This window comes from Campylobacter concisus, assembly GCF_015230015.1.
Taxonomy (GTDB): domain Bacteria; phylum Campylobacterota; class Campylobacteria; order Campylobacterales; family Campylobacteraceae; genus Campylobacter_A; species Campylobacter_A concisus_AF.
Map to the genome: position 1 here is coordinate 1 of NZ_JAAKZC010000016.1, position 49370 is coordinate 49370.

46 protein-coding genes and 1 tRNA gene are annotated in these 49370 nt (G+C 40.4%); 23 read left to right on the forward strand and 24 right to left on the reverse strand.

Annotated features, from left to right (window positions below; genetic code table 11):
* The first annotated feature begins 38 nt into the window (after nucleotides 1-38).
* The gene (locus G6W42_RS08275; protein WP_194173642.1) at nucleotides 39-2129 is read left to right on the forward strand and encodes a RecQ family ATP-dependent DNA helicase; all 2091 of its coding nucleotides are present in this window, start codon (nucleotides 39-41) and stop codon (nucleotides 2127-2129) included.
* Nucleotides 2129-3247 carry a DNA-processing protein DprA gene (locus G6W42_RS08280; RefSeq protein ID WP_194173643.1) on the forward strand — a complete coding sequence of 373 codons (1119 nt, stop codon included), beginning with the start codon at nucleotides 2129-2131 and terminating at the stop codon, nucleotides 3245-3247. The genes G6W42_RS08275 and G6W42_RS08280 overlap by 1 nt, the downstream gene beginning before the upstream one ends.
* Before the next feature lie 50 nt (nucleotides 3248-3297).
* Here G6W42_RS08280 and G6W42_RS08285 read toward each other — a convergent pair whose 3' ends face one another.
* Both G6W42_RS08285 and G6W42_RS08290 read right to left on the reverse strand, forming a co-directional pair.
* The gene (locus G6W42_RS08285) at nucleotides 3298-4122 is read right to left on the reverse strand and encodes an adenylosuccinate lyase (RefSeq protein ID WP_194173644.1); all 825 of its coding nucleotides are present in this window, start codon (nucleotides 4120-4122) and stop codon (nucleotides 3298-3300) included.
* A gap of 50 nt (nucleotides 4123-4172) precedes the next feature.
* Nucleotides 4173-4358 (reverse strand): hypothetical protein, encoded by a 186-nt coding sequence (locus G6W42_RS08290; RefSeq protein WP_103639540.1) that lies wholly within the window; start codon nucleotides 4356-4358, stop codon nucleotides 4173-4175.
* A gap of 109 nt (nucleotides 4359-4467) precedes the next feature.
* Between G6W42_RS08290 and G6W42_RS08295 the strand changes: the two genes are divergently transcribed.
* Nucleotides 4468-4544 (forward strand) — tRNA-Arg (locus G6W42_RS08295).
* 39 nt (nucleotides 4545-4583) lie between these two features.
* On the opposite strand, the gene truA is transcribed toward G6W42_RS08295, so the two are convergent.
* The 7 genes from truA to glmU are packed head-to-tail and all read right to left on the reverse strand — an operon-like array spanning nucleotide 4584 to nucleotide 10956.
* Nucleotides 4584-5315, reverse strand: a complete 732-nt coding sequence (truA, locus tag G6W42_RS08300) for a tRNA pseudouridine(38-40) synthase TruA (protein ID WP_194173645.1) — start codon at nucleotides 5313-5315, stop codon at nucleotides 4584-4586.
* Complete coding sequence (locus G6W42_RS08305; protein ID WP_194173646.1) at nucleotides 5315-6343, reverse strand: LptF/LptG family permease; 1029 nt, start codon at nucleotides 6341-6343, stop codon at nucleotides 5315-5317. The genes truA and G6W42_RS08305 overlap by 1 nt, the downstream gene beginning before the upstream one ends.
* Entirely contained in the window at nucleotides 6336-7124 is a 789-nt protein-coding gene (locus G6W42_RS08310) for a prepilin peptidase (protein WP_194173675.1), read from the reverse strand. The genes G6W42_RS08305 and G6W42_RS08310 overlap by 8 nt, the downstream gene beginning before the upstream one ends.
* Nucleotides 7125-7131: 7 nt before the next feature.
* Nucleotides 7132-7803 carry a polyprenyl diphosphate synthase gene (uppS, locus tag G6W42_RS08315; RefSeq protein ID WP_194173647.1) on the reverse strand — a complete coding sequence of 224 codons (672 nt, stop codon included), beginning with the start codon at nucleotides 7801-7803 and terminating at the stop codon, nucleotides 7132-7134.
* Between the two features lie 3 nt (nucleotides 7804-7806).
* Nucleotides 7807-8493 carry a hypothetical protein gene (locus tag G6W42_RS08320; RefSeq protein WP_194173648.1) on the reverse strand — a complete coding sequence of 229 codons (687 nt, stop codon included), beginning with the start codon at nucleotides 8491-8493 and terminating at the stop codon, nucleotides 7807-7809.
* A complete protein-coding gene (coaBC, locus tag G6W42_RS08325) occupies nucleotides 8490-9662 on the reverse strand; it encodes a bifunctional phosphopantothenoylcysteine decarboxylase/phosphopantothenate--cysteine ligase CoaBC (RefSeq protein WP_194173676.1) in 1173 nt (390 codons plus the stop codon). Before coaBC ends, G6W42_RS08320 begins: the two co-directional genes overlap by 4 nt.
* Nucleotides 9649-10956: a bifunctional UDP-N-acetylglucosamine diphosphorylase/glucosamine-1-phosphate N-acetyltransferase GlmU gene (gene glmU, locus G6W42_RS08330; RefSeq protein WP_194173649.1), complete on the reverse strand. Its 1308-nt coding sequence runs from the start codon at nucleotides 10954-10956 to the stop codon at nucleotides 9649-9651. The genes coaBC and glmU overlap by 14 nt, the downstream gene beginning before the upstream one ends.
* A gap of 136 nt (nucleotides 10957-11092) precedes the next feature.
* Here glmU and G6W42_RS08335 point away from each other — a divergent pair, with 136 nt between their 5' ends.
* Genes G6W42_RS08335 through G6W42_RS08370 form a run of 8 tightly spaced genes read left to right on the forward strand, consistent with a single transcriptional unit; the run spans nucleotide 11093 to nucleotide 20493 of the window.
* A complete protein-coding gene (locus G6W42_RS08335) occupies nucleotides 11093-11860 on the forward strand; it encodes a motility protein A (protein ID WP_021086711.1) in 768 nt (255 codons plus the stop codon).
* Nucleotides 11860-12639, forward strand: a complete 780-nt coding sequence (locus G6W42_RS08340; RefSeq protein WP_004318176.1) for a flagellar motor protein MotB — start codon at nucleotides 11860-11862, stop codon at nucleotides 12637-12639. Before G6W42_RS08335 ends, G6W42_RS08340 begins: the two co-directional genes overlap by 1 nt.
* Nucleotides 12640-12650: 11 nt before the next feature.
* On the forward strand, nucleotides 12651-13373 hold the full coding sequence (fliP, locus tag G6W42_RS08345) for a flagellar type III secretion system pore protein FliP (protein WP_196779718.1): 723 nt from the start codon (nucleotides 12651-12653) through the stop codon (nucleotides 13371-13373).
* A complete protein-coding gene (locus G6W42_RS08350) occupies nucleotides 13373-14638 on the forward strand; it encodes a TolC family protein (RefSeq protein WP_194173650.1) in 1266 nt (421 codons plus the stop codon). The genes fliP and G6W42_RS08350 overlap by 1 nt, the downstream gene beginning before the upstream one ends.
* On the forward strand, nucleotides 14635-15378 hold the full coding sequence (locus G6W42_RS08355) for an efflux RND transporter periplasmic adaptor subunit (RefSeq protein WP_194173651.1): 744 nt from the start codon (nucleotides 14635-14637) through the stop codon (nucleotides 15376-15378). Before G6W42_RS08350 ends, G6W42_RS08355 begins: the two co-directional genes overlap by 4 nt.
* Nucleotides 15375-18401 carry an efflux RND transporter permease subunit gene (locus G6W42_RS08360; protein WP_194173652.1) on the forward strand — a complete coding sequence of 1009 codons (3027 nt, stop codon included), beginning with the start codon at nucleotides 15375-15377 and terminating at the stop codon, nucleotides 18399-18401. Before G6W42_RS08355 ends, G6W42_RS08360 begins: the two co-directional genes overlap by 4 nt.
* A complete protein-coding gene (locus G6W42_RS08365) occupies nucleotides 18398-19633 on the forward strand; it encodes a TolC family protein (protein ID WP_194173653.1) in 1236 nt (411 codons plus the stop codon). Before G6W42_RS08360 ends, G6W42_RS08365 begins: the two co-directional genes overlap by 4 nt.
* Nucleotides 19630-20493 carry an EamA family transporter gene (locus G6W42_RS08370; protein ID WP_194173654.1) on the forward strand — a complete coding sequence of 288 codons (864 nt, stop codon included), beginning with the start codon at nucleotides 19630-19632 and terminating at the stop codon, nucleotides 20491-20493. The genes G6W42_RS08365 and G6W42_RS08370 overlap by 4 nt, the downstream gene beginning before the upstream one ends.
* A 72-nt stretch (nucleotides 20494-20565) precedes the next feature.
* Here G6W42_RS08370 and G6W42_RS08375 read toward each other — a convergent pair whose 3' ends face one another.
* From G6W42_RS08375 to G6W42_RS08410, 8 genes are all read right to left on the reverse strand, one after another.
* Nucleotides 20566-20922, reverse strand: coding sequence for a hypothetical protein (locus G6W42_RS08375; RefSeq protein ID WP_194173655.1), 357 nt, complete (start codon nucleotides 20920-20922; stop codon nucleotides 20566-20568).
* A 36-nt stretch (nucleotides 20923-20958) separates the two neighbouring features.
* Nucleotides 20959-22113: a ComEC/Rec2 family competence protein gene (locus G6W42_RS08380; RefSeq protein ID WP_242042729.1), complete on the reverse strand. Its 1155-nt coding sequence runs from the start codon at nucleotides 22111-22113 to the stop codon at nucleotides 20959-20961.
* 98 nt (nucleotides 22114-22211) lie between these two features.
* Entirely contained in the window at nucleotides 22212-23624 is a 1413-nt protein-coding gene (locus G6W42_RS08385) for a replicative DNA helicase (RefSeq protein WP_194173657.1), read from the reverse strand.
* A gap of 4 nt (nucleotides 23625-23628) precedes the next feature.
* Entirely contained in the window at nucleotides 23629-24687 is a 1059-nt protein-coding gene (ispG, locus tag G6W42_RS08390; protein WP_103573513.1) for a flavodoxin-dependent (E)-4-hydroxy-3-methylbut-2-enyl-diphosphate synthase, read from the reverse strand.
* 382 nt (nucleotides 24688-25069) lie between these two features.
* Entirely contained in the window at nucleotides 25070-26920 is a 1851-nt protein-coding gene (locus tag G6W42_RS08395) for a primosomal protein N' (RefSeq protein ID WP_194173658.1), read from the reverse strand.
* On the reverse strand, nucleotides 26920-27333 hold the full coding sequence (locus G6W42_RS08400; protein ID WP_103567178.1) for a type II secretion system protein: 414 nt from the start codon (nucleotides 27331-27333) through the stop codon (nucleotides 26920-26922). Before G6W42_RS08400 ends, G6W42_RS08395 begins: the two co-directional genes overlap by 1 nt.
* Complete coding sequence (locus tag G6W42_RS08405) at nucleotides 27330-27566, reverse strand: hypothetical protein (protein WP_012001557.1); 237 nt, start codon at nucleotides 27564-27566, stop codon at nucleotides 27330-27332. Before G6W42_RS08405 ends, G6W42_RS08400 begins: the two co-directional genes overlap by 4 nt.
* 23 nt (nucleotides 27567-27589) lie before the next feature.
* Nucleotides 27590-27823, reverse strand: coding sequence for a hypothetical protein (locus G6W42_RS08410; protein WP_194173659.1), 234 nt, complete (start codon nucleotides 27821-27823; stop codon nucleotides 27590-27592).
* Nucleotides 27824-27948: 125 nt separating this feature from the next.
* Between G6W42_RS08410 and uvrB the strand changes: the two genes are divergently transcribed.
* The gene (gene uvrB / locus G6W42_RS08415; protein ID WP_194173660.1) at nucleotides 27949-29925 is read left to right on the forward strand and encodes an excinuclease ABC subunit UvrB; all 1977 of its coding nucleotides are present in this window, start codon (nucleotides 27949-27951) and stop codon (nucleotides 29923-29925) included.
* A 388-nt stretch (nucleotides 29926-30313) separates the two neighbouring features.
* Nucleotides 30314-30544: a PhzF family phenazine biosynthesis protein gene (locus G6W42_RS08420; RefSeq protein ID WP_194173661.1), complete on the forward strand. Its 231-nt coding sequence runs from the start codon at nucleotides 30314-30316 to the stop codon at nucleotides 30542-30544.
* Between the two features lie 2 nt (nucleotides 30545-30546).
* On the opposite strand, the gene G6W42_RS08425 is transcribed toward G6W42_RS08420, so the two are convergent.
* Together G6W42_RS08425 and G6W42_RS08430 are read right to left on the reverse strand one after the other, a co-directional pair.
* Nucleotides 30547-31707, reverse strand: a complete 1161-nt coding sequence (locus G6W42_RS08425) for an MFS transporter (RefSeq protein WP_194173662.1) — start codon at nucleotides 31705-31707, stop codon at nucleotides 30547-30549.
* On the reverse strand, nucleotides 31708-34251 hold the full coding sequence (locus tag G6W42_RS08430) for a tryptophanyl-tRNA synthetase (RefSeq protein WP_194173663.1): 2544 nt from the start codon (nucleotides 34249-34251) through the stop codon (nucleotides 31708-31710). It lies immediately after the preceding gene.
* Nucleotides 34252-34419: 168 nt separating this feature from the next.
* On the opposite strand from G6W42_RS08430, the gene groES reads away from it, so the two are divergent.
* The 3 genes from groES (at nucleotide 34420) to G6W42_RS08445 (ending at nucleotide 37830) form a co-directional block, all read left to right on the forward strand.
* Complete coding sequence (gene groES, locus G6W42_RS08435; RefSeq protein WP_002940431.1) at nucleotides 34420-34680, forward strand: co-chaperone GroES; 261 nt, start codon at nucleotides 34420-34422, stop codon at nucleotides 34678-34680.
* A 17-nt stretch (nucleotides 34681-34697) separates the two neighbouring features.
* A complete protein-coding gene (groL, locus tag G6W42_RS08440) occupies nucleotides 34698-36332 on the forward strand; it encodes a chaperonin GroEL (RefSeq protein ID WP_002940160.1) in 1635 nt (544 codons plus the stop codon).
* 130 nt (nucleotides 36333-36462) lie between these two features.
* Complete coding sequence (locus G6W42_RS08445; RefSeq protein ID WP_194173664.1) at nucleotides 36463-37830, forward strand: phosphomannomutase/phosphoglucomutase; 1368 nt, start codon at nucleotides 36463-36465, stop codon at nucleotides 37828-37830.
* A 475-nt stretch (nucleotides 37831-38305) separates the two neighbouring features.
* Here G6W42_RS08445 and G6W42_RS08450 read toward each other — a convergent pair whose 3' ends face one another.
* From G6W42_RS08450 to G6W42_RS08465, 4 genes are all read right to left on the reverse strand, one after another.
* Complete coding sequence (locus G6W42_RS08450; protein ID WP_194173665.1) at nucleotides 38306-39163, reverse strand: transporter substrate-binding domain-containing protein; 858 nt, start codon at nucleotides 39161-39163, stop codon at nucleotides 38306-38308.
* A 91-nt stretch (nucleotides 39164-39254) separates the two neighbouring features.
* The gene (locus G6W42_RS08455) at nucleotides 39255-39992 is read right to left on the reverse strand and encodes an amino acid ABC transporter ATP-binding protein (RefSeq protein WP_194173666.1); all 738 of its coding nucleotides are present in this window, start codon (nucleotides 39990-39992) and stop codon (nucleotides 39255-39257) included.
* 1 nt (nucleotide 39993) lies between these two features.
* Complete coding sequence (locus G6W42_RS08460) at nucleotides 39994-40662, reverse strand: amino acid ABC transporter permease (RefSeq protein ID WP_194173667.1); 669 nt, start codon at nucleotides 40660-40662, stop codon at nucleotides 39994-39996.
* A complete protein-coding gene (locus G6W42_RS08465) occupies nucleotides 40649-41302 on the reverse strand; it encodes an amino acid ABC transporter permease (RefSeq protein WP_194173668.1) in 654 nt (217 codons plus the stop codon). Before G6W42_RS08465 ends, G6W42_RS08460 begins: the two co-directional genes overlap by 14 nt.
* Before the next feature lie 109 nt (nucleotides 41303-41411).
* Here G6W42_RS08465 and G6W42_RS08470 point away from each other — a divergent pair, with 109 nt between their 5' ends.
* From G6W42_RS08470 to G6W42_RS08495, 6 genes are all read left to right on the forward strand, one after another.
* Nucleotides 41412-41657 carry a CBU_0592 family membrane protein gene (locus tag G6W42_RS08470; RefSeq protein ID WP_194173669.1) on the forward strand — a complete coding sequence of 82 codons (246 nt, stop codon included), beginning with the start codon at nucleotides 41412-41414 and terminating at the stop codon, nucleotides 41655-41657.
* Nucleotides 41654-42622 (forward strand): agmatine deiminase family protein, encoded by a 969-nt coding sequence (locus G6W42_RS08475; protein WP_194173670.1) that lies wholly within the window; start codon nucleotides 41654-41656, stop codon nucleotides 42620-42622. The genes G6W42_RS08470 and G6W42_RS08475 overlap by 4 nt, the downstream gene beginning before the upstream one ends.
* Nucleotides 42623-42624: 2 nt before the next feature.
* A complete protein-coding gene (locus G6W42_RS08480) occupies nucleotides 42625-43584 on the forward strand; it encodes a cation diffusion facilitator family transporter (RefSeq protein ID WP_194173671.1) in 960 nt (319 codons plus the stop codon).
* Nucleotides 43553-44425: a carbon-nitrogen hydrolase gene (locus tag G6W42_RS08485; protein WP_103613923.1), complete on the forward strand. Its 873-nt coding sequence runs from the start codon at nucleotides 43553-43555 to the stop codon at nucleotides 44423-44425. The genes G6W42_RS08480 and G6W42_RS08485 overlap by 32 nt, the downstream gene beginning before the upstream one ends.
* A gap of 204 nt (nucleotides 44426-44629) precedes the next feature.
* Nucleotides 44630-45571: a TAXI family TRAP transporter solute-binding subunit gene (locus G6W42_RS08490; protein ID WP_021085228.1), complete on the forward strand. Its 942-nt coding sequence runs from the start codon at nucleotides 44630-44632 to the stop codon at nucleotides 45569-45571.
* 86 nt (nucleotides 45572-45657) lie between these two features.
* A complete protein-coding gene (locus G6W42_RS08495; RefSeq protein ID WP_194173672.1) occupies nucleotides 45658-47724 on the forward strand; it encodes a TRAP transporter permease in 2067 nt (688 codons plus the stop codon).
* A 48-nt stretch (nucleotides 47725-47772) separates the two neighbouring features.
* On the opposite strand, the gene G6W42_RS08500 is transcribed toward G6W42_RS08495, so the two are convergent.
* Nucleotides 47773-48258, reverse strand: coding sequence for a tetratricopeptide repeat protein (locus G6W42_RS08500; protein ID WP_194173673.1), 486 nt, complete (start codon nucleotides 48256-48258; stop codon nucleotides 47773-47775).
* Between the two features lie 280 nt (nucleotides 48259-48538).
* On the opposite strand from G6W42_RS08500, the gene G6W42_RS08505 reads away from it, so the two are divergent.
* Nucleotides 48539-49370, forward strand: an 832-nt coding sequence (locus tag G6W42_RS08505; RefSeq protein WP_194173674.1) for a DUF4062 domain-containing protein, incomplete at its 3' end; no start/stop codon positions are given.

Sequence of the window (49370 nt, forward strand, 5' to 3'; positions counted from 1 at the left end):
ATTATGGTATGTGTAAAACATTATGAGGAATAATAATTATGGATATTTTAACAAAAGATATAGCGTTAGATTTCTTAAAAAAGTCTTTGTTGAATATAAATGTTTCTTTTAGAGAAGGCCAATATGAAGCTATTGATGCCGTGGTTAACAAAAGAAAAAAAGTTTTGGTTATCCAAAAAACAGGATGGGGAAAAAGTAGCGTATATTTTATTTCCACAAAATTTTTAAGGCAATGCGGTTATGGTCTAACCATAATTATATCCCCACTGCTAGCGCTAATGAGGAACCAGATAGAGTCGGCAAAAAAATTGGGGCTCAATATTGCAACAATAAATTCATCAAATATAGACCATTGGAATGATGTAAAAAGTAGTATTTTAAGCGATAAGATAGATGCACTCCTTATTTCTCCAGAAAGACTAGCTAACGAAGATTTTATGCAAAATATTTTAGAGCCAATTTCAGGAAATATTGGATTGTTTGTTATTGATGAAGCACATTGTATTAGCGACTGGGGTCACGATTTCAGACCAGACTATAAAAGAATTGTAAATATACTAAAACAAATTCCTGAAAATACTCCCATTCTAGCCACAACTGCTACCGCAAATGATAGAGTTATTGAAGACATCAGAAGCCAAATTAGCGGTATTTTAATAATGAGGGGTGATTTAAAAAGAGAGACCCTTACTTTGCATAATATAAGACTACCGCATCCATCTTATAGGTTGGCTTGGCTTGCAAAATATATTCCTTCATTTAAAGGTTCTGGTATAGTATATGTTTTGACTCAAAGAGATGCGAAGATTATTTCAGACTGGCTTAATGAGAATAATATATCGGCAAGCCCTTATTTTAGTGATGTGACAAATGATAAATTTGAAACTAGTGATGCTTATAGGGAGTTTTTAGAAGATCAGCTTATTAATAATAATATAAAAGTTCTAGTGGCTACATCAGCACTAGGAATGGGTTTTGACAAGAGCGATATAGGATTTGTAATACACTATCAAGCACCAGGATCAGTTATAAGTTATTATCAACAAGTTGGCCGTGCAGGTAGGGGGATAGACAATGCATACGGGGTATTATTGAGCGGACACGAGGATGATGATATACATGATTTTTTTAGAAGGTCGGCTTTTCCAACAAAAGAAAATATAGATTTGATATTAGAGTGCCTGGAGAGAAGTGATCATGGTTTATCTATAGTAGAAATTCAAAAGGAGTTAAATCTTACTCAAGGTGAAGTTGAAAAAACTCTAAAATATCTTAGTGTTGAGTCTATATCACCAGTAATAAAAATAGATTCGAAATGGCTTAGAACGCCAAATAAGTTTTTTTATGACGAAGAAAAAATAAATAAAATTTTAGAAATAAGACGGTCAGAGTGGAATGAAATTCAACAATATTTAGATACTAAAGAGTGTTTAATGTCTTTTTTGCAAAAGGCCTTAAATGATCCAAATCCTCAAAAATGCGGAAAATGTTCTAACTGTCTACAACCTATAGGTAGTGATTTTTCTACTGACATAGGTTTAAGGGCGGCAGAGTTTTTAAGAAAAAAATACATAGATTTTACCCCTAAGAAACAAGTAAGAGCTGATGCGCTAAGTGAATATGGTATAAAAGGGAAAATTCCTGAAATATTAAGGGCAGAAAGTGGGCGTATTTTATCTAGATGGGAAGATGCTGGCTGGGGAAGAATTGTCGCAGAGAATAAGCATAGTGGAAAATTTTCAGAAGAGTTAGTGGATGCATTTGTTGAAATGGTTTGTGATTGGAATCAAAAATTTGCTTGGGTAACTTGTATACCATCACTAAAACATCCAGTTTTGGTGCCAGAATTTGCGCAAAAAGTTGCCAGTAAGTTAAATTTACCTTTTATTCAAGCTATAAAAAAAATAAAACAAAATCAAGCTCAAAAAATGATGAATAACTCATACCATCAAGCAAAAAATCTTGATGGTGTTTTTGAAGTAGATAATGGTATTCCAAATAAACCAGTATTATTAATAGACGATATTATCGACTCTGGGTGGACTATAACAGTAGCTGCCATGCTCTTAAAACAAAAAGGCTGTGGGAATGTATTTCCTGCTGCGCTTTCGACAACAGGAAAATTATAATGAAAAAACTAAGCTTAAATTCTCAGGCAATCATACTGCTTACGGCCTACTTCAATAAAAACGATAAACCTCTTACTGTAACCGAATACTCTAATTTAGCAACCTGGCTTTTAAAATACAATATGACGCCAGCAGATCTTTTGGCAACAAATAATATTGATATTTTGAAAGAATATGAAGGCTCGAAAATTATACAAGATAGAATTTTATCTTTGCTTGATAGAGGAAATGCTATGGCATTGTCTTTGCAAAAATGGCAAAATTTCGGAATTTGGATTATGACTAGAGCAGATGAAGAATACCCAATAGCACTTAAAAGGAAGCTGGGGCAAAAATCTCCGCCTATTTTATACGGTGCTGGAGACAAGAAAATATTAAACACTAAAGGCATTGCTATTGTTGGATCGCGAGATGCTTCAATGGATGATTTGGAATTTGCATTTCAGCTTGGAAAAAAAATTGCTTTGTGCGGATATAGTGTAGTCTCTGGAGGAGCAAGAGGAATAGATGAATCTTCGATGTTTGGCTCTATTGAGGCTGACGGTACTACTATTGGGGTCGTTTCGGACTCGTTAGCGCAAAAAGTCTTATCTAAAAAGTATAGAGAAGCTATACAAAATAGTAATTTGACTCTTATAAGTCCGTATTATCCGGATGCAAAATTTAATGCAGGCAATGCCATGGGAAGAAACAAATACATCTATGTATTGGCAAAAAGCTCCGTGGTAATACATTCTGGCTTAAAAGGTGGAACATGGGAGGGTGCAAAAGAAAATTTAAAAAATAACTGGACAGACCTTTTTGTAAAAAAGAATAATGATGCAATGGCTGGAAATTCTAAATTGCTTGCTATGGGCGGGATTGAATTGCCAAATTTAAATGATATAGAGTATTTATTGGATTATAAGAAAAAAGAACTAGCTATAAATGAACCAAGAGAAGAAAAAATATTAAAATTAATTAATGGTAAAAAAATGACAGTGGATGAGATATCAAAAGAAATAAGAGAACCTTCAAGGCTTGTAAAAAATACAATAGAAAAGTTAGTAAGGTCAGGCGATATCGAAAAACATAAAAATCGGCCCTTGCGTTTTAGTAAGGTGATAAAACTATTCTAACTAAATTTATAAGTGTAAAATTTGCTGTATGTAAATTTAGCCAGCTTTATTTATCCCACCTTTATAAAATTCTCTTGGTTTTTAAAAAAAGGTTTTAGTCCCTCGTAGGCTGCTTGGATCTTTTTAAATTTAGCGTTATATTCGTTTTTGATGCTTTCACTTTTGTTTGAGTGTCTGTCTGGATGGTAAATTTTGGCAAGGGCTAGGTAGCTGTCTCTTACGGTTTCGAAGCTATCTTTACTCGAACAGCCTAAAATTTTAAAATTTTCTTCAAGCAAATTTGCCAAAGCGCTGAAGCGACTTTTAAATTTGGCTGAGTTTTGGATCTTGTAGTTTCTTTTGAACTCTTTAAATTTGCTCTCGTTGTAGTTAAAATTTACTATAAATTTTAGATGTTTGCGTCTTGAAATGATCTCTTCTATCAAGTCAAAATCGCTATCTTTTTTTATTTTTAGGCTAAGTTTATGATTTTTCTCGTCAAATTTAGACTCATTGCCTTTAAAATTTTGCAAAATGTAACTAGCAAAAGCTCTTGGAGTGTTGTTTAGCGTAAAGATTATCTCGTCGTTAAAAAACTCAATGTCGATGTTGTAGATGTTTGTTAGGGCGTTTCTTTGCACTAAAGATAGCTTTATGGTTTTGTATTTTGCAAAGGTTACGTCAAGCTCATTGCCCTGTTTTTCGTAGAGTTTTTTTATAAATTTTAAGAAGCATTTTCGCTGCGGGATCTCGCTCTCTTCGTAAAAAGAGATAATCTTGTCTTTGTTTGCTAGTGTTTTTGTGAAATTTTTACTTATCAGTGCGCGAAGCTCGCAAAAAAGAGCGTCGCTATCGGTTAAAATGCTTAAAGATTCTAAAGTTTGGGTTATATTCATGGGTTTCTCCATTCAAAATATCCCCATTTAAAGCAACTAGCGTTCCAAAGTTAAATTTTCCTGATATTGCTATCTTTTGTATATGCCAAAAACTCATCTCTTAGCTTTTGTTCTTTGTGTAAGATCGCCTCCTCTTTCGTGTGAGAAATAGCCTCTTTTTGGGGCTTTTTAGCCACGCCTTGCTCTTTTGCAAGCTCTTTTTTGATCTCTTTTAGACTATCGAAAAAATCGTTCATTTTTGCTCCTTTTGCTCAAAGGATTTTACTAAAAAGGTTATAAATTTAAAATGAATACAATCTCTTTTTAAGGAAAGTTTGGTTAATATCACAACTTAATTTTTCATGTGCGCTCGTAGCTCAGCCGGATAGAGCATTTGATTGCGGTTCAAAAGGTCAGAGATTCGAATTCTCTCGGGCGCGCCATCCTTTTCCCCCAAATTTTATTTTCAGACCACTTTTAGCTTAGTAAAATTTATAAAAAACTCTATTTAGATATAGCCCTTCAGCTGGCGCTGGTATGCGAGTTAGAGCAGGATGTCCATTTAGCGAAGCCTTGATGAGCTTGTCGCCATCTTTTTGCTTTAGCGCTTTTAGTAAATTTGCAACCATGAGGCGTACTTGACCACGCAAAAAGCCATTTGCCTTAAAAACTATGATAGTTTGCTCTTTGCGTGCGTAGCAAAACGCTTTATAAATTTCTCGCACTGGGCTTTTTGTGTCGCTTCCAGTTTTCATATATGCGCTAAAATCATGCTCGCCGATAAAATTTCGCAAAATTTCATTTGCTCTTTTGGTATCAAATTTAGGCAAAAAGACCTTGTAGTTTGAGCTAAAAACATCAAATTTGCCGTGATCTATCACATATCTATACGACCTTGCGACCGCGTCAAATCTTGCTTGAAAGCTCTCATCTACCAAATTTATGCGTTTTATATGAATGCTTGGGTGTGCGTGACGGTTTATAAGATCTTTTAGGCGATTTAAGTCTTTAAAGTGATCGCCGCAAACGATGCTTGAGCTTTGGTTGTTTGCGTGCACGCTTTTATCGGTGCGCGAGCTAGAGACCACTCTTTCAAAAATACCAACGTGAGCTAAGGCGCGCTCTAACTTATCTTCTACGCCATTTTCGTGCGGCTGGGTCTGAGAGCCTTGAAATTTCGAGCCATCGTAGCTATAGATTAGCTGAATTTTCATCAATATCTTCGTGTGATCTTGGCTTTATAAAGCAAGACGCCAGCTATCAAAAATACGAAAAATATTAGCGGTATCGCAAGCGCTGGCTTTGATGAAAAGAGCATGATAAGAGTAAAATATCCAAACAAAACGCCAAAAGTGCCCACATAGACCATTCCCTTTTCATATCTATATGTGACGATGCCAAGGCTGATCGCAAAGAGCGTGCTAGCAAGTGGGAAGAGGGCTACTAGGACATAGGTGCTAAGGTCTTTTCTGCGTTTATCGCTGCTACTTGCCTCCATCCAGTACTCTTTGATACTGCCAACGTCGCTTATCTCTTCGCTTTGTGCGGTTCTTATCTTCATTGATTTGAAGTTGCTTTGGTGATAAATTTCATCTCTTATGTCATACATCTTACCATCGTTCAAAGAGAGCTCTACGCTTTGACCCACATTTATGATCTTTGCGTTTTTAGCGGTTATTAGACGCTGAGACTCTTTTACAAATGGGTTAAACATCACGATATCTTTGTAGATTGTGCCATTTTTGTCTTCGCTTTCGCTGCCCACATAGACCATCCAGTCTGAAAATTTTTGTCCAAACTGGGTTGGCTTTAAATTTAGCTTTGCAACCGTCTTTTTATAGTCGATGAAATTTGCATTTAGCTGGGCGGCTATTGGTATCATGACGATGGCAACTACCAGCAAGGCAGCGCTTAAAAGGGCTGAAAAAGCTAAGAAAAATCTTGCTATTTTATTTGGTGAGCCACCAAGCGTGAATATAACGATACTTTCATTCTCTTTTGATAGCCTAAAGAGCGTCATCGCAAGTGAGACGAAAAACGCGATAGGCACGACAAAGAGCAACACGCGTGGGAGCATAAATGAGTAGAGTTTAAAGAGCTCGCCAAAGCTGATCTCGATGTATGAAGTGATACGCGCGATCTGGATGAAAAAGACGATCGACATGATCAAAAAAAGCGTACTAAATAACGATGCGAACGTGCCTAAAAAGTTAAACAAAAGATATTTATTTACTCTACTCATAAATTAACCTTAAAATTTCTAAAATTTGCCCGTCAAAAGCGTAGGTGACAAGCAGCCCCAGGCTTAAAAATGGCACAAAGGCTAGCTCGTAGCCCTTTTTGCGAACGAGCGCATAGACTGGAAGCGTAAGAAGTGCAGCCAGATAGATAGCCACAAAGGCTAGCTTGGCTGGTAAAATAGCTCCGATGATCGCTGCGATAAAAATATCAGCACTTCCCATGGCTTCGCGCTTCATTGCAAAGCTCACGACAAATCTTAGCGCCCAAAATATAAATCCAAAAAGGAATAAATTTAAAATTTGATCAAAATTTCCTTTAAAGATAAAAAGTAGCAGGGCATAGGCAAATGCGAAAAACAGCGCCGCAAAAAGGAGCGCATCTGGCACGGCTTTATATCTTATATCTATGACGCTAAGGGCTAGTAGCATGATAAAGCAAAGCCCTAAAAATAGCGCATAAAGCAGAGTTTCTACGCTTAAAATTTCGCCGCACTCTTTAAAAAAGCAGATCAGAAAAAGTAGCCCAGAGGCTATCTCAACTAGCGGATAGACAAGGCTTATCTTTTGCTTGCAAAAGGCGCATTTGCCGCCTAAAAATAGCCATGAAAAAAGCGGGATATTGTGATAAAAATTTAGCTTGTGAGAGCATTTTGGGCAGTGTGAGGCTGGGAAATTTATACTTTCACTTCGTGGCAAGCGGTATATCAGCACATTTGAAAATGACCCCACACAGATGCCAAGAACAAAAGCAAAAACGGCAAAAAAGATGACCAAAATATCCATTATCTCACTAAACTCCGCCAAATCTTCGCTCTATATCTTTAAATTTAGCCACGATCCCACCAAGCTCATCCTTGCCAAAGTCAGGCCAAAGTGTCGGCGTGAAAAAGAGCTCTGCGTAGCTTGCTTGCCAGAGCATGAAATTTGAAAGCCTGCTCTCGCCACCGGTTCTAATGAGAAGATCGACCGGCTCACTCTCATCAAGTGCCGAATTTAAGCTTGCCTCTGTTATCTCACAACCTTTTAAATTTAGCTTTTTTATGGCTCTTATTATCTCATCTTTTGAGCCGTAGTTTATCGCTAAATTTAAAAGCAAATTTGTATTTTCCCTTGTTGCGTCTTTGGTGATCTCTATCTCATTTTTTAGCTCATCACTAAATGGCGAAATGTCGCCAATCGTGTTAAATTTAATCCCATTTTTTATAAAATCATCACGCTTTAAAAGAAGAAATTTTTTAAGCAAATTCATCAAAAAATCAACCTCTTTTTGCGGCCTTTTCCAGTTTTCGGTGCTAAATGCGTAAAGGCTTAAAATTTTCACCCCATTGTCGATGCAAAATTCGCACATATCGCTTACGACATTTGCCCCAGCCTCGTGCCCATTTGTCCGCAAAAATCCACGCTTTTTCGCCCAGCGTCCGTTGCCGTCCATAATGATAGCGAGGTGGTTAAGTTTGTTCAATATCTAGCCTTTAAAGTCAATTATTTGCTCTTTTTTACTCCAAAGAGCGCTTACGTTTTGCACCAAAACTGGCGTGTCAAATTCGCTCTTTAGCAAGCTTGCGACGTTGCTAAATGGAGTTGTGATCTCACATAAAATTTCATCTTTAAATTTAAAAACAAGCGGCGCAAAATTTGAAAATACAAGAAAAACTCTCATCTCACTTGCCTCTTTTTTAAGCTGGAAGATGCCGTTTATACCGCTATATGCAAAGGGTATATGCACGACGTTTTCTTGCAGAGCAAAGAGCATTTTTGCCAGCACTCTCATCTCATCTTTTGTTTTAACTTCGCTTAAGTTTTTAAATAAATAGCTGTAAAGCCACGATAAATTCTCGTTTTTTACCAAATTTTCTATCAAATTTAGCCCATCAGCCAAAACGTCCTCATCTAAAATTTTTGGCTTCTCGTATAAATTTTTTATGACGATGTTTTCGCCCTGACTATGCACCTCGCCCCAGTATCTTGAGCCCACGTTTAGCTCTTTTACGCTTTTTGTGTTTAAATTTCTATTAGCAAAATTTAAGATGTATCTATTAAAGCCGACCTTTTGGCTTACTAAAATGCTAAGCGGCAAGGACGAATTTATCGCTACTAGCGGTGCTTGGCTGTTTTTTGCTATCTTTTGGACGCGTGAGATCTGCTCTATCATAAATTTGCTGCTAGCTCCACTATGCGCCCTGCGATCTCATCTTTTGAAGCAAGCGACAACAAAATTTCACTATCTTTTGTGATGAAATTTACCTCGTTTTGCTCGCTTGCAAAGCCATTTTTCTCGCTCATTACGTTTAAGCAAACTGCGTCAAGCGCTTTTTTTTCTAGCATTGATCTAGCGCTTTTAAGAGCGTTTTCGCTTGAGATTTCAAGCTTAAAGCCGATCTTTTTACAGCTAAATTTGCTTAAACTTTGCAAAATATCTATATTTTTGTTTAAGCTTAAATTTAAAACCTCGCCAACGTCCTCTTTTTTTATCTTGCCATCAATTTTTGTCGGCACAAAATCGCTCACAGCAGCACACATTACAAGTAAATCTGCCCCCTCGCACTCGCTTTTACAAAGCTCTAAAAGCTCGCTACTTGAGCTAAATTTAAGGCTAAGAAACGGCTCGTTACTAGTTTCAAAGCTAGCAAGCAGTTTTACCTCCGCACCTGCGTAGTAAAAGGCCCTAGCCAAGGCTCTTGCCATTTTGCCACTTGAGAAATTTGTAATGGCTCTAACATCATCTATCTTTTCAGCTGTCGCACCGCCCGTTATCACCACTTTTTTGCCTGCAAAAATGGGCTTGCTAAGCCTTTTAATGGCAGCTTCTACTATCACTTCAGGGCTTGCTAAAGCACCCTTGCCAACGTCGCCGCAAGCTAGAGTTTTAAGCACTGGCTCAACCACTAAAGTGCCGTTTTTCTTTAAAATTTCAAGCGAATTTTGTGTCGAGAAGTGCTCGATCATATTGTTATTTGCAGCTGGGGCAACGACCAAAGGCACGTGCGAGGCGGCGATTAGCGTTTGCATGAAGACATTGTCGCAGATACCAGCTGTTAGCTTATTTATCGTATTTACCGAGGCAGGTGCGATGAGGACTAGATCCATTTTGGAGTAGGCTATGTGATTTACGCCATCTTGCCAGTTTTGCGTTTGTGAGCTTAAAATTTTATGCTCGCTTAGCGCTTCAAAGCCGCTTACACTGCAAAATTCAAGTACTCCGTCACTTAAAGCCACATAAACATCAGCGCCTTGCTTTTTAAGCAACGATAAAATTTCGAATGCCTTATAAAAGGCGATACTGCCGCAAACAGCAAGTAAAATTTTCTTATTTTTTAACATCGTCTTTGCCAAAGAATTTCTCAAAAAAGCCGCTTTTGTTCTCTTGACGACCTCTGCTGATAGCTAGAGCACCGCTTTCAACGTCTTTTGTGATGGTGCTACCAGCTGCGATGATGACGTTATCAGCGATATTTACAGGGGCAACTAGCTGCGTATCTGAGCCAACAAAGACATTTTTGCCGATTTTGGTTTTGTATTTTGCTTTGCCGTCGTAGTTGCATGTGATCGTGCCACAACCGATATTTGTGCCACTTTCTATCTCGCAGTCGCCAAGATAGCTTAAGTGTCCTGCTTTTACGCCGCTAAGAACGCCTTTTTTAACCTCGACGAAATTTCCTATGTGTGTGTCAGAAATTTCAGAATTTGGCCTTATATGAGCTAGTGGGCCGATGTCTGAGTTTTTGATGACGCTACTTTCGATCACCGACGAGCTTTTGATGATACTTTCTGTTATAACGCACTCACCAAGGATGCTTACGTTTTCTTCGAGTACGCACTCGCCTTCAAATTTAGCCCTGCTGTCTATGAAAATGCTCTCAGGCATGCGCATCAAAACGCCAGCCTTCATCAAATTTTGCTTGATCTCATCTTGCATGATCTTTTCAGCGATACTTAGCTGAAATTTATCATTTATGCCCATGAAATTTTGCTCATTAACATTTACTGCAACGCACTTTAGACCCTTTTCATTTGCTATTTTTATGGCGTCAGTTAGGTAGTACTCTTTTTGTGCGTTTTGATTGCTTATGAGCGGTAAAATTTGCTCTAACGCCTCGCGCTTAAAGCAGTAGCAGCCAGCATTTACGCTCTTTATAGCAAGTTGTGCTTCGCTCGCATCTTTTTGCTCGACGATGGCTTCAACTTTGCCATTTTTTATAATAACTCTGCCGTAGCCAAAAGGATTTGCCGCTTCAAATGAGCTCATAACCACGTCTGCTTCGGCATTTGCTAGACGCATAAGATCAGTTGATCTAACAAGTGGCATATCTCCGCAAGTGACAAGCACCTTTTCGCCGCTTAAATTTACGCCCTTTATCGCACCAGCAGTGCCTGGGAAATTTGCTAGATCCTGCTCGAAAATTTTAGTTTGAGGAAAAATTTCTTTTATCTTTTTACTAATTAACTCTTTTTCGTAGTGAAGCACGACGCTAACGTCATTTGTGATCGCATAAGCTTGCTTTAAGATGTGAATGATCATCGGCTCGCCGCATAGCTCAAATAGGACTTTTGGTCGTTTTGATTTCATCCTGGTGCCAAGACCAGCAGCTAAGATTATGATAGAAGTGTTGTTCATTTTTAAGCCTTTTAACGTTAAAAATTTCGCAGATTGTAGCAAAAAATGGCAAACATTTTTTTTAATTTAACGATTGTTTCAACAAAAAGCTAATAAAATAGCAATTCTTAAGAATTTATAAATAAAGCGAGTTTAAATGGATTTAGGAACCGTCGTCGGCTGGGTTTTGACCCTAGTGCTTTTGTTTGGATCAATGGCGATAGGCGTTGGTATAGGGCCATACATCGATATCCCTTCTGTGATGATCGTTTTTGGTGGTACTATCGGCGTTATGATGGTTGGCTTCAAGATGGAGACGCTTAAAGGTATCGGTAAATTTTATGGTGTCGCTGTTAAGCCATCAGTTGTTGTAAATTTACCTGAGACTATAAAAAAAGTAGTTGATTACTCAACCAAAGCTAGGCGAGATGGCATTTTGGCACTTGAGAGCGAAGTAAATAATGAGACAAATCAGTTTTTAAAAAAAGGTCTTTCAATGGCAGTTGATGGCAATGAGCCAGATGCGATCAGAGCGCTTTTGGAGATCGATATAGATCAAACTAGCACAAGGCATGCAAATAACATCAAAATTTTCGAGCAAGTAGGCGGTTTTGCAGGTGCGATGGGTATGATCGGAACACTGATCGGTCTTGTTGCGATGCTTCTTAACATGTCAGATCCTAGTGCGATCGGTCCATCTATGGCGGTTGCCTTGCTTACGACACTTTATGGTGCGATGATAGGTAACATCATCGGCTCGCCTGTTGCAAACATCCTTTCGATCCGCGATGCTGATGAGGCACTTGAGAAGCAAGTCATTTTAGAGGGGATCATGGCGATACAAGCAGGGGACAACCCAAGAACGCTTGAGGCTAAGCTCTTAGCATTTTTACCTCCAAAAGATAGAAAAAGTCAGTTTGAATAATGGGTAAGTTAATAAAACCAGAAGAGTGCCCAAAGTGCATGCCTGAGTGGTTGGCTGCCTTTGGCGACCTTATGTCGCTCTTGCTTTGCTTCTTCGTTTTGCTCCTTTCTATGGCGACGATGGATGCTAAAAAGATGGAGGCTGCTGTTGGCTCGCTAGCTGGTGCGCTAAGCGTGCTAGAGGGTGGCGCAAGACCAGATAGTCAGGTAGAAAAAGAGACAGATCCTGAAAGCAGACGCACTCCAAAACCAAAAGCTCAAAAAGGTGCTCAAAACGAGGTCACTTCGACTGTTAAAAAGATAAATGAGCTACTAACGGCTAGTGGGGCACCTGAGATCACGATGGAGGAGAGCGAGGATGGCTTTATCGTTAGGCTTCCAGCTGCGATGCTCTTTGACAAAGATAGCGCTGAAATTTCTGGCGAGGATGCGAAGCTCTTTTTAAAGCGAATAGGCATGATCATAGCCAAAATGCCAAATGAGGTAAAAACAGATATCATCGGATACACTGATAATACAAATCCAAGTAAAGACTCTATATATAAAAATAACTGGCAGCTCTCTACTGCAAGGGCGCTAAGCGTGCTTGAAGAGCTAGTTAGCGATGGCGTACCACAAGAGAGGCTTATCACTTCTGGTAGGGCATCTTTTGATCCGATCGCTAGCAACAGCACAGACGAGGGCAGAGCTAAAAACAATAGGGTGGAAATTCACTTCGTTTCGCTCGAGCCAAAAAATAAAGAGGCTACTAAGAAAAGTATCCTTGATACGAGGAATTAGTCGTGAAAGCACTGCTTAGTTTAGCGGTTTTGTTTTGTGTAGTTTTTGGCGCTGATCCTGCGCTACCAACTATAAATTTAAGCCTAAATTCACCGCAAAATGCCGAGCAGCTTGTAAATTCTCTAAATGTTTTACTAATCCTCACCGCTCTTGCACTTGCTCCTTCACTCATCTTTATGATGACTAGCTTTTTGCGCCTTGTCATTGTCTTTTCATTTTTGCGTCAAGCGATGGGTACGCAGCAAGTGCCGCCTTCAACGGTACTTATCTCGCTTGCGATGGTGCTTACATTTTTTATCATGGAGCCAGTCGGGCAAAGAAGCTACGATGAGGGCATAAAGCCTTATATAGCCGAGCAGATAGGCTATGAGGAGATGCTTGATAAGAGTTTAAAGCCGTTTAAAGAATTTATGGTTAAAAACACTAGAGAAAAAGATCTTGCGCTATTTTTTAGGATAAGAAATTTGCAAAATCCAGCAAATATCGAGGATATCCCGCTAAGCATCGCGATGTCGGCATTTATGATAAGCGAGTTAAAGACATCTTTTGAGATAGCCTTTTTACTCTATCTGCCATTTCTTGTCATCGACATGGTCGTAAGCTCCGTTTTGATGGCTATGGGTATGATGATGCTCCCTCCTGTCATGATCTCGCTGCCATTTAAGCTACTCATCTTCGTGCTAGTTGATGGCTGGAATTTGCTAATAGGAAATTTGGTAAAAAGCTTTCACTGATGAAGAAAATTTTATTAGCACTTTTGCCTTTGGCACTGCTTGGATCAAATTTGAGCGAGATGGCGAACAAAGCCACTCAAAACGAAATTTCAAAGATCAAAGAGCTTGAGTTAAAAAGAGCAAATTTAAATGACGAAGCGACATCAAGTGCCTACTTGCCAAGCCTCAGCCTAGAGGGCTCATACGGCAAAAACGCAAGCACCTTTCCAAGTATAGTCGCCAAAGAGTCAGCTGGCGTGCTAGCAAGGATCGATTTTTTACTATATGACGGTGGGGCGAGAGAGGCTAGGTTAAAGATGAACCAGCTTTTAAAGAACAAAGCCGCCATTGCAAGTGATGAAGCTAAAAACTACCTTGCATTTAAGGCTGTAAATTTATACTTTAACGCCTGCGCACTTGAAAATATAATAGCTGCCAAAAACGCTCAGGCAAATTTCTTAAAAGGCGTTTTAGATAAGCTTGAAAAGGCAAACAAAGCAGGTCTTGCCGCAAAAGATGAGCTAGAAAATGTGCGGGCAAAATACCACTTGGCAAATAGCACGCAGCTTGAATACAAAAACAAAATGGAGCAAATTTTAAACGAGATAAATTTGCTAACAGGCGAGCAAATTTCGCCACTTAGCGGGGCAAAAATGGCTGAGACTGGCTCAAATTTAGCTTCAAAAAACGCCGAGCTTGATAGGCTAAATCAAGATATTTTTATAAGCGAAGCTAGGCTTAGCGAGACAAGAGCTGGCTTTTTACCCCAAATCATGCTCTATGACACCTATGGATTTTACAAAAATAACTATGACATCGACCTTGGCAAGTATAACGCTTACCGCCCATATCTTGATAAATATATAAAAGAAGATACGCATGGCAATAAATTTGGCGTTAGCTTTAGGTGGAAAATTTTTGACTTTTTTGCAACTAGCAAGATGAGCCAAGCTAGCAAGATCGCGCTTGATGAAGCGAGGCTAAATTTAGAGTATAAAAAGCGTGAAAATGAGACAAAACTTAAAAATTTACAAAACGAGATCGCTTCGCTTAGCTCAAAGATCGCCTCGCTAAATGAGTATGTAAAGGCGAGCGAACTTGCGCTTAGAGCGAGCTATGAGAAGTATAACTCTGGGCTTTTGGGATATAGCGACCTGCTTGAGGCGCTCTCTCAGAAATTTGACGCCATTAGCCTTTTTGAGGGGGCGAAAGATGAGCTAGAGATAAAAAAGGCGGAGTATTTTTTTGAGAGTGGGGAGAGTATTTTAGAGAGGATTAGGGATTGAAAAAGCTGATAATTTTAATGATATTTTGCATTTTTTCATTTGCGAGCGAGGAAATTTTTGCTGATTTTGAAGTCTATGCCAAGCAAAGCTCAAAGCTTGCATTTGAGAGCAGTGGCAAGGTGGATAAAATTTTTGTAGATGTCTCAAGTCACGTTAAAAAGGGCGACGTTTTAGCTAGTCTTGATCAAACAAGCCTAGAGATTGCTCTAAAAAAGGCAAAAAACGACCTAGCGCTTGCTAAAAACGCAAAAGATTTTGCTAAAAACACCTTTAATAAATTTAGCCAAGTAAAGGACGTCACTTCAAAGCAAGAATTTGACGAGGTAAAGTATAAATTTGACGAGGCAGCTCTTAGGGTAGAGAGTGCCCAGATCGCCATTTTAAACGCAGATGATCATCTTAAAAAGGCTCTTTTAAAAGCTCCTTTTGATGGCATCATAGCTAGTAAAAATGTCGAGCTTGGCGAGAGTGCTTCACCACTTCAGCCAGCCTTTGTCTTAAACTCTAAAGAGGTTAAAATTTTAATAGCGATCGACGAAAAATACGCAAATTTAGTAAAAGTTGGCGATACATTTAAATTTAAACTTGACGCAACAAGCGAAGAAAAAGAGCTAAAAATCGCGCTCATTTACCCAGAGATAAAAAGGGAGACCAGAAAATTTTACGCCGAAGCTTACGATGTGGGGATGAAGCCGGGCATGTTTGGTCAAGGAAAAGTGATAATCGGCGAAAATAGATGATAAAAACAGCCATAAACCGCCCCATAACTACGCTTATGATATTTTTAAGCCTCGTTGTCTTTGGCATCTACTCGCTAAAGACGATGAATGTAAATTTATACCCAGCCGTAAATATCCCAATCGTCAAGATCACGACCTACGCAAATGGCGATATGAACTACATCAAGACAAAGATCACGCAAAAGATCGAGGACGAGGTCTCAAGCATCGAGGGGATAAAAAAGCTCTACTCAACTAGCTTTGACAACCTAAGCGTGGTAAGCATCGAATTTGAGCTAAACAAAGACCTAGAGAGCGCTACAAACGACGTCCGCGACAAGATGCAAAAGGCGAGAGTTGGCGCAAACTACGAGATAGAAAAGCTAAACGGGCTCTCTTCTTCTGTATTTAGCCTTTTTATCACAAGGCTTGATGGCAACGAAACTAGGCTCATGCAAGAGATCGATGACGTGGCAAAGCCGTTTTTAGAGCGCATAAGCGGCGTTTCAAAGGTCAAGACTAATGGCTTTTTAGAGCCAGCGGTGAAAATTTTACTAGATAGATTTAAGCTAGATAAAAACGCACTTAGTGCAAATGAAGTGGCAAATTTGATAAAGGTTGAAAATTTAAAAGCGCCACTTGGCAAGATAGAAAATGAGCAGATCCAAATGGCGATCAAGTCAAATTTTAGCGCCAAAAGCATAAATGAGATAAGAAATTTAACGATCAAGCAAGGGGTCTTTTTAAAAGATATCGCAAGTGTTGATCTTGCTTACAAAGACGCAAACGAAGCAGCGATAATGGATAAAAAAAGTGGCGTCTTGCTGGGTCTTGAGCTAGCTCCAGACGCAAACGCTCTAACCGTGATCGCTCTAGCTAAGTCAAAGCTAGATCAGTTTAAAAGCCTGCTTGGTAGCGAATACGACGTAAAAATAGCCTACGATAAGAGCGAAGTGATACAAAAGCACATCGATCAAACCGCCTTTGATATGATCCTTGGCGTCTTGCTAACCATCGTGATCGTCTATCTATTTTTAAGAAATTTCTCGATCACCATCATCTCAGTCGTGGCGATACCAACTAGCATCGTGGCTACATTTTTCATCATAAATGCCCTAGGCTACGACATCAACCGCTTAAGCCTTATAGCCCTCACGCTTGGTATTGGAATTTTTATCGATGATGCGATAGTCGTCACTGAAAACATCGCAAGCCGGCTAAAAGATGAGCCAAATGCTCTAAAAGCAAGCTTTGCAGGCATAAAAGAGATAGCATTTAGCGTCTTTGCGATCTCGCTCGTGCTGCTTTGCGTCTTTGTGCCAATAGCCTTTATGAGTGGCATCGTTGGCAAATACTTTAACTCCTTTGCCATGAGCGTGGCAGCTGGCATCGTCATATCGTTTTTTGTGAGTATATTTCTTGTGCCAACGCTTAGTGCTAGGTTTGTAGATGCTAAGGAGAGCAAATTTTATATAAAGAGCGAGCCATTTTTTGAGTGGCTTGAAAATAGCTATGAGAAAATTTTGACTTTAGCACTTAAATTTAAGCTCATATTTTTAGCCATAACGCTTGTGGTCGTTGTTTGCTCGTTTGGACTGGCTAAATTTGTAGGCGGTGACTTCATGCCAAGCGAGGATAACTCGGAGTTTAACATCTACTTTAAGCTTGACCCATCACTTAGCTTGCAAGCTAGCAAAGAGAGGCTAAAAGATAAAATTTCACTCATAAACGCCGATCCTCAGGTCGCTTACGCCTACTTCATCCTTGGCTACACAGACGCCAAGCAGCCATATCTTGTAAAGGCTTACGTTAGGCTAAAGGAGCTAAAAGATAGAGTTAATCACGAGAGACAAAACGTTATTATGCAAAAATTTCGTGACAGGCTAAAAAGTGATGATATGAGCGTCATCGTGGCTGATCTTCCGGTGGTTGAAGGTGGCGATGTGCAGCCAGTTAAGCTTACTATCACCTCTGAAAATGGCAAAGATTTAGAGAAATTTGTACCAAAGATCAGCAAGATGCTAAAAGAGATAAATGACGCAACTGATGTAAATTCGCCAGAAGAAGATCTGCTAAAGCGCGTGCAAATTTCTATCGATGAAGATAAGGCAAAAAGGCTAAATTTAGATAAAGCTAGCATTGCAAGCGCTGTTTATAGCGCATTTAGTGAGAACGAGGTCTCTGTTTTTGAAAACGAAAATGGCAAAGAGTATGAGCTTTACATGCGCCTTGATGATAAATTTAGAAGCGATACAAATGATATCTTAAAGACTAAGATAAGAAGCAATGAGGGCTTTTTTGTCACACTTGGCGATGTGGCGACGATTAGTTTTGAGCAAAAGCCAGCTAGTATTTCAAGGTTTAATAGAGCCGATGAGATCAAATTTTTAGCAAATACCAAAAACAATGCTCCGCTAAATAGCGTGGCAAATGAAATTTCAAAGAAGCTTGATGAAATTTTGCCTGCAAATTTCAAGTATAAATTTCTTGGATTTGTGGAGCTCATGGACGATACAAACGCTTCATTTATCTTTACGGTAAGTGCTAGCGCGGTGCTTATTTATATGGTGCTAGCCGCACTTTATGAGAGCTTTTTGCTGCCATTTCTCATCATGCTTGCCATGCCGCTTGCTTTTTGTGGCGTCGTGATCGGCCTTTTTATAAGCGGCAACCCATTTAGCCTATTTGTCATGGTTGGCGTCATCTTGCTCTTTGGTATGGTCGGTAAAAACGCCATTTTGGTGGTTGATTTTGCAAACCACTTTGCAAATAGCGGCATGGAGGCGAACGAAGCTGTGAAAATGGCTGCTAAGAAGCGACTAAGGGCTGTTTTGATGACCACTTTTGCCATGATATTTGCCATGCTGCCTCTTGCTCTTAGCAGGGGTGCTGGCTATGAAGCCAACTCACCTATGGCTATAAGCATCATCTTTGGGCTCATTAGCTCGACTTTGCTAAGCTTGCTTGTCGTGCCAGTGCTTTTTGCATGGGTCTATAATCTTGATAATTTTATAAGAAAATTTTATGAAAGGGAGAGAATTTGAAGAAGATTTTGGCTGTTTTGCTCTTTGCTTTGCCTCTTTGGGCTGGAAATTTACTAGAGATCATCGCTCTGGCGCAAAGTGCGAAGCTTGATAGTTTGAAAGAATTTAATAAAAATGAATATATAAATAAAAATAAGAGTAACAAGCTAAATTTATCCCTTGATGGCAGATATACCTTTGTGCCTGACGAGCTAAAGGGTGGATATATGACAAAGGCAGGATCGATCACGGCAAAGGTCGAGTATCTCATCTTTGATGGTGGTGCGAGCGAGGCTTCGGATAAGATTTTAGACCACAAGGGCGTGGAGAAAATTTACAAAGATGAAGAGCTGATGAATTTAACCGCTTTTCAGGTCGCAAAGGTCTATTTTAACGCTGTTGCACTAAATTCTCTTATAAATTTAGAGACAAAATTTGTAGATAGCTTTGCCAAGGCTGCAGCTGAAAATGAGTTTTGGTTTGAGTATGGCGAGATAGATAAGAGCGAATTTGATGCGATAAATTTCACTCTTAATAAAAAAAGAGCCGAGCTAGACGAGCTTGGGCTTAAGCTAGCCGAGCTAAACTCAAGGATAAATTTACTCTCAAACGGCGAGATCGGCTTTAATGCTGGGTCAAAGATAGTGATGCCTGATTTTAGCAAAGATGATATAAGCGCCAAACTTGGGGCGATGGAGCAAGAAAAATATATAAAAGAGCAAGAAAATGAGAAGCAAAAGAGCAAATTTGCTCCAAAAATTTACTTAAAAGATACGCAAAGTGTGAATAATAACAGCTTTAAAAAAGGCGAGAGGACGACTTCACAGATGGCTGAGGCATACGCTGATGCGAACAAGCCTAGAGTGGAGTTTGAGTGGAAGCTGCCAGATAGCCTAAGCCTTAGCAAGCAAAGCCAAACTAAGCGCATAGAGGAGCAAAAAGCTGCGCTTGATCTAAGCGACGAAGAAAACAGGATAATAGCTAGGCTAAAGGATCTAAGAGGCGTGATAGAGGGCCTGAGCGCTAGGCTAAATTTAGACTCGCTAAAGCAAGATAGCCTTGATAGCGACTTTAATGACCTGCTAAATGGCTATCTTAGCGGCAAGGTAAAATTTGAGCAGTTTTTGTTTGTGAGTGAGAAAAATTTTAGCGACAGGGCAAATTTTATCCTAAATGGCGATTTGTTCGAGCTAAACAAGCTTGAATACTTTTTTGAATGCGCAAGAAATATAAATGAGGTGGTGATAGAATGAATAAACTGATCTTCGTGACCATTTTGTGGGCGTTTAGCTTTAGCTTGATAGGCGAGTTTTTAGCGGGCAAGGTCGATAGCTATCTGGCTGTTTTTGTGCGTGTGACGCTTGCAAGCTTGGTCTTTTTGCCATTTACGAAATTTCGCGGCGTCAGCCCCAAGCTCGCCCTTGGCATAATGGCGATCGGAGTGGTGCAAATAGGGCTCATGTATCTTTGCTACTACAACTCGTTTTTGTATCTAAGCGTGCCAGAAGTAGCGCTTTTTACCATTTTTACGCCATTTTATGTGACGCTCATATATGATGCGTTTAGCTTTAAATTTAGACCACTTTATCTCTTTAGCGTTGGCGTAGCGGTCTTTGGCGCGCTTGTTATCAAGTATGGCGCGATAAACGAAGGAGCGATAAAGGGCTTTTTGCTGGTGCAAGGGGCAAACATCTGCTTTGGAGCAGGGCAAAGTGCGTATAAGGCGCTTTTGGAGAAGTTTGAAGTCGATCAAAAAAAGGTCTTTGGCTACTTTCACTTTGGAGCATTTTTCGTGGCCCTCATCGCACTCATAACCCTTGGTAATCCAGCTAAATTTCAAGTAGATATAACCCAAGCTTTGGTGCTTTTATGGCTTGGCATAGTCGCTAGCGGGCTGGGATATTTTATGTGGAACAAAGGGGCTTGCGAGGTCGATAGCGGCGTGCTTGCCATCATGAATAACGCCCTCATACCAGCGGCCATCATCGTAAATTTACTCTTTTGGCAAAAGGACGCCAACCTAACAAGGCTCATTTTAGGCGCTGCGATAATGTATATATCGCTACTAATTCACAATAAAATCATGAAATTTTACGGCGTAAAGGCTGTGTGAGGTTAAATTTAAGATCAAATTTGAGTTATTTAAGTTAAGTAGAGAATTTTTAAAGTATCAAATTTGATCTACTTAAGCGCCTTGCATCTTTACAAGCTGGGCGTTTAGCTGCATTATCTGAGCAAAGATAGCTCCCTTTTTGCTCTGAAGCGAAGCAACCAGCTCTTTTGCGTATGGATTTTTGCTCGCACTTGCTTGCTTTATCGCAGCTTCAATCTCTTTTAGCTGTTTTTGCAGTTTTTCTAACTGCTTTTTTATGACATCGGCGCTACTCTCGCTCTCATTATTTGCCTCGCTAGCTAAATTTGAAGCGTCGTGTAAAATTTCGCTCTTATCTAGTTTTGGCAAATTTTTGCTTTTTAAATTTTCATCGTCAGTAGCTGTAGAGCCGTTTTTATTTAAATTTATAAAATTTGAGTTTATCTGCATCGCCTTGCCTTTAAATTTAAAAGCATATCGGCAAATTTAGATAAAAATTTTTAGTATATAGAGCAAAAATGCGGTTATGCCAAAAAGGGGTGGCAGCAGGGAGACGGCTTTAAATTTAAGGGATAAAAGTGCGCAGGTGTTGTAAAGCAAAAATATAAATGTGCTGACTTCTAAACTGCCATAACTTAGTCTAAAGGCTAACATCTTGCTTAAAATTTCATCAAAAATACCGCCATATCCAAAGAGGTGAAGCAAAAAGCTTAGCGGATAAAATATGCTAAATATGTAGTTTAAAGCCAGCGCGCTAAGCTGCAAGAGGCTAATGAGCGGGAAAAAGTAAAGCACCACAACCTCCATAGCAAAAAAGACATATAAATTTAAAAGTAGCGAGTTCGCTAACAGGCTAAATTTGGGCGCAAAATAGAAAAGATAGACGAAGATATAAAAGACGCCAAGGCATGAAAAATAAAAGCCAACATTAAAAAGAAGCTGTGGAAATAGGGCGACGCTAAAGAAAATAACACCAAAGAGCGTGTAGAAATTTAAGATCTTTATCTTTTTGCAGATCATATAAAAGCCAGCCACGCTCATCAAAAATGCCCGCAAAAAGCTTGCTATAAAGCCGATCATATAAAAATAGAAGCAAAGCACCAAAAATACGGCGATAGTAAAGTCAAAAATGTAAGAGCGATATGGCATATATCTTGCGTAAATGGGCTTAAAAACGAGCTTTAAAAGAAAAAAGCAAACTGCGCTTATGACGCCAAGGTGATAGCCGCTAATGGCGATGAGGTGCGCCACGCCCCAGTTTGAGACATCATCTCTTAGCTCGCCAAAGACGTTTGTGCCAAGAAAGAGCGCTGAGAAAAGCTGCGAAATTTTAGCGTTTTCGTGCTGGGCGGAGATGAAATTTATAGCTCTTTGTCTAATGCTCTCATCTCTTTTGATAACGGCTCTATCGTAGCTAGGCATGTAAAATGAGCCAGACAGATAGTCTTTAAAACTAACGTCTATTGGCTGAACGCTAAGTGCCACTACGTCATAAAGAGCGATCTCATCTTTTTTAGAAGCGGTTGTGTAAAAGCTAAAATTTGAGGTGTCGATCCTTATTAACTGGCGTTTTTTGCCATTTTTCTCTTTGGTGAAATTTACGCTTACTTTGCCAACGATATCTTGCTCGCCAAGCTCCATAAAAGCGCTGTATTCATGAAATTTAAGCGCTAAATTTATACAAAAAATAAATAGGCAAAGCAGGAGAAAATAAAAAATACGCCTGCTTTTTGGCAAATTTACTCTTTAAATTCAGTTGATTGCACTGGTGTGGTGGCTATATCGCAAAAGCGCGAGTACTGCTTTTGAAAGAGCACGTCGATAGATCCCACTTCGCCGTTTCTGTTTTTGCCAACGATGATCTCTGCGTTTTCCTGAAGCTTGTTAAAAACGTGCTCGCTTTTATACTCTTTACCCTCGGCTGCTGCCTTGCTCTTTTTCTCATTCTCCTCTTGCTCCAAATACACCTCGTGCCTATAGACAAAAAGGATGATGTCGGCGTCTTGCTCGATTGCGCCTGACTCTCTTAGGTCACTTAGCATAGGGCGCTTGTTCGCGCGTGCTTCAAGGCCGCGGTTTAGCTGCGAAAGTGCGATGATAGGCATATCTAGCTCACGTGCTAGAAGCTTTAAGCCACGAGAAATTTCAGCTATTTGTATGTGGCGGTCGGCGAAGTTATTCGTGCTCATCATAAGGCCGATGTAGTCGATGACGCAAAGTGAAATTTCAGGGTGAGCTGCCTTTAGCTTGCGAAGCTGCGTTCTTACTTGGTGGATATTTACGTAGCCACTATCGTGTACAAAGAGTTTGGCGTGTGAAAAGTCACTGCATGCACGGCTAAAGTGGGCTAGCTTCTCGTCGTCTAGGCTCGCTGTCATTATCTCTTGAAGTGGGATCGAGGTCTTATCTGCTAGCATCCTCATCATGATCTGCTCTGCTGGCATCTCAAGTGAGAAAAATACAACGCCCGCGCCACTTTTTAAAACGTGTCCCATGAAATTTAGACAAAGTGTCGTTTTACCCATGCCAGGGCGTGCTGCGATGATGATGAGGTCGCCATTTTTAAAGCCTTTTATCATCTCATTTAGCTTTCTAAAGCCGGTATTTAGTCCGATGATGTCGCGCTCGTTTAGAGCTGCTTGCTTTTGCATATGCACGATCAAGCTTTTTATGATATCTTCGCTATCTCTGATGCTGCCAGTGCCGCTGCCATCGACTAGCGAGTAAAACTCCTGGCTTAGCTCATCGACCATATCGCGGCTGGCTTTGTCTTCATTTACCTTGCTTGGGATGTCGTGGGCGATCTTAACGAGGCTTCGTTTTATCGACTTCTCTTTTAGCTCGTTTGCGTATCTTTGGATATCTATGATCGAGTTTGTGGCTAAAATGCTTGCCATGACGTTATCATCGTAGTTTTCGCCAAGCTTGTTTTTGATAAATGTCGATGCGATAGGCACGTCGTCGTTTAGACAATCAACCATTGCTTTGTAAATTTGAGCGTGAGCTTTTAGGTAAAAGTCTCCAGCCTTTATCGTGTCAAAAATTTCGCCCAAAGCGTCGTTGTTTGCGATGATCGAGCTTAGTATGGCTCGCTCCATATCAAGGTCGTAAAGGTTGCTAAATTCTATCTCGTTAAGTCTCTCTTTTGCCACTGCTTTATCCTCTGCTCTTTATCTCGTCGTCGATCTCTTGTAAAAATCTATCCACCAACTCGCTCTCAGGCAGCCTTGCGACCACTTCGCCGTGGCGCATGATCATGCCATTTCCCTTGCCAAAGGCTATGGCTACGTCTGCGCCCTTTGCCTCGCCTATGGCATTTACCACGCAGCCCATCACTGAGACATTTAGTGGCTCTTTTATCCCTTTTGTCTTTTCTTCTACGAGCTTTACTGCTGCCATGAGGTCAGCTTGCAAACGCCCACAAGTTGGGCATGAGATGATATTTAGACCCTCTTTTTGGCGGCCACTATCTTTTAAGATCGCCTTTGCGACTTTGATCTCCTCTTCAAGCTCGCCAGTGATGCTAACTCTCATCGTATCGCCAATGCCCTCAAGCAAAAGTCCGCCAAGTGCGATCGCAGACTTGATAGTCGCGTGAAACGCCGTGCCCGCCTCTGTTACGCCTAGATGAAATGGGTAGTTTGTCTTTGGGCGAAGCGCTCTGTAAGCTTGCATAGTGCGCTCGACGTCGCTTGATTTAAGCGAAATTTTAATATCTGTAAAGTCAAAATCCTCAAGAAGCTTGATGTTGTATAAGGCACTCTCTACCATCGCCTCCACCGTGCGGCCGTAGCGGTCTTCAAACTGCTTTTCAAGCGAGCCAGAATTTACGCCTATGCGGATGGGTAAATTTCTCTGCTTGCAGGCATCAACGACTGCTTTTATGTTTTTAGCTGAGCCAATATTGCCTGGGTTTATGCGGATAGCATCGACAAATTCGCTAACGATGAGCGCGTAGGTGTGGTTAAAATGTATGTCTGCAACGACTGGGATGGGTGAGCTGGCGACGATCTGCTTTAGCGCGCTGGCGTCCTCTTTGTCAAAAACTGCGCAGCGCACGATGTCACAGCCTGCAAAATATAGCCTTTGTATCTGCTCTAGCGTGCCTTTTACGTCCTTTGTCTTTGAAAATGTCATCGACTGCACGGAGATCGGTGCGTCACCACCTATTAAAACATCGCGAATTTTTATCTGTTTTGTCGGGTATCGTTGCAAAATTTTGCCTTTAAATTTTATTGGGGATTATAAGAAAAAATGGCTTTTAAAAGGCTTGAAAATTTGTCTTTAGTCGGTTTAGAAATTTATAGTTTGTTTAGTTGCAAATTTTAAAAGTTTATTCATTTTATATCTCTGTTTTGCAGTTGCGAGCCTGTGAAACGAAATTTAAGTCCATTTTTCCACCTTTGAATAAATTTAATAGTGTAAATTTTAAAACTTTTATTCACCCCTAAGAGTTGACTATTAAAATTTGGCTTCTCTTGCTGCTTGGCTCAAATTTTAGAGCCGAAATTACTCGCTCATGAAATTTTTAAAATTTGCCTGATATTTATACGCTACGAAGCAAATTTGCAAATTTTAAACATTTATTCACTTGCCTTTAACTAAAATTCACCGGATCTATATCGATATCGCTAAGTTCGCTTTTGCAGAGGTTTGCGGCCTTTAAAAGCATGGCGTGAGAGTTTGAGCGAAGCAGAATTTCATATCTAAATTTGCCACCAAGATATTCGATCTGGCATTTGCCATACCCCACGATCTCAAGCTCCTCGCCCTTTAGACTTTCCAAATTTCTTACAAAATCATTTGTCACGCCCTTTGCCGTGCTCTCATCTTTATGCGAAACGACCACGCGAAGTAGCCTAGTAAATGGCGGATAAAGGGCTTCTCTAAAAGGTATCTCATCCTTTAAAAAAGCGTCGTAGTCGCCGATATAGCTTTCGAAAAACTCTCTTTGTTTACTTTGGATAATGACCCTGCCAGCTCCGTTTCTGCCGGCTCTGCCAGCTACTTGCATGGCAAGGGCAAGCGTGCGCTCTCTAGCTCTAAAATCAGGAAAATTTAAAAGCTCGTCAAAGCCCATGATGACGGCTAGCTCGACGTTGTGATAATCATGCCCCTTGCTTAGCATCTGCGTACCAAGCAAGATGTCTATCTTGCCATCGTTAAATTCTTTCAAAGCCTTTACAAGCTTGTTTTGCGTCGTGATCTCGTCCCTGTCAAATTTAGCGATCCTAGCGTTTGCAAACTCGGCTTGTAGTCGCTCGAGTAGCTCGCTCGTGCCGATCTTTTTCGCCTCTATCATCTCGCTACCACACTGGTGGCAGGTCTTTGGCACGGCCATTTTGTGCTCGCAGTATTGGCACTTTAGCACGTTTTGTTTTTTATAGTAGCTCATGCCGATGCTACAAAATGGACACTTTACCGTCTCGCCGCAGTTTTTGCAGACTAGATATTTGAAATTTGCCCTTGTTGGCAAGCAGATGACGGCTTGTTTTTTATTTTCAAGCGTTTTTACGATCTGCTCTTTTAAAATTTCGCTTATGCCAGTCTCGCTCTCGTCAAATATATAGCTCTTTTGTGACTCAAAATATGTCCCCTTTAGGCGAAAATGCTCTTGTTTATAAAAGCTAGTGAGGCTTGGCGTGGCGCTTCCAAGTACCACTTGTAGGTCAAATTTGCTAGTTAAAAAGAGAGCTAGATCTCTTGCGTTGTAGTGGGGTTTTGAGCCAGTGTTTTTGTAGCTATCGTCGTGCTCTTCGTCGATGATGATGAGTTTTAGTCGCTCAAGTGGCAAAAATAGGGCAGATCTGGCTCCTGCGATGAGCCTTGCCTTGCCGCTTTTAATATCCTTTAAAATTTGCTCTTTTTTCTTTGGCGTGATCTTTGAGTGCCACACAGCCACAGCCTCGCCAAAGAAGCTCTCTAAGCGCTTTTGCATCTGCGGTGTGAGTGAAATTTCAGGCATCAAAAATAGCGCTTGGCCGCCTGCGTTTAAAATTTCTCTTATCTTTGCTATATAAATTTCGCTTTTGCCACTTCCCGTGTCGCCAAAGATGAGCGAGCTTTTTCGTGCGTTTATAAAATTTAGCGCTTCTTGCTGCTTTTGGCTTAAATTTGGCGCTTTAAAGTCGGTTGTGCCACTATAAATTTCATCGTCTATAAGGCTTTGTGGCTCAAATAAATTTATAGCAACGCCAAGCTCGCAGGTGTAGTAGTAGGCGATAAATTTAGCCAAAGTTGCTTGGATGTCGTTTAGTTTGAGGGGTAAAATTTCATCAATAAAGCTTGTTTTAAAGCTTGGCTCATCCACTTCGCGCAGGATAAAGCCAACTAGGCTTTTGCCTCTAAGTTTTGCAGTGATGGCGCGAAATGGCGCAATATCTAGCTCGCTTTTATATGTGAGCGCAGCTAAATTTACCCCGCTAAATACGACCTCGTAGTATCTCATCACTCAAGAGCGCTGCAAAGTCCGTCGCTACTCTCGCAGTCAAATTCGCCAGTTGTGTTTTTGTAAGTAAAATTTGCTGTTTGTCCGTCTAGTTTGAAGGTATAAGTGGTCGCTCCAGTTTTGTGCCAGCCGTTTTTTGTGCCGCTATCTTTTACAGGCACGCTCACAACGTTTTGAAAAAGGTTGCTTCCTGGGCTCTCAAGCGTATCAGGATACTTTGGAGTGCCTTTTAGGACGCTATCATTGTATTTTAGCGAGATGCCACTTTTTATGGCGGCTATTTGTGTTCTTGCGTTTGCGACTATGGCGTCGCCTCTAGTAAAGAAAAGTTTTGGTATCGCAACAGCACTTAAAATGCCAAGTATGACGATGACAAATATGATTTCTATTAGGGTAAAAGCTCGTTTTTTCATTTATTTTCCGGTTTTAGTATCTCTTCTATCTCTTTTGTGACGTCCTTTACGACGCGCAAATTTGTGTAGCTCTCATAGCTCTTTTCGACAAATGCGTTTATAAGCTCACGAGGCTCGATAAATTTCTTTCCCCCCATAAATTTCTGCCAGTCACGCTCAAAAATTTCAGCAAAATCATCATCAAGCGTAATCGTATAGTCGCGAGATGATACGGTGAGCGTGATCTGTTTCATATTTTATGCCAAAAATGCCTAGCTTATCTACCAAGGACGGCTTCGATCTTCTTCATTACATCATCAGCTTCGCTATTTTTCTTATCAAGGTCTTCTTCTAGACGCATTATTTGATTAGTCTTTGCCTCATTTTGCGCTTTTAGTGTCACTATCTCGTTGCGTAGCTCTTCGTTTGTCTTGCAAAGTTCGTCGTATTTTTTGATCAGTTCATTTACTTTGTCTGTCAGGCTTTCTAGTATTGCGTTATCTTCAAACATAAAGGTTCCTTTAAAATAATAATTAATGCCGTATTCTAACACGCAGAGGCTAAATTCTTTTTAAAATTCTCATTTGACAAAGCACTATCTTTGCTATAAAATTCGCCCAAATTTAAAGGCGATCAATGAGTAAATTTGAAATTTCATCTAAATTTAACCCAAGCAGCGACCAAGCAAGAGCGATAAAAGAGATAGTAAAAAGCATAAAATCAGGCAACAAATACCAAACACTTCTGGGCGTTACAGGATCTGGCAAGACCTTTACCATGGCAAATGTCATACGTGAGCTAAACATGCCAACGCTCATCATGACGCATAACAAATCCCTTGCCGCGCAGCTTTACAGCGAATTTAAGGGCTTTTTCCCAAAAAACCATGTCGAGTACTTCATCAGCTACTACGACTACTACCAGCCAGAGGCCTACATCCCAAGAAGCGACCTATATATAGAAAAGGATAGCTCGGTAAATGAGGAGCTTGAGCGCCTGCGCCTCTCTGCGACGGCTAGTTTGCTAAGCTTTGACGACGTCGTCTGCGTCGCCTCAGTCTCCGCAAACTACGGCCTTGGTAATCCAAGCGAGTATAAAGGGATGGTGGCATATCTTAGCGTGGGCGAGAAGATAAGCCAAAGAAAGCTTTTAGAGCGGCTTGTGGATATGGGCTATAAGCGCAATGACAACTACTTTGATAGGGGCGACTTTCGTGTAAATGGCGATGTGGTGGATATTTACCCAGCTTATTACAACGACGAAGCCCTAAGGGTCGAGTTTTTCGGAGATGAGATCGATGCGATGTATCATTTTGACGTGCTTGATAACAAAAGGCTAAAGGACATCTCTAAATTTACACTTTATGCCACCAGTCAGTTCATCGTGGGCGCTGATAGGCTAAAGATCGCTATGAAGGAGATCGAAGAGGAGCTTGATGCGCGCTTGAAAGAATTTAACGAGCAGGGCAAGCTAGTTGAGGCGCAGAGGCTAAAGCAGAGAGTGGAGTTTGACCTTGAGATGATGGCTAGCACTGGCATGTGTAAAGGTATCGAAAACTACGCGCGACATCTGACTGGCCAAAAGGCTGGAGAGACGCCGTACTCGATGTTTGACTACTTTGAGATAAGCGACGAGGACTATCTGGTTATCGTCGATGAGAGCCACGTGAGTTTGCCGCAGTTTAGGGGCATGTACGCAGGTGATAGGAGCCGTAAAGAGGTGCTTGTGGAGTATGGATTTCGCTTACCTTCAGCGCTTGATAACAGACCGCTTAAATTTGACGAATTTATAAGCAAAAAGGCGAAATTTCTCTTTGTCTCAGCCACACCAAATGAATACGAGCTTGGTATTAGCCAGGGGCACGTCTATGAGCAAATTTTGCGACCTACGGGGCTACTTGATCCGATCATCGAGATAAAAGATAGTGACAATCAAGTTGAGGCACTATTTGACGAGGCAAAGGCGGTCATCGCAAGAGGTGAGCGTGTGCTAGTCACGGTGCTAACTAAAAAGATGGCTGAAGAGCTAAGTCGCTATTACATCGAGCTTGGCGTCAAGGTCAAGTATATGCACTCAGACATCGACGCGATCGAGCGAAATGAGATCATTAGAGGGCTTAGAAGTGGTGAGTTTGATATGCTAATAGGCATAAATTTACTCCGTGAAGGGCTTGACCTGCCAGAAGTGAGCCTGATAGCGATCATGGACGCTGATAAAGAGGGCTTTTTGCGCTCGACAACGAGCCTTATACAGACGATGGGGCGCGCGGCTAGAAATGTAAATGGTAAGGTGCTAATGTTTGCCAAAAAGATCACAAAATCAATGAAAGAAGCGATCGATACGACGACTGCTAGGCGTAAATTTCAAGATGAATACAACAAAGCTCACGGCATAACGCCGCACTCTGCAAGTAGAAATATCGAAGAGAGCCTACACGTCGAAGATGACGGCGAAATTTACAAACGTGGTAAAAATTTAGAAAAGATGCCAGCTAGCGAGCGAGCCGCGATCGTAAAAGAGCTAAGAAAGCAGATGCTTGAAGCGGCGGCGCAGCTGGAGTTTGAGAAGGCGGCGGCATTGCGCGACGAAATAGCGAAGATGAGAAAGCTTTAAAAAGGCTCATCTCTTGCGCGCTTTTAAATGAACTAGAAATTTTCTCCCTTGATGAACTATATGTTCTATCTTCGGTCGAAAATTTCTTCGTAACATTTAAAATCATCACAAGATACTTTGCTTTGATGCTTTGGTAGCTAAAATTTAAATTTCTACGTGTCTCTGGTCTGCGCAAATTTTAACTGCGCAACATTTAAATTGATCACAAAATACCGCCGCCCAAAAGCCATGGTTCGGCTCTTTTATATCTTTAAATTTAGTTTTGTCCAGTAGAGGAGCAAAAATTTTCTTCTCTTTGGCAAGTTTTGTCTAAAATCCAACTCACATCAAATTTCACCTGCTCAACAAAATTTAAAGCCCAAAAAGTAAAATTTACAAAATCAGCTCTATGGGTGAGAAATTTGACCGCGTCTATCGTAGCTTCGCGCCAAAGTTGGGCATGGTGGAGGATTCAGTCTGTGGCTCGGGACACTGCCATCTAGTGCCATTTTGGCAAAAGAGATTGGTAAAAGTGAGATCGCAGCATTTTAGGTGTCAAATAGAGGTGGCAAGATCGGTTTGCAATATTAGAGATGATGGCAAGGCAGTGCTCTACGCTGTTAGCAAGCTATTTTTATAAATTTATATCTTGCTAATTGGCTTTAAAAAATAGCTCGACACCGCACAGATGAGCGAAACTGCGGCGATAAAGTAAAACGCGTGCGTTAGGCTAAAGATGTCAGCGATCTTGCCGATGACTGTCGCAAAGATACCACCGATTGTGATGCTAAGGCCAAGCGTTACGCCAGAGGCTAGGCCGATTTGATTTGGCAGATAAAGCTGCGCAAGAGCTATTGAAGGGCTAAAAGATAGGCTTATGCAGGCGCTCACGCAGATGGAGGCTGCGAGAAATAGCGCATAGCTGTCGATAAAGAGCATTAGCACTACTAGCGGCGCGGCGATGCTTAGGCTTATCTTGATGAGCCTAACTAGGCCGTATCTATCCGCTAGCGCTCCGCCAAATAGCGTAGAGACCGCACCTGCAGCGAAAAATAGGCTTAAATTTACATTTGCAGCCTCTTTGCTAAGGCCAAAAATTTTGATGAGGTAGATGCTAAAAAATGCCGAAAAGCCAAATGCGACGATCGAGCGTGAAAATATACACAAACAAAGCCTTAAAAACGCGCCCAGATCGTCTTTTAAAGTGCTTGTCGTTTGTGAAATTTGCTTTTTGTGATTGCCTTCTAATGCTTTTATAAATTTGCCCTTTTTTAGATATAAAAGTGTTAGCAAAATTTGAGGGATTATAAAAACTAGCGTCCCTTTTAGGCCAAAATTTCCCACAAAAACAGCGACCAAAATAGGCCCAACCGCAAAGCCTGCGTTTCCGCCAAATGAAAATATGCTTATACTTTTGGCTCTATTTTTGGCGTTTGAGGCGTAGTTTACGATCCTTGCGGCACTTGGGTGAAAGAGCGCGGCGCCGATACCGCTTATAATCACGCAAACTAAGATGAGGTAGTAGTTTGTGATAAAGCCAGTGAGACTCATGCCCCCGCCCGCAAGCAGCAACCCAAGCGGGATGACATATGGTAGCTCTTTTTTGTCGCTTAAGCGGCCGATTAGTGGTTGGATGAGCGAGCTTGCTAAATTTGTGGCGGTCACAAGCGAGGCGGCTGTTGCGTAGTCGTAGTGGTAGCTCGCGATGAAAAATGGCAGCATCGCACCAAGGGCACTTTGGTTTATGTCGCTACAAAAGTGCCCAAGTCCCATTAGATACTTTAAATTTTCCGCCTTTTTCATCTAGAAAAGCCCTTTTAAAAGTCCCTTTAAATTTTGCTTTTCGCCACTTGTGCCTTCATCATCTTTGCCGAGCTTTTTATCTAAAAATCTACCTATCTCTTTTTTGACCTTATTTTCAAGATATTGCGATCTGACGTCGTATTTTAGGTTGTCTGTCGTGCCTGAGATTTGCACGTTTAGATCGGTCTTTTCTAGCCTGCAAACAAGTGGTGCATTAAGCATTTTTGTCGCAGTATTGTAAGTGCCGCCTGTAACCTTTATATCGCTCTTTGGTGAGCTTAAATTTACGTTAAAGATGACGTTATCGCCTTTTATATCGCCATAAATTTTGCCGTCTTTGTATATCTCTTTTGTGATGTCCTTGCCGGTGAAGGTTTTTATGTTGTTTGTGAGATTTGTGCTGGCTAGGTGACCCTCTTTTAGCAAGATGTCAAATTTGCCCACCCTTTGCTTTGTCTCATAGTCAAATTTAGCATCGCCATTGCCGTCATAGAGATGATCAAGCGCTAGGGTCTGCGTTAGACCCTTGACTTCAAAGTTTTTTAGTACCGCATCAAGCGTGCCACCTTTGTAGTTTGCCTCGAGTTTGCCCTTAAATAGATTATCTGAAGTGGCTTTTACGCTTAGATCATCCACTTTGCCATTTGCGGTAATGAGCGCTGCAAATTTACCGTGAAGCTCGCGACCAGCTAAAAATGCAAGCTTATTTAGCTCTGAAACCACCGCTTGAAGCTTTAAGTTTAGCGTGCTTTTGCCCACGTCAAAGCTGCCATCTATCCCCTTTATATCAGCTAGCGAGCTAAGAAACTCACCACTAAATTTTGCCATGTCGCCTTTATAGTCTAGGCTCAAATTTGAGCTAAATTTCTCATTTTCAGGGAATTTTTTATCAAGCATTTTACTAAGCGCTGCGGCGTTAAATTTGCCATCGTTTAAAGCGATAGTTGCGGCGATGCTTGGGTTTTTACTAAAGATATTTTGCCCCTTTGCCTGGACATTTGCCTTAGCGTTTGCCAGCCTCTCGTTGCCACTAAGCGCTAATATCTCTCCAAGCTGCGCCTCTTTTAGGCCAAGATCAAGATTTTCATTTTTAATGGTGGCGTTTAGCTTGCCAGCAAAGACATCTCCGCCTAAATTTAGCTCATCTATCTTGCTCTCTTTGACCTTCACATCGCCAGCAAGCGCCATCTTTGAGCTCACTTCAAAGCCACTAACCGCTTTAAATTTCTCAGGGTCGTTAATAAGCAGGGCAAATTTGCTAAAAATTTGACTATTTTTTAGGTTATAAACGCCCTTTACATCTTTTAGCTCGCCAAGGTCGCTAAGCACATTTGCGTCAAAATTTACAAGCTCGCCCTTTGCGACAGCACCACCTTTTAGCTCAAATTTAGCCGCATTTTTAAGCTTTACAAGACCATTATTTATAAGTCCATTTTTTATCTCAAATTTAGCCTCGCCAGCAAGCTTTTTTAGCTCGTCAAAGCCACTAAAATTTGCATTTAAATTTATCTCTCCGTCTGCGTAGTTTGGCTGCAAAGCAAGCGCTAGAAGCTCTTTTAGCTTGATATTTACGGCATTTAGGACTAAATTTTTACTATCAAAATTTGCATTTATCTTGCCACCAAGGCCGTTGATGTCTGCTTTTAGGTTTTTAAGCGCATTTTCTTGCATTAAAATTTCGCCGCTTGCGTCCACTGCGCCGCTTAGCTGCTCGCCCAAGAGCTTGCCAAGAAGGGCAAGATCAGGCACGTTTAGCAAAAAGTCGCTCTTTAAATTTTTGCTACTTAGATCATAGGTCGTCTCATTTGCTTTTAAAGTAGCCTCAGGTGCGATGATAAGGGTTTTTGCGCTCACTTTTTCATTTGCAAATTTAGCATTTACGCCGCCTTTAAAGCTTATATCTTTTGCTAAATTTAGTCCAAATTCGTTTTTTAGAATTTCTTTGTTTATAGCTGCGTTGCTAGCTAAAATTTGAGCGTTAATGATAGGCTTATTTTTCTCATCAACCTCTTGCATATTGCTCGTTAGATCAAGCTTGCCACTAGCTAAATTTGGCTTTTGCACAAGAGCTGAGATCTCAGAAAGCTCGATGTTCTTAGCGTCAAGATTTAAAGCTTTTGGCAGGTAGTCTTTTAAATTTGCGTTTAAATTTATGTTTGAGCCAAGCGCCGTGCCAGTTGCCGCTAATTTAAAGTCGCTAAATTTACCAGCTACGTTTGCTTTAAGCGCGACGTCCTTTTTTAGTCCAAGCTCGCTAGCCTTTGCCTTGTCGGCGTTTATGTCTATGTTTAAATTTATACTTTGAGCAAGCAAGGAGAGCTCGCCATTTGCCTTTAAATTTATGGCGTTCATGACGGTCGCTTCTAAATTTAGCGTGCTAAATCCTAGGCTAAAATCTTTAAATTTGACATCAATGCCACGAGCGAGTGCCTCTTTTTCGATCTTGCCAGCGATAAATTTACTCCCAAATGGGCTAAATAAAAGGCCAAAGATGCAAGCTACTATGAGTACAAGCGTGCCAACTATGTAAGCTATTTTTTTCATAAAATTCCTTTATATTAGTTTTACATATCATAAAACTTTAGTCACTTAGACTAAAGTTTTTAATAAAATTCACTATAAATTATTGACTTTTTCAGAAAAAAATGCTAGCATTTCATCACTCAAAAATAAAGAGTGCTAAAAAAGACAATTAAACCAAAAGGATGAACAATGAACTTTCAACCATTAGGCAAGCGTGTCCTAGTCGAACGCGTAGAAGAGACAAAGACGACAGCTTCGGGCATAATTATACCTGATAACGCAAAAGAAAAACCTTTAAGTGGCGAGGTAAAAGCAGTTGGTGCTGAAGCTGAGGGCGTAAAAGTTGGTGAAAAAGTAGTATTTGCTAAATACGCTGGTACTGAGGTAAATTTAGATGATAAAACATATCTTGTTTTAAACATCGACGACGTTTTGGGTGTGATTAAATAATTTAAAAAGGAAAAACAATGGCAAAAGAAATTTTTTACTCTGATGATGCAAGAAACCGCCTATATGAGGGCGTTAAAAAACTAAATGACGCTGTGAAAGTGACAATGGGACCAAGAGGCAGAAATGTCCTTATCCAAAAGAGCTTTGGCGCTCCAAACATAACAAAAGACGGCGTTAGTGTGGCTAAAGAGGTTGAGCTAAAAGATACTATCGAAAACATGGGTGCAAGCCTAGTTAGAGAAGTAGCAAGCAAGACAAACGACCAAGCAGGCGACGGCACTACAACAGCAACTGTGCTAGCTCACGCGATATTTAAAGAGGGTCTTAGAAACGTAACTGCTGGCGCAAATCCTATCGAAGTAAAACGCGGCATGGATAAAGAAGTAGCAGCTCTTATAGATGCACTAAAAAACATCTCTAAAAAAGTTTCTGGCTCAAAAGAGATCGCGCAGATCGCTACTATCTCAGCAAACTCAGACGAAAGCATCGGCAAACTTATCGCTGATGCGATGGAAAAAGTCGGCAAAGATGGCGTCATAACAGTAGAGGAGGCAAAATCTATCCAAGACGAGCTAAGCGTTGTTGAGGGTATGCAATTTGACCGTGGATATCTAAGCCCATACTTCATCACAAACCCTGAAAAGATGCAAGTTGAGCTAAGCAACCCTTTCATATTACTATTTGACAAGAAGATAACAAATCTAAAAGATCTACTCCCTGTGCTTGAGCAAGTACAAAAAAGTGGCAAACCACTTCTAATCATCGCTGAAGATATCGAGGGCGAAGCACTTGCAACGCTTGTAGTAAATAAACTTCGTGGTGTGCTAAACATCTCAGCTGTTAAAGCTCCTGGCTTTGGCGATAGAAGAAAAGCGATGCTTGAAGATATCGCTATCCTAACAGGTGGTGAAGTTATCAGTGAAGAGCTAGGCAGAACACTAGAGAGCGCTACTATAAACGACCTTGGACAAGCTTCAAGCGTAGTTATCGACAAAGATAACACAACTATCGTAAATGGCGCAGGCGAGAAGTCAGCAATAGACGCTAGAATAACTCAAATAAAAGCTCAAATCGCTGAGACTACAAGCGACTATGACAAAGAAAAACTTCAAGAGCGCCTTGCAAAACTAAGTGGCGGCGTGGCAGTTATCAAAGTAGGTGCTGCAACTGAGACTGAGATGAAAGAGAAAAAAGACCGTGTTGATGACGCTCTAAGCGCTACTCGTGCGGCTGTTGAAGAAGGTATCGTAGTAGGTGGCGGTTCAGCACTTATCCTTGCTTCAAAGAGCGTAAATTTAAATTTACAAGGTGATGAAGCAATCGGCGCTGAGATCGTTAGAAGAGCGCTTCGTGCTCCACTTCGCCAAATCGCTGAGAACGCTGGCTTTGATGCAGGCGTAGTGGCAAACGCAGTTGAGACAAGCAAAGATGCAAATTTTGGCTTTAACGCTGCAACTGGCGAATATGTAAATATGTTTGAAGCTGGCATAATCGACCCAGTAAAAGTTGAGAGAGTTGCACTTCAAAACGCTGTTAGCGTGGCTAGCTTGTTACTAACGACTGAAGCAACTATCAGCGAGATAAAAGAAGAAAAAGCAATGCCTGCAATGCCTGACATGGGCGGAATGGGTGGCATGGGCGGCATGATGTAGCAGCCCTTTTCGAGCTAGAGCTTTCTAGCTCGAATTTAAATTTTTTAACCTTACTAAATTTATAAAATTATTTACTCCTTTTTAAATTTATTCTTGTATCATTTTTGCATTCTTTTAGGGAGAATTTACAATGAAATATGATGAAATTTTTAGAGAATACGACATCCGTGGCATTTTTGAAAAAGACTTGACAGAAGATAGCGTCAAGGCTATAGGGCTTGCTTTGGGTAAGAAATTTAACGAATTTGGCGTAAAAACTCTAAGCGTTGGCTTTGACGCAAGGCTTAGTGCTAGCACGCTTTTTAGGTATTTGCTAAGCGGCTTAAACAAGGCTGGTGGCTTTAAAATTTATAACATCGGCTTGCTTCCAACTCCTGTTGGCTACTTTAGCGTTTATGCAGATTATTTTGACGCAAACATAATGATCACAGGCTCTCACAATCCAAAAGATTATAACGGCTTTAAGATCACTATCAAAAAAGATAGTTTTTTTGGCAAAGACCTACAAATTTTAAAAGACAAAGTTAATGAGATAATTGCCTCTGGCGAGCAGATCGCAGATGATGAGAGCTGTGAGAAATTTAACATCTTAGAAAAATATGTTGAGTTTTTTGTAAAAGAATTTAGCGAGCTTAAAAATTTCAAAAAGCCTTTTGTTATAGACTGCGCAAATGGTGCTGTTGGCGTGAGCTTGGTGCCGATCGTAAAAGCGCTTGGGCTAAATGCAAAAATTTTATATGAAGATCCAGACGGAAATTTCCCAAATCACCACCCAGACCCAAGCGAAAAAGAGAATTTAAAAGAGATATTTTCGCTCATCAAAAAGAAGGAATTTGGCCTTGGATTTGGCTTTGACGGAGATGGCGACAGGATCGCCGTGATAACGCCAAAAAGAGATATAAAAGGCGACGAGTTAGCCTATCTTTATGCTCTAAATATGAAACATCCAAAGGTGCTTGGCGAGGTAAAATGCTCGCAAAATATGTACGATGAGATCGCAAAGATCGGCGAAGTTTTTATGGGCAAGACTGGACATAGCAATATAAAAAAGATGATGAAAGAGCTAAACGTCGATCTTGCAGCTGAAGTGAGCGGTCATATCTTTTTTAAAGAGCGATACTTTGGCTTTGACGATGCGCTTTATGCGATGATGAGGGTGCTTGAGCTAGTTCACAAGGGCTTTGACCTTGACGGCGAACTTGATAAGATGCCACTTGTCTTTAGCACCGATGAGATCAAGATAAAGACGACTGACGAGGCTAAATTTAAGATAGTTGCCAAGCTAAAAGAGTGCGTGAAAAATGAGAGTTTCGACCTGCCAAAGATAAAAAATATCATTGACATTGATGGCATAAGGATTCAGTTTGAAAATGGCTGGGCGTTAGTGCGCGCGTCAAATACAACGCCAGTTATCGTCACTAGATTTGAAGCAAAGAGCAAGGAATTTCTAGCAGAGATCGAGCAAAAAGTGACAAATTTGCTAAAGAGCTTAATGTAGCCAATAAAAGCATTTTGGGCTAAATTTACTCCAAAATGCTTTTTAAAATTTTATTTAAATATTCAAAAACTAGGTTTTATTTTTTTATTATTTTACGAATTTTTCTCTGTATAGATATCATTTAGAAGCTTTAAAACAACTGCCATATATTTAAATTTATTAGATAGATAAATCTTAAATCCGCAAGTAGCCTATCTCGTTTGGTATTTTTTAAAAAAACAAGCTTATTATCGCAAGGCTCGTGTTTGCCTACAACTTAGGTATGCAAGACTGCTCATTATGGATTTTAAAGCAGCGTCACTTGCTGACAAAAAAATTTAGAAACACTAAGTAAAGCTTGCCTAATAGCTTAGCGTTGAGATTGCAAAACCGCATATCGTGGATTTTATAGTAATGTCAGATACTGCCAAAAACTTCACGAATATATTGTGTTAAATTTAAAAAGAGAGATGGCGTAAAGATTACGCCATTAAATTTAGAGTTTGCCGCCTTCGACGACTAGAGATTCAGGATTTACGCTGTCGCCATAGATTGGTTTTAACGTTGCGTCATAGTCTTTGTGGAAGAAATTTTCTTTTCCAAGCTCGATGATCTCGTTATTTAGCCACTCAAGCAAGGCTTTGTTGCCCTTTTTGACAGCTGGAGCTATCACATCCACATCCCCAAGTGCCTCAACGCCAACGACAAAGCCAGGAGTCTCTTTCGCCCAGGCAAAAAGTAGGGCGTTATCATGCGCTAGAGCAGCACCCCTTTTATCAACCAAAGCTGCGAAAGTTTCGGTGTTTTGATCGTATTTTAAAAGCTTGATATCAGGATAATTTTTTGTAAAAAATGCGTCTGCGGTTGTGCCTTTATTGACGATTAGTGTTTTATCTTTTAGTTCATCAACGCTCTTTATCACAGCGCCCTCAGGGCTAACGATGCCAAGAGAGACCTTCATATATGGAAGTGCAAAATCAACAACTTGCGCGCGCTCAGGCGTTTTTGTGAAATTTGCAAGCGTGATATCGACCTTGTCAGCTGTGAGCACTTCAACCCTGCCAGCAGCTTCTACTAGCTCAAATTTGACCTTGCTCTCATCTCCAAGCAAGTCTTTTGCGATGCGTTTTGCAAAGTAGATGTCATAGCCTTGGTTTTTGCCGTCTTTATCGACGTAGCCAAATGGCGGTTTGTCACTGAAAACGCCTATCCTTACATATCCGCGCTCTTTGATCTTCGCGATAGCGTCAGCTTGGTTTGAAGCGGCCGCTTTGTCCGCACCTTTGTCATCACCACAACCCGTTAGAAAGACGGTAGCGACTAATGCTAATAAGAAAAATTTAAATTTTCTCACTCTTTCTCCTTTAGAAAAATTTAGTAAATAAGAGCGGTTAAATCTCGCTCTAAACGCATTTTGAAAACAGGCAAATTATCTCTTATTTTTTCTAAAACGAGAATAAATTTAGAAATTTCTTCGCGCGATCGCTCTTTGGATTAGTGAAAAACTCCTCTGGCTCGCTGATCTCCACTATCGCTCCAGCGTCCATAAATACGATCTTATTTGCAACTGCTCTTGCAAAGCTCATCTCGTGGGTGACTATTAGCATCGTCATGCCATCTTTGGCTAAATTTAGTATCACATCGAGCACCTCTCTAACGATCTCTGGATCAAGCGCAGCCGTAACCTCGTCAAATAGCATGATCTCGGGGTTTAAACAAAGGCTTCTTACGATGGCTATGCGCTGTTTTTGGCCGCCGCTTAGCTCCTTTGGATAGGCAAATTTCTTATCAAGTAGCCCAACCTTGCTTAGCCACATATCAGCCGTTTTTTCAGCCTCAGCCCTATCTCTTTTTTGCACCTTCAAAGGCCCAAGAAGGACGTTATCGATGACGTTCATATGATCAAATAGCTCGTAGCTTTGAAAGACCATGCCGACCTTTTGGCGGATCCTTTGCCAATCATTAAATTTAGCGTCTATCACTTCGCCGTCTATGATGATCTCGCCGCTTGCTATGCTCTCAAGGCCGTTTATGCATCTAAGAGTTGTGCTCTTGCCACATCCCGATGGTCCAAGAAGCACGACCACTTCGCCGCTTTTAACCTCTAAGCTTATATCTTTTAAGGCGTGAAGCTCTCCATAAAATTTATTTATTTTTTTAAGTTCTAAGATATTTTCACTCATTTTAGCTCCATTTTTCTTCTAGTTTTTTTGATAGTTTTGAGACTGGATAGCAGATCGCAAAATATAAAAAGAATATGAGCGTGTATATCCAAAATGGCGCCATAGGATTTGTAAATACATTTCGCTCGATGATCTGCTGGCCGACTTTGACTACCTCTACAACGCCGATTAGCACGACGATAGAGGTCGTTTTTATCATACGGCTTAGTAAATTTACAGCTCCAGGCACCAGCCTTCTAGTAGCAAGCGGAATGATGACATAAAAGTAAATTTGAAATTTGCTAAGTCCTAGCGAGGCGGCTGACTCAAACTGGTGCTTTGGTATCGATGTGATAGCTCCTCGCACGATATCCATCATCTCAAAAACGCCCCAAAGGCTAAAGACGATGAGTGAGGCGGTAAATGCCGAGATATGCAGCCCAAAAGCCTTGCTAACGCCAAAGTAAAATAAAAATAACCAGACGATCTGAGGCATGATACGAACGATCTCGAGGCAAATTTTTAAAATAAGATAGATAAATTTGTTTTTCATACTCATCAAAACGCCAAGTATGAGGCCGCCGATAACGGAGATGACGATAGAGATGAGCGAAATTTCGGTGCTTACTACAAGACCTTCAAGCAGCCTTAGTAAATTTTGCGTGTCAAATAATATACTAACTCCTTGCATGTCTTGCCCTTTTTTCGACGTAGCTAAGCGCCAGCGAGACTGGCAAGATGATGATGAGGTAGCTAATAACGAGCATAAAAAGCGCCTCATCTGTTTTGTAGTAAAGTCCGATGAGATCCTTTGCAACATAGACTAGATCGGCAAGCGCTACGATGCTAACGATGCTTGTCTCTTTTAGTAAAAATATGACGTTTGCGCTGATACTTGGAAGCGCCACGCTAAAGGCTTGTGGCAAGATGACATATCTTAGGAGCTGATTTTTACTAAGTGCGATACTAAGACCTGCTTCTATCTGTGACCTTCTAACCGCCTCAAAGCCAAGTCTAAAGCTCTCGCTCATATAGCTGCCTCCAAGAAAGCTAAGTCCCGCGACCGCACAGGTAAAGCCACTCATCGACACTCCAAGCTTTGGCAAGCCGTAGTATAAAAAGAAGAGTTGGATAAGAAGCGGCGTGTTTCTTGAGAGCTCAACGTAGCAATCAACTAGTTTTGAGAGAAATTTTAGCTTGTAAAATTTCACAGCCATGCAAAAAATACCTATCAAAATAGAAAAAACGATCCCCAAAAAGGCGATCTGACAGGTGAGCACCCCAGCTTTTACAAAAAGGGGGTAAAATTTCTCAATAAACTCAAAATCCATAAACTTTAATCCAATCTGAAAAATGGAGTTATTTTATCCCATAATCATAAATTTAAAACTAATTAGATATGATCACGCTTTAAATTTAAGCTTACAAAAAGGATAAAATTTGATCGATCTTTTTCAGATCATCGGCTTTTTAGGGATGATTTGTATCGTGATGGGCTACTTTTTACTTCAGATCGGCCGTCTAGATAGCCACGATCTAGCCTATCAGATAATAAATTTAGTAGGTGCGGTGCTACTTATAATCTCGCTTTTTGTGCACTTTAACCTCGGCTCATTTTTGATAGAGGTCTTTTGGATAATCATTACGGTTTATGGAATTTATAAAATTTACAAGGAGAGAGCGTGAGAGCGTATGCAGAATGGGAAGAGCAGGAGCTTTTGTTTTTATCGCTGCCACATAGCAAGAGCGACTGGGAGCCTTATTTAGAGGAGATTTTGGCGAGCTATGAGGAGCTTGTGGCTGCTATCGTGTCGTTTGAGAAGGTGGTGCTCATCTGCCCTGATGAGGCAAATTTCGCTAGGTTTAAGAAATTTAAAAATGTAGAGTTTGTTAAGCTTGAGACTGACGATACTTGGATCAGAGACTACGGTATGATCGACATTTGCGATGGCTCTAGTGTAAAGAGCTATGACTTTAAATTTAACGCTTGGGGCGGTAAATTTAAGAGTTCAAAAGATGATGCGATAAATTTAGAGCTAGCTAAAATTTACAAAACCAAACTTGAGCCTGTTGATATGATATTAGAGGGCGGAAGTGTTGAATTTAACGGAGATGGCGTGCTTTTAACCACCACAAAATGCCTGCTAAATGAAAATAGAAATTCCTCTCTTAGCAAAGAGCAGATAGAAGAAAAGCTAAAAAGTTTATTTGGCTTAAAGCGTATCATTTGGCTTGAAAATGGTTTTATAAAAGGTGATGACACAGATAGTCACATCGACACTTTAGCGCGCTTTATCACGCCTGATACGGTAGCTTACGCAGCTTGCGATGACAAGAGCGATGAGCACTTTAATGAGCTTAAAAGGATGGAAGATGAGCTTAAAAAAACTGGCTTTAAGCTACTTGCTCTGCCGCTACCTAAGCCTAAATTTTATGATGGTAAAAGGCTTGGCTGCACATATGCAAACTTCATCTTTATAAATGGTGCGCTAATCGTGCCAACATATAACGACGAAAACGATGAAAAGGTGCTAAATTTACTTGCCAAGGCACTTCCAGATAGAAAGATCATCGGTGTAAATTCGCTAGTTTTTGTCCGTCAAAATGGCTCGCTTCACTGCTCAAGCCAAAATAGATACAAAAGGTCTTAGTCTTGTCAAGTCCGTTTGATTATGAGTTTAACCGCATTAATAAGCAGGAGTGCACGCAGGGCGAAAACAAGGCCGTCATCGCAGCTGGAGCTTGCGCCTTTTTGCTCGCACTTGTGAAATTCGCAGCTGGGCTTTTTAGCGGTTCGGTTGCTGTGCTTGGCTCGGCGATTGATTCGATGCTTGATTTTATCGTTTCACTTTTAAATTTATTTGCGCTTAGAAAGTCAAGAAAGCAAGCTGATGAGAGATTTAACTTTGGCTACACAAAGCTAGAGGCGCTAGCAGCGCTATTTGAGTGCGTTATCATCGTTGTGGCTGCTGGATATATATTTTATGAGAGTGTTAAGAAATTTAGCGAGCCAAATTTAGAGATAGACCTTGGCTTAAGCCTTGGCGTGATGGTGTTTTCGGTTGTGGTGACGCTAGCTTTGGTGCTATTTTTAAACCAAATTTCTAAAAAAAGTGGCAACCTTATCATAAAAGCAGACACGCTTCACTATAAGATCGACCTTTTTAGTAACCTCGCAGTCATCATCTCGCTGCTTATTATTAAATTTAGCGGATTTGTGATGATAGATGCGATCTTTGGTATCGTGATAAGCGGCTACATCGCTCAAAGCGCGATAAGTCTTGGCAAAGACGCCCTTGGTGTCTTGCTAGATCACGCAGCAAGCCCTGAAGTCACAAAGGGGATCATCAAGATGATAAAGGCAAAGAAGAGAGTTTCAGACTTTCACTACCTAAACACAAGACAGAGCGCAAATACCATATTTTTAACGCTGCATTTAGTTTTTGACAAAGATATCTCGCTTTACGATGCGCACGAGGTGGCCGACTCGCTTGAAGCTGAGATAAGAGAGAAATTTAGGGATTATTCGTGGCAGATAACCACTCATTTAGACCCATACAACGACAAAGAAGGGAAAAGAGATGAAAGTAGCACTACTTCAACAAGAATTTAAAGGGACAAAAGAGGCGACTATCGCAAAGACACTTGAGCTAATCGCTGAGGCAAAAAAGGGCGGCGCTGATCTAGTTGTGTGCCAAGAGCTGCACCAGACGCAGTACTTTTGCCAAAGCGAGGATACAAATTTCTTTGATCACGCAAATGAGTGGCAAGAAGATGTCGCTTTTTGGGGCAGGGTGGCAAAAGAAAATGGCGTTGTTTTAGTCACTTCACTCTTTGAAAAGAGGGCTGACGGACTTTATCACAACACCGCCTTTGTCTTCGAGCGTGACGGCAGCGTGGCTGGAAAATACAGAAAAATGCACATCCCTGATGACCCTGGATTTTATGAGAAATTTTACTTCACGCCTGGTGATATCGGCTTTGAGCCTATTGAGACTAGTCTTGGCAAGCTTGGAGTCTTGGTCTGCTGGGATCAGTGGTATCCAGAGGCAGCAAGGCTCATGGCGCTAAAAGGGGCGAAAATTCTCATCTATCCAACGGCTATTGGCTGGTTTGAGGGCGATAGCGATGATGAAAAGTCAAGACAGCTTGAAGCGTGGGTGGCAGTGCAAAGAGGCCACAGCGTCGCAAATGGTCTGCCAGTGGTCGCTGTAAATCGTGTGGGCTTTGAAAAAGATGATAGCGGCGTGATGGATGGGATAAAATTTTGGGGAAATAGCTTTGTTTTCGGACCACAAGGCGAGCAGCTTTTCCGCGCGAATAGCACAGATGAGCTATGTAAGATCGTAGAAATTGATATGAAAAGAAGCGAAGAAGTGCGCAGAATTTGGCCATTTTTACGTGACCGCAGGATCGATGCCTACGCAAATATCACAAAGAGATTTATTGACTAAATTTAGAGCTAGAATTTCTAGCTCTTAAAATTTAGATTGCTCGTAAAAGAAATATAAATTTATTCTTAAGAAAATATTTTTTTAAGTCTTGATTGTGTAGAATAGTTGCAACTTTACAAAAATGGCATAAAAATATCATAACAAAAAGATACAAAGCTAAATTTATAGAATAAAATAGCCTTAAATTTTTTGAAAGGATTTTAGATGAAAACTACTTCTTTGGCACTTGCTGGATTGCTTTTAGCAACAACACTTTCAGCAAAAGAATTTATCAGTATCGGCACTGGCGGCATGACAGGTACATACTATCCGATAGGTGGAGCGATCTGCCGCTTGGCAAACAAAAACACCGATGTAAAATGCTCAGTCCAATCAACTGGCGGCTCAGTTTATAACGTAAATAACGTCCTTAAAAAAGAGCTTACTTTTGGCTTTGTTCAAAGTGACGTCGTCTATGATAAATATAACGGCACTGGCAAATTTGACGGAGCAAAAGATGAAAATTTACGCTCAGTAGTGGCTATCTATCCTGAGCTTCTTGCATTTGTTGTAGCAAAAGATAGCGGTCTAACAAGTGATATCCAGTCTTTTGCAGGCAAAAAATACAACGTCGGAAACCCAGGTAGCGGCAACGAAGTGAGCACGCTTGAAGTCTTTAAAGCAAAAGGCTTTGATGTTTCAAAACTAGGATATCGCGGCGTTTTAACAGTTGGCGAATGCCCACACGCACTAAAAGATAAAAAGATAGATGGATATAGCTTTGTTGTCGGCCACCCAACTGCAAACATCACTGACGCAGCGACATCTTTGCCTATTGATATCCTAAATATCGAAGGCAGCGAGATCGATAACCTTCTTAAAGAAAAACCATACTTTGCAAAAGGTGTGATCCCAAAAGGCTCTTATGACGGCGTCGATCACGATGTAAATACTATCGGTGTAAAAGCTGTTTTGGTAACTAGCAAAGATACAAAAGATGAGGCTGTAAAAGCTGTGATAAAAGCTATTTTAGACAACTTTGATGAGTATAAAACTCTTCACCCAGCGCTAAAATCAGTAAATAAAGAAGATCTTGTCCAAGGTCTTTCAGCTCCGCTTCACCCAGCTGCAGAGGCTGCGTTTAAAGAGGCTGGTATCTTAAAATAATCCATCTCCAGGGGCTTTTGCCTCTGGATAAAATTTAAATATGCAAATTCTTCTAAATTTATATATTTAAATTTTAAAGGAGAAAGATGAACGAAGTTAATGACAACGAAGAACAATTTGTCGAGGTAAAGACAAGAGAGATAAATAGCAATTTTTACAATTATTTCATCGCATTTGCGTGTTTCTCTTGGTCGGTTTTTCAGCTTTATATAGCGTATTTCCCACTAAATACTAACATTTCACGCTCTATTCACCTAGCTTTTGCGGTTGGGCTTGTATTTTTGCTCTATCCAGTCACTTTTCATAAAAAGGCTCACTCAAGTTTGCCATTTTACGACCTAGTTTTTTGCGTGACAGGCGTTGTTGCCGTGCTTTATCCAGCGGTTTATTTTTATGAGCTAGCTGATAGGACAGGGGACTACATCACTCAAGATATCGTCATATCGTTTTTGGCGATCATCGTCTTACTTGAGGCTGGCAGGCGTGTCATGGGACCAGCACTTCCTATCATTTGTATATTATTTTTGATATATGATCACTTTGGACCTTATATGCCAGACATCATCGCTCATCAGGGCGCTAGCTTAGAAAAGATCGCGGGGCATATGTTTTTAACGACAGAGGGCGTCTTTGGTGTGCCTATCGGCGTTAGCGTTAGTTTTATCTACCTTTTCGTTCTTTTTGGCTCACTACTTGAGCGAGCAGGCGCTGGACAATACTTTATAAATTTAGCCTTCTCACTTCTTGGCAAATATAGAGGTGGCCCAGCCAAAGCTTCAGTCATCGCAAGTGGCCTAACAGGCATGGTTTCAGGCAGCTCAACAGCAAACGTCGTAACTGTTGGTACATTTACCATACCACTTATGAAAAAAGCTGGTCTTTCACGCACAAAAGCTGGAGCTATCGAGGTTGCAGCTGGTGTAAATGGACAGCTTATGCCTCCTATCATGGGTGCTGCTGCTTTTATCATCGCTGAGTTTTTAGGCATGACATATACAAATGTTATGATGGCAGCGGTTATCCCAGCATTTGCTTGTTATTTGTCGCTATTTTTCATCGTGCATTTAGAGAGCGTCAAACTTGGACTAAAGGGCATAAATCAGAGCGAATTTCACTCAAGATTTAAAATTTTTGTTAGCGGTCTTCACTATATAACGCCGATCCTAATTTTGCTTTACACGCTTTTAATAGCAAAAGAGTCAGCCATAGCCGCAGCGTTTAATGCGATAGGATTTTTATTTTTAATAATGATCTTTCAAGAGCCAACCAAAAAGCTAGCTTCAGGCGAAAAAGTAGGGCTAAACGATGTGCTTCTTGGCTTTGAGGATATATTTTGGGCGATGGTCGCAGCTGCAAAGAGCATGACCACAATAGCCATCGCAACCGCGCTTGCAGGCATCATCGTGGGTTCTATCTCGCTAACTGGCCTTGGGCAAGTACTTTCTGATCTAGTCGAGCTTTTAGCAGGCGATAATATCATGATGATCCTACTTTTAACGGCTCTTATGTCGCTCATCCTTGGCATGGGTCTTCCAACGACAGCAAACTACATCGTCGTCTCAAGCCTTGTTGCACCTGTCATTTTATTTTTAGCACATAAAAATGGCTTCTTGATCCCAGCCATCGCCGTGCATCTTTTTGTATTTTACTTTGGAATTTTGGCTGATGATACGCCACCAGTTGGCATCGCAGCTTACGCAGCTGCTGGTATCGCTAAAGCAAATCCTATAACCGTTGGTGTTCAAGGATTCTTTTACGATCTAAGAACGGCGATCTTGCCATTTGCCTTTTTCTTTAACAATAAACTTATGTTGATTGAGAGCATAAACACGAGCGATCCGCTTGATTCAAAAGGGATAGTCTGGATGAGCAATCCGCTTGAAATTTTACTTGTATTTGGCATGGCGATCGTGGGAATGTTTGCCTTTTCTAGCTTGTTACAAGGATATTACGTCACAAAGCTTAGAATTTGGGAGAGGGTGCTACTTATCCCAGTCGTGCCTCTAGCTCTTGTGCCAAATATCTGCGTGAAATTTGGTCTAATGCCAAACGAATACACAGCCTACATCGTAGCAGCTGCTCTTTATGGCTTTGTCTTTATGACCCAGTGGGGCATAAAAGATAAACCGCTTGATCAAATAAGAGCGATATAAATTTAGGCAAGAGCTCTCTTGCCTAAATTTTTTCTATGTAAATTAAATTTATAGTTGTTTTGAGCGTTTTAGATCGCCTGCAAACTCGCAAGCGAGCTTATCGCCTAGTTTGCAACCTTTTTCTAAAACCGCGTAGGCCTCTTTAAATTTATGATCATCTATTAGTATCGAGCCTATCATGCCGCAAGAGTAGCCGTCGTTTTGCTCGCAAGCTTTGTTAAAAAGCTCTCTTGCTTTTTGCGGATCGCTGTTTAGATAAATTCCACCAGCTGCCGTGCAACCCTCTTTTTCACCGCCTTGGCAAGCTTTGTTGTAAAGCTCTAGCGCTTTGTTGCTATCTGGTACGTCAGTTTTGCCTAGCTGATATATAGCACCTGCTTTTTGGCATGATCTTGCGTCGTTTGCTGCACATCCTGCTTCAAATTTAGCCAAGGCTTCTTTAAAATTTGAGCCTGCATAGGCGCTTAACCCAGCGTCAAATTCACTTCCAAATGCGCAAGCTGCAAGAAGTGAGATAAAAATCATTTTTTTCATCAAATTTCCTTTTGTAAAGTAATATGCAATTTTATCATATTAAATTTACACTTACTTGATAGCTGGTGATATATCATTTTAATATCTAAAAAATAAATTTAAAAAATATGTTTTTAGATATCACAAAAAAATTAAATTAAGAAAAATAATAATTTTTTATTGCTTTTTGTGTTTTTAAGCTTTTGGTTCTCGTAATATGCTTTTTTATAGCATATTAAATTGTCATCAAAATCGATAATTGATTGTATAATGCTATAAATTATAAAAATAGAGGTATAAAATGAAAAAAATTTTTAGATTGTTTTTATCATCAACTTTTAGTGACTTCAAATTAGAAAGAGAGTTATTACAAACTAGGGTTTTTCCAGAAATACAACAATATTGCGAAAATAATGGTGCTGTTTTTCAACCAATTGATTTGCGCTGGGGCATAGATCAAGAAGCACAACTTGATCAACGTACAATGGAAATTTGCTTAAATGAGGTGAAAACTTGCAAGAGCTATCCATACCCTAATTTTATAATTTTATCAGGCAATCGTTATGGTTGGGTTCCATTGCCTTTAAAGATAGAAAAAAAAGAATTTGAAGCCATTGTAAGCAATATTCAAGAAGATGATAAAAATTTATTACACCAATGGTATTTTTTGGATGAAAATCAGCTAGATACATCAGGAAAAATGCTACCTACTTACAGGCTAAAAGAGATTGTAGGTGCTGAAGAGTGGAAAAAAATTAATAGCGAAATAAAGCAAAAAATATTTGATAGTTGGTATGAGACTGAAAACAAAATAAGGCAAATTTTACAGACAGGCGTTGCGAGAAGTCGTTTGTCAAAAAAAGATACTGAAAAGTATTTTATGTCTGCTACACACCAAGAAGTTGCAGAATATGCAAAAAATGGCATTAATAAAGAACATATCTTTATTTTTTATAGAGATGAGCAGCAAAAAACAAAAAATGGCGATACTGAAAATGTAAAAAACTTTAGATGTTTTATAGAAGAAGTGCTAAATCCTGATAATATTTATCATGAAACTATAGAAGATAAAGAATATTTAAATAATTTTTGTGAAAAAGTGTTGGCTTTTCTAAAAACAAAGATAACTCAGC

Bases quoted from the DNA above. Each gene is read 5' to 3' on its own strand.
- G6W42_RS08285 (WP_194173644.1), bottom strand. From the start codon at position 4,122: ATGAATATAACCCAAACTTTAGAATCTTTAAGCATTTTAACCGATAGC.
- G6W42_RS08290 (WP_103639540.1), bottom strand. From the start codon at position 4,358: ATGAACGATTTTTTCGATAGTCTAAAAGAGATCAAAAAAGAGCTTGCA.
- G6W42_RS08395 (WP_194173658.1), bottom strand. From the start codon at position 26,920: ATGAGATACTACGAGGTCGTATTTAGCGGGGTAAATTTAGCTGCGCTC.
- G6W42_RS08400 (WP_103567178.1), bottom strand. From the start codon at position 27,333: ATGAAAAAACGAGCTTTTACCCTAATAGAAATCATATTTGTCATCGTC.
- coaBC (WP_194173676.1), bottom strand. From the start codon at position 9,662: ATGTTAAAAAATAAGAAAATTTTACTTGCTGTTTGCGGCAGTATCGCC.
- G6W42_RS08320 (WP_194173648.1), bottom strand. From the start codon at position 8,493: ATGATAGAGCAGATCTCACGCGTCCAAAAGATAGCAAAAAACAGCCAA.
- G6W42_RS08360 (WP_194173652.1), top strand. From the start codon at position 15,375: ATGATAAAAACAGCCATAAACCGCCCCATAACTACGCTTATGATATTT.
- G6W42_RS08310 (WP_194173675.1), bottom strand. From the start codon at position 7,124: ATGGATATTTTGGTCATCTTTTTTGCCGTTTTTGCTTTTGTTCTTGGC.
- groL (WP_002940160.1), top strand. From the start codon at position 34,698: ATGGCAAAAGAAATTTTTTACTCTGATGATGCAAGAAACCGCCTATAT.
- G6W42_RS08380 (WP_242042729.1), bottom strand. From the start codon at position 22,113: ATGGAGCTTGGCGAGCAAGATATCGTTGGCAAAGTAAGCGTAAATTTC.
- groES (WP_002940431.1), top strand. From the start codon at position 34,420: ATGAACTTTCAACCATTAGGCAAGCGTGTCCTAGTCGAACGCGTAGAA.
- truA (WP_194173645.1), bottom strand. From the start codon at position 5,315: ATGAAAATTCAGCTAATCTATAGCTACGATGGCTCGAAATTTCAAGGC.
- G6W42_RS08495 (WP_194173672.1), top strand. From the start codon at position 45,658: ATGAACGAAGTTAATGACAACGAAGAACAATTTGTCGAGGTAAAGACA.
- G6W42_RS08490 (WP_021085228.1), top strand. From the start codon at position 44,630: ATGAAAACTACTTCTTTGGCACTTGCTGGATTGCTTTTAGCAACAACA.
- G6W42_RS08500 (WP_194173673.1), bottom strand. From the start codon at position 48,258: ATGAAAAAAATGATTTTTATCTCACTTCTTGCAGCTTGCGCATTTGGA.
- G6W42_RS08305 (WP_194173646.1), bottom strand. From the start codon at position 6,343: ATGAGTAGAGTAAATAAATATCTTTTGTTTAACTTTTTAGGCACGTTC.
- G6W42_RS08350 (WP_194173650.1), top strand. From the start codon at position 13,373: ATGAAGAAAATTTTATTAGCACTTTTGCCTTTGGCACTGCTTGGATCA.
- G6W42_RS08335 (WP_021086711.1), top strand. From the start codon at position 11,093: ATGGATTTAGGAACCGTCGTCGGCTGGGTTTTGACCCTAGTGCTTTTG.
- G6W42_RS08420 (WP_194173661.1), top strand. From the start codon at position 30,314: ATGGGTGAGAAATTTGACCGCGTCTATCGTAGCTTCGCGCCAAAGTTG.
- uvrB (WP_194173660.1), top strand. From the start codon at position 27,949: ATGAGTAAATTTGAAATTTCATCTAAATTTAACCCAAGCAGCGACCAA.
- G6W42_RS08425 (WP_194173662.1), bottom strand. From the start codon at position 31,707: ATGAAAAAGGCGGAAAATTTAAAGTATCTAATGGGACTTGGGCACTTT.
- G6W42_RS08370 (WP_194173654.1), top strand. From the start codon at position 19,630: ATGAATAAACTGATCTTCGTGACCATTTTGTGGGCGTTTAGCTTTAGC.
- G6W42_RS08455 (WP_194173666.1), bottom strand. From the start codon at position 39,992: ATGAGTGAAAATATCTTAGAACTTAAAAAAATAAATAAATTTTATGGA.
- G6W42_RS08465 (WP_194173668.1), bottom strand. From the start codon at position 41,302: ATGGATTTTGAGTTTATTGAGAAATTTTACCCCCTTTTTGTAAAAGCT.
- G6W42_RS08445 (WP_194173664.1), top strand. From the start codon at position 36,463: ATGAAATATGATGAAATTTTTAGAGAATACGACATCCGTGGCATTTTT.
- G6W42_RS08340 (WP_004318176.1), top strand. From the start codon at position 11,860: ATGGGTAAGTTAATAAAACCAGAAGAGTGCCCAAAGTGCATGCCTGAG.
- G6W42_RS08375 (WP_194173655.1), bottom strand. From the start codon at position 20,922: ATGCAGATAAACTCAAATTTTATAAATTTAAATAAAAACGGCTCTACA.
- G6W42_RS08460 (WP_194173667.1), bottom strand. From the start codon at position 40,662: ATGCAAGGAGTTAGTATATTATTTGACACGCAAAATTTACTAAGGCTG.
- glmU (WP_194173649.1), bottom strand. From the start codon at position 10,956: ATGAACAACACTTCTATCATAATCTTAGCTGCTGGTCTTGGCACCAGG.
- G6W42_RS08405 (WP_012001557.1), bottom strand. From the start codon at position 27,566: ATGAAACAGATCACGCTCACCGTATCATCTCGCGACTATACGATTACG.
- G6W42_RS08280 (WP_194173643.1), top strand. From the start codon at position 2,129: ATGAAAAAACTAAGCTTAAATTCTCAGGCAATCATACTGCTTACGGCC.
- G6W42_RS08430 (WP_194173663.1), bottom strand. From the start codon at position 34,251: ATGAAAAAAATAGCTTACATAGTTGGCACGCTTGTACTCATAGTAGCT.
- G6W42_RS08410 (WP_194173659.1), bottom strand. From the start codon at position 27,823: ATGTTTGAAGATAACGCAATACTAGAAAGCCTGACAGACAAAGTAAAT.
- G6W42_RS08485 (WP_103613923.1), top strand. From the start codon at position 43,553: ATGAAAGTAGCACTACTTCAACAAGAATTTAAAGGGACAAAAGAGGCG.
- G6W42_RS08275 (WP_194173642.1), top strand. From the start codon at position 39: ATGGATATTTTAACAAAAGATATAGCGTTAGATTTCTTAAAAAAGTCT.